At 63.2% G+C, this 55,573-nt stretch carries 57 protein-coding genes and 2 tRNA genes; 36 read left to right on the top strand and 23 right to left on the bottom strand.

The window, feature by feature from the left end:
* Positions 1-182 precede the first annotated feature (182 nt).
* From JQ641_RS03145 to tsaD, 3 genes are all read right to left on the bottom strand, one after another.
* A complete protein-coding gene (locus tag JQ641_RS03145) occupies positions 183-596 on the bottom strand; it encodes an EVE domain-containing protein (protein ID WP_211994685.1) in 414 nt (137 codons plus the stop codon).
* Between the two features lie 114 nt (positions 597-710).
* Positions 711-1,691: an NAD(P)H-dependent glycerol-3-phosphate dehydrogenase gene (locus tag JQ641_RS03140; protein ID WP_211994383.1), complete on the bottom strand. Its 981-nt coding sequence runs from the start codon at positions 1,689-1,691 to the stop codon at positions 711-713.
* 2 nt (positions 1,692-1,693) lie between these two features.
* The gene (gene tsaD, locus JQ641_RS03135; protein WP_211994684.1) at positions 1,694-2,767 is read right to left on the bottom strand and encodes a tRNA (adenosine(37)-N6)-threonylcarbamoyltransferase complex transferase subunit TsaD; all 1,074 of its coding nucleotides are present in this window, start codon (positions 2,765-2,767) and stop codon (positions 1,694-1,696) included.
* A 210-nt stretch (positions 2,768-2,977) separates the two neighbouring features.
* Here tsaD and JQ641_RS03130 point away from each other — a divergent pair, with 210 nt between their 5' ends.
* The 4 genes from JQ641_RS03130 (at position 2,978) to JQ641_RS03115 (ending at position 7,107) form a co-directional block, all read left to right on the top strand.
* Entirely contained in the window at positions 2,978-3,724 is a 747-nt protein-coding gene (locus JQ641_RS03130; RefSeq protein WP_211994382.1) for a uroporphyrinogen-III synthase, read from the top strand.
* 53 nt (positions 3,725-3,777) lie between these two features.
* Complete coding sequence (locus JQ641_RS03125) at positions 3,778-5,037, top strand: COG4223 family protein (RefSeq protein ID WP_211994381.1); 1,260 nt, start codon at positions 3,778-3,780, stop codon at positions 5,035-5,037.
* Positions 5,038-5,045: 8 nt separating this feature from the next.
* A complete protein-coding gene (locus JQ641_RS03120) occupies positions 5,046-6,809 on the top strand; it encodes a heme biosynthesis protein HemY (protein ID WP_211994380.1) in 1,764 nt (587 codons plus the stop codon).
* 222 nt (positions 6,810-7,031) lie between these two features.
* Positions 7,032-7,107: transfer RNA gene (locus JQ641_RS03115), tRNA-Thr, on the top strand.
* A 30-nt stretch (positions 7,108-7,137) separates the two neighbouring features.
* Here the strand turns inward: JQ641_RS03115 and JQ641_RS03110 are convergent.
* Positions 7,138-7,359, bottom strand: a complete 222-nt coding sequence (locus JQ641_RS03110) for a hypothetical protein (protein ID WP_211994379.1) — start codon at positions 7,357-7,359, stop codon at positions 7,138-7,140.
* A 92-nt stretch (positions 7,360-7,451) separates the two neighbouring features.
* Positions 7,452-7,739: a DUF1294 domain-containing protein gene (locus JQ641_RS03105; RefSeq protein ID WP_211994378.1), complete on the bottom strand. Its 288-nt coding sequence runs from the start codon at positions 7,737-7,739 to the stop codon at positions 7,452-7,454.
* A gap of 265 nt (positions 7,740-8,004) precedes the next feature.
* On the opposite strand from JQ641_RS03105, the gene JQ641_RS03100 reads away from it, so the two are divergent.
* The 5 genes from JQ641_RS03100 to JQ641_RS03085 all read left to right on the top strand — a co-directional run bounded on the left by JQ641_RS03100 (position 8,005) and on the right by JQ641_RS03085 (position 12,546).
* Positions 8,005-8,304 (top strand): hypothetical protein, encoded by a 300-nt coding sequence (locus JQ641_RS03100; RefSeq protein ID WP_211994377.1) that lies wholly within the window; start codon positions 8,005-8,007, stop codon positions 8,302-8,304.
* A 418-nt stretch (positions 8,305-8,722) separates the two neighbouring features.
* Positions 8,723-8,845, top strand: coding sequence for a hypothetical protein (locus JQ641_RS38395; RefSeq protein WP_283813455.1), 123 nt, complete (start codon positions 8,723-8,725; stop codon positions 8,843-8,845).
* A 28-nt stretch (positions 8,846-8,873) separates the two neighbouring features.
* The gene (locus tag JQ641_RS03095; RefSeq protein WP_211994376.1) at positions 8,874-9,614 is read left to right on the top strand and encodes a hypothetical protein; all 741 of its coding nucleotides are present in this window, start codon (positions 8,874-8,876) and stop codon (positions 9,612-9,614) included.
* 206 nt (positions 9,615-9,820) lie between these two features.
* Complete coding sequence (locus tag JQ641_RS03090; protein WP_211994375.1) at positions 9,821-11,896, top strand: sensor histidine kinase; 2,076 nt, start codon at positions 9,821-9,823, stop codon at positions 11,894-11,896.
* The gene (locus JQ641_RS03085; RefSeq protein ID WP_211994374.1) at positions 11,893-12,546 is read left to right on the top strand and encodes a response regulator; all 654 of its coding nucleotides are present in this window, start codon (positions 11,893-11,895) and stop codon (positions 12,544-12,546) included. The genes JQ641_RS03090 and JQ641_RS03085 overlap by 4 nt, the downstream gene beginning before the upstream one ends.
* 361 nt (positions 12,547-12,907) lie before the next feature.
* Here JQ641_RS03085 and JQ641_RS03080 read toward each other — a convergent pair whose 3' ends face one another.
* The 3 genes from JQ641_RS03080 to JQ641_RS03070 form a co-directional block, all read right to left on the bottom strand.
* The gene (locus tag JQ641_RS03080) at positions 12,908-13,282 is read right to left on the bottom strand and encodes a hypothetical protein (RefSeq protein ID WP_211994373.1); all 375 of its coding nucleotides are present in this window, start codon (positions 13,280-13,282) and stop codon (positions 12,908-12,910) included.
* A gap of 85 nt (positions 13,283-13,367) precedes the next feature.
* Entirely contained in the window at positions 13,368-13,523 is a 156-nt protein-coding gene (locus tag JQ641_RS03075; protein WP_211994372.1) for a hypothetical protein, read from the bottom strand.
* 443 nt (positions 13,524-13,966) lie between these two features.
* Positions 13,967-14,116, bottom strand: a complete 150-nt coding sequence (locus tag JQ641_RS03070; protein WP_211994371.1) for a hypothetical protein — start codon at positions 14,114-14,116, stop codon at positions 13,967-13,969.
* 300 nt (positions 14,117-14,416) lie between these two features.
* Here JQ641_RS03070 and JQ641_RS03065 point away from each other — a divergent pair, with 300 nt between their 5' ends.
* Together JQ641_RS03065 and JQ641_RS03060 are read left to right on the top strand one after the other, a co-directional pair.
* On the top strand, positions 14,417-15,595 hold the full coding sequence (locus JQ641_RS03065) for an efflux RND transporter periplasmic adaptor subunit (RefSeq protein WP_211994683.1): 1,179 nt from the start codon (positions 14,417-14,419) through the stop codon (positions 15,593-15,595).
* 103 nt (positions 15,596-15,698) lie between these two features.
* Positions 15,699-16,160 (top strand): hypothetical protein, encoded by a 462-nt coding sequence (locus tag JQ641_RS03060; protein ID WP_211994370.1) that lies wholly within the window; start codon positions 15,699-15,701, stop codon positions 16,158-16,160.
* A gap of 81 nt (positions 16,161-16,241) precedes the next feature.
* Here the strand turns inward: JQ641_RS03060 and JQ641_RS03055 are convergent, their stop codons facing one another.
* On the bottom strand, positions 16,242-17,261 hold the full coding sequence (locus JQ641_RS03055; protein WP_211994369.1) for a polysaccharide deacetylase family protein: 1,020 nt from the start codon (positions 17,259-17,261) through the stop codon (positions 16,242-16,244).
* Positions 17,262-17,472: 211 nt separating this feature from the next.
* On the opposite strand from JQ641_RS03055, the gene JQ641_RS03050 reads away from it, so the two are divergent.
* The gene (locus tag JQ641_RS03050; RefSeq protein ID WP_211994368.1) at positions 17,473-17,751 is read left to right on the top strand and encodes a hypothetical protein; all 279 of its coding nucleotides are present in this window, start codon (positions 17,473-17,475) and stop codon (positions 17,749-17,751) included.
* Positions 17,752-17,915: 164 nt separating this feature from the next.
* On the top strand, positions 17,916-18,131 hold the full coding sequence (locus JQ641_RS03045) for a hypothetical protein (RefSeq protein ID WP_211994367.1): 216 nt from the start codon (positions 17,916-17,918) through the stop codon (positions 18,129-18,131).
* Between the two features lie 138 nt (positions 18,132-18,269).
* On the opposite strand, the gene JQ641_RS03040 is transcribed toward JQ641_RS03045, so the two are convergent.
* The gene (locus tag JQ641_RS03040) at positions 18,270-19,958 is read right to left on the bottom strand and encodes an MFS transporter (RefSeq protein WP_211994366.1); all 1,689 of its coding nucleotides are present in this window, start codon (positions 19,956-19,958) and stop codon (positions 18,270-18,272) included.
* Positions 19,959-20,107: 149 nt separating this feature from the next.
* Here JQ641_RS03040 and JQ641_RS03035 point away from each other — a divergent pair, with 149 nt between their 5' ends.
* The 7 genes from JQ641_RS03035 to JQ641_RS03005 all read left to right on the top strand — a co-directional run bounded on the left by JQ641_RS03035 (position 20,108) and on the right by JQ641_RS03005 (position 28,184).
* Complete coding sequence (locus tag JQ641_RS03035) at positions 20,108-21,481, top strand: hydrolase (protein WP_211994365.1); 1,374 nt, start codon at positions 20,108-20,110, stop codon at positions 21,479-21,481.
* 163 nt (positions 21,482-21,644) lie between these two features.
* Positions 21,645-23,048 carry a cytochrome P450 gene (locus tag JQ641_RS03030; RefSeq protein WP_211994364.1) on the top strand — a complete coding sequence of 468 codons (1,404 nt, stop codon included), beginning with the start codon at positions 21,645-21,647 and terminating at the stop codon, positions 23,046-23,048.
* A 57-nt stretch (positions 23,049-23,105) separates the two neighbouring features.
* On the top strand, positions 23,106-24,518 hold the full coding sequence (locus JQ641_RS03025) for an adenylate/guanylate cyclase domain-containing protein (protein WP_211994363.1): 1,413 nt from the start codon (positions 23,106-23,108) through the stop codon (positions 24,516-24,518).
* Positions 24,519-24,756: 238 nt separating this feature from the next.
* Entirely contained in the window at positions 24,757-25,284 is a 528-nt protein-coding gene (locus JQ641_RS03020) for a tellurite resistance TerB family protein (protein WP_211994362.1), read from the top strand.
* A 216-nt stretch (positions 25,285-25,500) separates the two neighbouring features.
* The gene (locus JQ641_RS03015; protein ID WP_211994361.1) at positions 25,501-26,280 is read left to right on the top strand and encodes an SDR family NAD(P)-dependent oxidoreductase; all 780 of its coding nucleotides are present in this window, start codon (positions 25,501-25,503) and stop codon (positions 26,278-26,280) included.
* A gap of 143 nt (positions 26,281-26,423) precedes the next feature.
* Positions 26,424-27,245 (top strand): glutamine amidotransferase, encoded by an 822-nt coding sequence (locus JQ641_RS03010; protein WP_211994360.1) that lies wholly within the window; start codon positions 26,424-26,426, stop codon positions 27,243-27,245.
* A 129-nt stretch (positions 27,246-27,374) separates the two neighbouring features.
* Positions 27,375-28,184, top strand: a complete 810-nt coding sequence (locus JQ641_RS03005; protein WP_211994359.1) for an enoyl-CoA hydratase — start codon at positions 27,375-27,377, stop codon at positions 28,182-28,184.
* A gap of 228 nt (positions 28,185-28,412) precedes the next feature.
* Here the strand turns inward: JQ641_RS03005 and JQ641_RS03000 are convergent.
* A tRNA-Ala gene (locus tag JQ641_RS03000) sits at positions 28,413-28,488 on the bottom strand.
* A 182-nt stretch (positions 28,489-28,670) separates the two neighbouring features.
* Here JQ641_RS03000 and JQ641_RS02995 point away from each other — a divergent pair.
* The 3 genes from JQ641_RS02995 to folD are packed head-to-tail and all read left to right on the top strand — an operon-like array spanning position 28,671 to position 30,196.
* Positions 28,671-28,961 carry a YggT family protein gene (locus JQ641_RS02995; RefSeq protein WP_192739394.1) on the top strand — a complete coding sequence of 97 codons (291 nt, stop codon included), beginning with the start codon at positions 28,671-28,673 and terminating at the stop codon, positions 28,959-28,961.
* A 19-nt stretch (positions 28,962-28,980) separates the two neighbouring features.
* Positions 28,981-29,310, top strand: a complete 330-nt coding sequence (locus tag JQ641_RS02990; RefSeq protein WP_211994358.1) for a DUF167 domain-containing protein — start codon at positions 28,981-28,983, stop codon at positions 29,308-29,310.
* 1 nt (position 29,311) lies between these two features.
* Positions 29,312-30,196 carry a bifunctional methylenetetrahydrofolate dehydrogenase/methenyltetrahydrofolate cyclohydrolase FolD gene (gene folD / locus JQ641_RS02985; protein ID WP_211994357.1) on the top strand — a complete coding sequence of 295 codons (885 nt, stop codon included), beginning with the start codon at positions 29,312-29,314 and terminating at the stop codon, positions 30,194-30,196.
* A 159-nt stretch (positions 30,197-30,355) separates the two neighbouring features.
* Here the strand turns inward: folD and JQ641_RS02980 are convergent, their stop codons facing one another.
* The 3 genes from JQ641_RS02980 to JQ641_RS02970 form a co-directional block, all read right to left on the bottom strand.
* Complete coding sequence (locus JQ641_RS02980; RefSeq protein ID WP_211994356.1) at positions 30,356-31,837, bottom strand: M20 family peptidase; 1,482 nt, start codon at positions 31,835-31,837, stop codon at positions 30,356-30,358.
* Positions 31,838-32,044: 207 nt separating this feature from the next.
* Positions 32,045-32,581 carry an inorganic diphosphatase gene (ppa, locus tag JQ641_RS02975; protein ID WP_211994355.1) on the bottom strand — a complete coding sequence of 179 codons (537 nt, stop codon included), beginning with the start codon at positions 32,579-32,581 and terminating at the stop codon, positions 32,045-32,047.
* A gap of 222 nt (positions 32,582-32,803) precedes the next feature.
* Positions 32,804-33,313 (bottom strand): GNAT family N-acetyltransferase, encoded by a 510-nt coding sequence (locus JQ641_RS02970; protein ID WP_192739389.1) that lies wholly within the window; start codon positions 33,311-33,313, stop codon positions 32,804-32,806.
* Positions 33,314-33,625: 312 nt separating this feature from the next.
* Between JQ641_RS02970 and JQ641_RS02965 the strand changes: the two genes are divergently transcribed.
* From JQ641_RS02965 to JQ641_RS02940, 6 genes are all read left to right on the top strand, one after another.
* A complete protein-coding gene (locus JQ641_RS02965) occupies positions 33,626-34,522 on the top strand; it encodes a serine aminopeptidase domain-containing protein (RefSeq protein WP_211994354.1) in 897 nt (298 codons plus the stop codon).
* Positions 34,523-34,529: 7 nt separating this feature from the next.
* A complete protein-coding gene (locus tag JQ641_RS02960; RefSeq protein WP_211994353.1) occupies positions 34,530-34,997 on the top strand; it encodes a DUF2269 family protein in 468 nt (155 codons plus the stop codon).
* A 9-nt stretch (positions 34,998-35,006) separates the two neighbouring features.
* A complete protein-coding gene (locus JQ641_RS02955; protein ID WP_211994352.1) occupies positions 35,007-36,338 on the top strand; it encodes an SDR family oxidoreductase in 1,332 nt (443 codons plus the stop codon).
* A complete protein-coding gene (locus JQ641_RS02950; protein ID WP_211994351.1) occupies positions 36,335-36,742 on the top strand; it encodes a thiol-disulfide oxidoreductase DCC family protein in 408 nt (135 codons plus the stop codon). Before JQ641_RS02955 ends, JQ641_RS02950 begins: the two co-directional genes overlap by 4 nt.
* Before the next feature lie 6 nt (positions 36,743-36,748).
* On the top strand, positions 36,749-37,903 hold the full coding sequence (locus JQ641_RS02945) for a serine hydrolase domain-containing protein (RefSeq protein WP_211994350.1): 1,155 nt from the start codon (positions 36,749-36,751) through the stop codon (positions 37,901-37,903).
* Between the two features lie 80 nt (positions 37,904-37,983).
* Positions 37,984-38,889, top strand: a complete 906-nt coding sequence (locus JQ641_RS02940) for an HNH endonuclease (RefSeq protein WP_211994349.1) — start codon at positions 37,984-37,986, stop codon at positions 38,887-38,889.
* Here JQ641_RS02940 and JQ641_RS02935 read toward each other — a convergent pair.
* Entirely contained in the window at positions 38,879-40,138 is a 1,260-nt protein-coding gene (locus JQ641_RS02935; RefSeq protein ID WP_211994348.1) for a flavin monoamine oxidase family protein, read from the bottom strand. The two genes, JQ641_RS02940 and JQ641_RS02935, sit on opposite strands and share 11 nt — an antisense overlap.
* 227 nt (positions 40,139-40,365) lie before the next feature.
* Between JQ641_RS02935 and JQ641_RS02930 the strand changes: the two genes are divergently transcribed.
* Positions 40,366-42,249, top strand: a complete 1,884-nt coding sequence (locus tag JQ641_RS02930) for a hypothetical protein (RefSeq protein WP_211994347.1) — start codon at positions 40,366-40,368, stop codon at positions 42,247-42,249.
* 127 nt (positions 42,250-42,376) lie between these two features.
* Here JQ641_RS02930 and typA read toward each other — a convergent pair whose 3' ends face one another.
* Entirely contained in the window at positions 42,377-44,203 is a 1,827-nt protein-coding gene (gene typA, locus JQ641_RS02925; RefSeq protein ID WP_192739381.1) for a translational GTPase TypA, read from the bottom strand.
* On the opposite strand from typA, the gene JQ641_RS02920 reads away from it, so the two are divergent.
* Positions 44,202-44,426, top strand: a complete 225-nt coding sequence (locus JQ641_RS02920) for a hypothetical protein (RefSeq protein ID WP_192739380.1) — start codon at positions 44,202-44,204, stop codon at positions 44,424-44,426. The genes typA and JQ641_RS02920 overlap by 2 nt on opposite strands.
* Before the next feature lie 23 nt (positions 44,427-44,449).
* Here the strand turns inward: JQ641_RS02920 and JQ641_RS02915 are convergent, their stop codons facing one another.
* Positions 44,450-45,202, bottom strand: a complete 753-nt coding sequence (locus JQ641_RS02915) for a Crp/Fnr family transcriptional regulator (protein WP_211994346.1) — start codon at positions 45,200-45,202, stop codon at positions 44,450-44,452.
* Between the two features lie 202 nt (positions 45,203-45,404).
* Here JQ641_RS02915 and JQ641_RS02910 point away from each other — a divergent pair, with 202 nt between their 5' ends.
* Complete coding sequence (locus tag JQ641_RS02910; protein WP_211994345.1) at positions 45,405-45,794, top strand: response regulator; 390 nt, start codon at positions 45,405-45,407, stop codon at positions 45,792-45,794.
* Positions 45,795-45,832: 38 nt separating this feature from the next.
* Here JQ641_RS02910 and JQ641_RS02905 read toward each other — a convergent pair whose 3' ends face one another.
* Together JQ641_RS02905 and JQ641_RS02900 are read right to left on the bottom strand one after the other, a co-directional pair.
* Complete coding sequence (locus JQ641_RS02905) at positions 45,833-47,383, bottom strand: alkaline phosphatase D family protein (protein WP_211994344.1); 1,551 nt, start codon at positions 47,381-47,383, stop codon at positions 45,833-45,835.
* Positions 47,384-47,464: 81 nt separating this feature from the next.
* Positions 47,465-48,892 (bottom strand): TAXI family TRAP transporter solute-binding subunit, encoded by a 1,428-nt coding sequence (locus tag JQ641_RS02900; protein ID WP_211994343.1) that lies wholly within the window; start codon positions 48,890-48,892, stop codon positions 47,465-47,467.
* Between the two features lie 217 nt (positions 48,893-49,109).
* Between JQ641_RS02900 and JQ641_RS02895 the strand changes: the two genes are divergently transcribed.
* Both JQ641_RS02895 and JQ641_RS02890 read left to right on the top strand, forming a co-directional pair.
* Positions 49,110-49,415: a 4a-hydroxytetrahydrobiopterin dehydratase gene (locus tag JQ641_RS02895; protein WP_211994342.1), complete on the top strand. Its 306-nt coding sequence runs from the start codon at positions 49,110-49,112 to the stop codon at positions 49,413-49,415.
* A gap of 98 nt (positions 49,416-49,513) precedes the next feature.
* Positions 49,514-49,900 (top strand): YkvA family protein, encoded by a 387-nt coding sequence (locus JQ641_RS02890; protein WP_192739374.1) that lies wholly within the window; start codon positions 49,514-49,516, stop codon positions 49,898-49,900.
* Between the two features lie 61 nt (positions 49,901-49,961).
* Here JQ641_RS02890 and JQ641_RS02885 read toward each other — a convergent pair whose 3' ends face one another.
* The 4 genes from JQ641_RS02885 to JQ641_RS02870 all read right to left on the bottom strand — a co-directional run bounded on the left by JQ641_RS02885 (position 49,962) and on the right by JQ641_RS02870 (position 53,527).
* Positions 49,962-51,143, bottom strand: coding sequence for a TAXI family TRAP transporter solute-binding subunit (locus JQ641_RS02885; protein WP_211994341.1), 1,182 nt, complete (start codon positions 51,141-51,143; stop codon positions 49,962-49,964).
* A 77-nt stretch (positions 51,144-51,220) separates the two neighbouring features.
* Complete coding sequence (locus JQ641_RS02880) at positions 51,221-52,048, bottom strand: hypothetical protein (RefSeq protein ID WP_211994340.1); 828 nt, start codon at positions 52,046-52,048, stop codon at positions 51,221-51,223.
* Positions 52,049-52,412: 364 nt separating this feature from the next.
* Complete coding sequence (locus JQ641_RS02875; protein ID WP_211994339.1) at positions 52,413-52,556, bottom strand: hypothetical protein; 144 nt, start codon at positions 52,554-52,556, stop codon at positions 52,413-52,415.
* Positions 52,553-53,527, bottom strand: coding sequence for an NADPH:quinone oxidoreductase family protein (locus JQ641_RS02870; RefSeq protein WP_192739371.1), 975 nt, complete (start codon positions 53,525-53,527; stop codon positions 52,553-52,555). Before JQ641_RS02870 ends, JQ641_RS02875 begins: the two co-directional genes overlap by 4 nt.
* Before the next feature lie 275 nt (positions 53,528-53,802).
* Between JQ641_RS02870 and JQ641_RS02865 the strand changes: the two genes are divergently transcribed.
* The gene (locus tag JQ641_RS02865) at positions 53,803-54,642 is read left to right on the top strand and encodes an SDR family oxidoreductase (RefSeq protein WP_211994338.1); all 840 of its coding nucleotides are present in this window, start codon (positions 53,803-53,805) and stop codon (positions 54,640-54,642) included.
* Positions 54,643-54,804: 162 nt separating this feature from the next.
* A complete protein-coding gene (locus JQ641_RS02860; RefSeq protein WP_349628487.1) occupies positions 54,805-55,443 on the top strand; it encodes an invasion associated locus B family protein in 639 nt (212 codons plus the stop codon).
* Positions 55,444-55,573 lie beyond the last annotated feature (130 nt).

Raw genomic sequence — 55,573 nt, 5'->3', positions numbered from 1 at the left:
CCTGCAAAAGCGATCGGGGAGGATTACGGGATAAGGAATGGTTAAGTTCCTACGAGAAGGTTCTATATTACCGTTCCGTAGAGATCCCGATACTTTGCATGGGGTTGTTTTCGCGATTTTGTGTCTGGCCCCGCAAGGTTCTGCTCATAGCGCGTCGGCGCTGCGCGGCCGCTACGATGCCCCTACAATCCGCCCATCTTGCAGACCATCTTCCATTCGTCCGCGGTGACCGGCTGGACCGACAGCCGCGAATATTTCACCAGCGCCATCGCGGCGAGTTTCTTGTCGGCCTTGATCGCGGCCATCGTCACCGGGGTCTTGAGCGGCTTGTCGGCCTTGATGTCGACGCAGACGAACTTGCCCGTCTTGTCGGTCGGATCGGGATAGGCCTCCTTGATGATCTCCGCGATGCCGACGATCTCCTTGCCCTCGTTGGAGTGGTAGAAGAAGGCGCGGTCGCCCTTCTTCATCGCCACGAGATTCTGCCGCGCGGTGAAATTGCGCACGCCGGTCCAGGCTTCGCCCTTGGCGCCTTTCGCGACCTGTTGATCCCACGACCACACCGAGGGCTCGGACTTCACCAGCCAGTAATTCATAGCGTCCACCATCTCTCCGTCATGGCCGGACTTGTTCCGGCCATCCACGTCTTCCTTCGAGGCTAGTATCAAGACGTGGATGCCCGCGACAAGCGCGGGCATGACGAGGTGAAACTATTCCTCCGCCTTGAACGGCCGCGTCAGCAATCCCTCGATCGCGGCATCGATCGTCACCTTGCCGGCCAATATCGCCGCGACCGCATTTGATACCGGCATGTCGACATTCTGCGAAGCCGCCAGCTCGATCAGCACCGGCGCGGTGAATGCGCCCTCCGCAAGCTTGTCTCGCGCCGGCTGCTCGCCGCGCCCGAGCGCGATGCCGAGCGCGAAATTACGCGATTGCAGGCTGGAGCAGCTCAGGATCAGGTCGCCCAATCCGGAAAGCCCCGCCAGCGTTTCGGCGCGCGCACCGCAGGCGCGACCGAGCCGCGCCAGCTCGCTGAAGCCGCGCGTGGTCAAGGCGGCCAGCGCCGAGGCGCCGAGCTTGCGTCCTTCAACGATGCCGGCCGCGATTGCCAGCACGTTCTTCGCCGCCCCGCCGATCTCGACGCCGCGAATGTCTGTCGTGTGATAGGGCCGGAAGGTGGCTGAGCCGAGCGCCTGCACCAGCGCACTTGCCAGTGCTTCGTCCTTTGCCGCCAGCGTCACGGCGGTGGGAAGGCCGCGCGCCACGTCGTCGGCGAAGCTCGGTCCCGACAGGATCGCAGGTATTGCGTCGGGGGCGGCTTCCGCGATCACTTCGGTCATGAATTTATGCGTGCCGCGCTCGATGCCCTTGGCGGTGGCGATCACCGGCGTCGCCTTCTTCAGATGCGGGGCCAGCGCCAGGGCCGCTTCACGCAAATTCTGCGCGGGCGTTGCGATCAGGATAATGTGGGCGCCGGCCGCGGCCGCGATGCGGTTGGTGATTTCGATGCGCTGATCAAGGCGCATGCCCGGCAGCCGCGGATTGGCATGCGCGATCTTCATTTGCGCGGCGTTTTCGGCGTTGCGCGCATAGAGGATGACATCGCGGCCCGCGCGCGCCGCGACGGCCGCCAGCGCCGTGCCCCAGGCGCCCGCGCCGATCACCGCGACGGTGTTCTCGGACGGCATCTCTAAAATCCCGCCCTGGTGTTGGCGTAGCCCGCGGGCGCCGCGGCATTGGCATCGAGCAGCCAGCGCGCGCGGGGCGGCGCATCCATCGTATCGGTCAGCCCGAGCGCCATCCGCTCCGCGCCGGCCCAGGCGATCATCGCGCCGTTATCGGTGCAGAGCGCCGGCGGCGGAATGATCAGCGTGGTCTGCGCTTTCGCCGCCACATCCTGCAGGGCGTCGCGGATCGCGTGATTGGCGGCGACGCCGCCGGCCGCGACCAGCGCGCGCGGCGGACCGAACTGCTCGTGGAACAGCCGCAGGCCGACGCTCAATCGATCGGCGGTGGATTCCAGCACCGCGGCCTGGAAACTGGCGCAGAGATCGCTGACATCCTGCGGCTCCAACGGCATCATCCGGCTGGCCTCGTTGCGCACGGCGGTCTTCAGTCCTGACAGCGAGAAATTCGCATCCGGCCGCCCGAGCATCGGGCGCGGAAGCGCAAATCGCTTCGGATCGCCGCCGGCGGCCGCGCGCTCGACCTCCGGCCCGCCGGGATAGGGCAGCGACAGCATCTTGGCGACCTTGTCGAAGGCTTCGCCCATGGCGTCGTCGACGGTGGTGCCGAGCCGGACATATTTGCCGACGCCGACCACGGCTACGATCTGGGTGTGACCGCCCGAGGCAAGGAACAGGCAATAAGGAAACGCCAGCGCGCAGGTCAGCCGCGGCGTCAGCGCGTGGGCCTCGAGATGGTTGACCGCGATCAGCGGCGTGTCGTGCACCATCGCGATCGCCTTTGCGGTGGTGAGGCCGACGATCACCCCGCCGATCAGGCCGGGACCCGCGGCGGCTGCGACCGCCGACAACTGCGCGTAGCCAATTCCGGCCTCTTTCATCGCGCCATCGACGATGCCGTCGAGCAGATCGACATGGGCGCGCGCCGCGATCTCCGGCACTACGCCGCCGAAGCGGGCGTGCTCGTCGGTTTGCGAACGCACGATATTGGACAGGATCCGGCCGCTGCCGTCGCTCGCCCGCTCGATCACCGCCGCCGCGGTCTCGTCGCAGGTGGTCTCGATACCCAGCACCAGCATCGGCGTGTCGTTATCCAATTTGATCCCTTGCGTATCAGGTCAAAACAACGCTTCCGTAACCCGGTAGCATTACGAGGTCGCTAGGTGCAATCGCCGGTTAAAGCCGAAACATTTTGCGCCAAGGCTTTTTCTTGCGGCAAGGATTGCGCCTAGGGTTGAGCCAAGAGTTGGGCCAAGGGTTGAGCCAAGACATTTTTGGAGATCTGAGGCATGGCCGTTCTCGTCACGCGCCCGCATCCGGACGATGAGGCCACCGCCACAGCGCTTCGCGCCAGGGGTTTTGAAGTGCTCCGGGCGCCGATGCTGCGATTTGAGGCGGTGCCCTTCCATGACGATGCCGATGCCCGTTACGGCGCCATCATCGTCACGTCAGCCAACGCGCTGCGCGCCATCGCGCCGCATCTGGCCGATAGCCGGCTGTTGAAATTGCCGTTGTTCGCGGTGGGCGAACATACCGCCTCGGCTGCCCGCGACGCCGGTTTCAGCGAGGTGATCGCGGCCAGGGGCGACGCCGGTGCGCTGCGCGACCTGGTGCTGGGAGCTGTGAAATCGAAGCAACTCAAGAAAGCCAGCACGCTGCTCTATCTGGCCGGCGCCGATCTCGCGCGCGATCTCGCGGGCGAATTGGGCGAGAAGGGGTTTACCGTCGTGACGCACACGACCTACCGGATGATTCCGGCGTCCAGCCTGCCGCAGGAAATATGTGACGCTTTCGTGGCGAACCGGGTCGAGGCGGTATTGCATTATTCTCGCCGCAGCGCGCGCGCCTTTCTGAACGCGGCGCGGTCGGGCGGCGTCGAAATATCGGCGTTGGCGCTGCCACAATGCTGCATTTCCACGGCCGTTGCCGCCGTGTTGCGCGATGCCGGCGCGACGCAGGTCACGGCGGCCGTCCAGGCCGACGAAAATGCCTTGTTCGAGGCTTTGGGCCGTGCTTTGCGGACCCGATTGGCCTAACCCCGCCCGATTCTGCTAGGTTCAGGGTAACTCACGCTAAGGGAACCGCTGCGATGGTCGACGACAGGCCCGAAAATAAGGGATCAGTGCCCGAATCGGAGCGGCCCAAGCGCGAGCCGCCGACGATCGATCTCGAGGCGACTGAAGTGACCAGCGAGACCGCGAAAGCAGGCGATACGCCGACGGCGGATACCGCGGCGCCCGAGACCGCAGCATCTGAGGCCGCGGTGGCCGACACCGAGACTGCAACCGCGGCGGCTGCGGCGGAACCTGAGCCGCAACCGGTGCCTGCGTCGGCACCGGTCTCGCCCTGGATCGTTGCGCCCGTCTCCGGCGCGGTGGCGGCCGCGCTCGTGATCGGCGTCGGCTGGATGCTGGGCTGGCCCGCCGTTCAGCCGGCGGCAACGCCTCCTGCGCCGCAACTCAACGCCGCGATCGACGGTCTCACCACGCGTGTCGCAGGTCTGGAGACGAAGACCAGCAAGCCCGCCGCGCCGGTGGCCGATCCCGCTTCCCTGGCGCGGATCGATACGCTGGAAAAATCACTCACTGCGCTGCGCGGCGAACTCGCAACCGCGCGCACGCAGAACGAAAAACTTGCGTCCGCCGTCAACGAGGTGAAATTGGCGCCGCGTGCCGACGGCACTCCCGCACCCGCGCCCGATCTTTCCGGGATCAACGAACAGGTCGCGAAGATCGAAAGCGCCGTACAGGCGCAGGCCGCCGAGATCGCACAGCAAGGCAGCAAGATTGCCGACTTAAAGCCGATCGAGACGAAGCCTGCCGACGATCAGCCGCTGCGCCGTTTGGTGGCGGCGGCCCTGCTCGATGTTCTCGTTCGAGCCGGCGATCCCTATCCGGCGGCGCTGACCACGGCGAAGGCACTGGCGCCCAACGCCGACGCGCTAAAGCCGCTCGAGCCGTTCGCGACAACGGGCGTGCCGAACGCCGGCAAGCTCTCGGGCGAATTGCTGACGCTGGTGCCGAAATTGTCGCCGGCGGTGCCGCAGGACACTGCCACGACTGGCTCGGGCATCGTCGAACGTCTGCAGGCCGGCGCCGCAAAACTGGTCCGCATCGAACGCACCGATACCGCAGGCAATGACCGCGGCGCGGTGGTGGCGCGGGCGACCGCGGCGGCATTGCGCAACGATGCCAATGAAGCGCGGCGCGAATTGAAAACGCTGGCGCCGGCCGACCGCGCTCCGGCGCAAGCCTGGCTCGACAAGGCCGATGCGCGCGATGCCGCGCTGGCCGCCTCCCGTCAATTTGCGGCCGACGCCATGGCCGTGCTCGCCAAACCGCCGCAATAAGGAATCCGATGGTCCGGATCATTCTGTTTCTGCTGTTGATCGCGCTCGGAGCATGGGGCGCAGCCTGGGTTGCCGAACAGCCCGGCGATGTCGTGCTGTTGTCGGGCAATCTGAAGATATCGACCACGCTGCCGAGGTTCGTGGCGGGGCTCGGCATCGTCATCGTCGCGGCTGTCATGCTGTGGGCGATCCTGCGCGGCTTGTGGCGCACGCCGGCGCGAATCCGCAAGAATCGCCGCGAGAAGCGCCAGGCGCGCGGCCGCCACGCGATCACGCAAGGATTGCTTGCGATCGGCCACGGCGATTCCACCGCCGCCCGCGCTCATGCGGACGTCGCGCGGCGCCATGCGGCAGAGGATCCGCTGGCGCTGCTGCTGGAAGCGCAATCGGCGCAGCTCGATGGCGATCGCGAAGGCGCGCAGCGCGCCTTCCACGCCATGGCCGAGCGCGAGGATACGCGGCTATTGGGCCTGCGCGGCCTGTTCATCGAGGCGCAGCGCGCCGATGATCCCGTCGCCGCCGTGATGGTCGCCGAGGAAGCGCTGAAACTGTCGCCGTCATCCTCATGGGCGTCGCACGCGGTGCTGGGATTCTGCTGCGCCAAGAGCGACTGGACCGGCGCGCTACGTATTCTCGACAACAATCAATCCTCGGGGCTGATCGACAAGGCGACCTATCGCCGTCACCGCGGAGTGCTGCTGACGGCACGCGCGCTTGAACTCGAGAAGGTCGATCGCGACCTCGCGCGTCAGAGCGTGATGGAGGCGGTCAAGCTGGCGCCGACGCTGGTGCCGGCTGCGGTGCTCGCCAGCAAATTCGAAAGCGAGGCGCATCAGGTGCGGCGTTCGATGCGCCTGGTCGAGACCGCGTGGCTGGCGCAGCCGCATCCTGATCTCGCTGACGCCTATGCCCATGTGAAGCTCGGTGATTCCGCGCGCCAGCGGCTGGTGCGCGTCGAAACGCTGGCGGCGAAAGCGCCCGGCCATATCGAGGGCGCGCTCGCGATCGCGCGCGCCGCGATCGACGCCTCCGAATTTGCCAAGGCGCGCGAAGCGCTGGCGCCGTTCATCGCCGCACCGACGCAGCGGGTGGCGCTGCTGATGGCCGACATCGAGCGCACCGAACATGGCGACAGCGGCCGGGCGCGGGCGTGGACCTTGCGCGCGGTGCGCGCGATGCACGATCCGGCCTGGACCGCGGATGGCTATGTCAGCGATCGCTGGCGGCCGGTCTCGCCGGTCACCGGCCGCCTCGACGCCTTCCAGTGGCAGACGCCGGTCGCGGCCTTGCCGTCCGACAAGGGCCCTGCCATCGAATCCTCACCGTTCGAAGAGGCGATGCTGGCAACGCCGCGCCGCGCGGTCGTGCTCGAGCCGCCGGCTCCGGCCCCGGTCGAAACCGCGCCGGCGGAACCGCCTGCACCCGTCGCGCCGGAGCCTGTTGTCGCGCCCGCAGCTACGGCCGCCCAGGACAACGCGCCGCCGGCCGCCAGCGTCGAACCGGAACCGGCCCCTGCCGCGGAGCCCGAGCCGGCACCGCCGCCCGCCCAGCAACCGGCCCCGGCCGTTGCCGCGCCGCTGTTTCGCGCCCGCCAGGACATTCCGAAGGCGGTTCCGGCGCCGATTCCGGCCGTGATTCCCATTGTCCGGGCGCCGGACGACCCCGGAATCGACGAAGACGGTCCTCCGGACGAATTCGCCCAGCAAATCGGCCCGCCCAAGGCCCAGGCCGGCGGCTGGCGGGGATTTTTGTCACGCTGGGGCGGGGAGTAGGCTTCCGGAGCGTTTTCCAGCGAAAGCCTGTCCCGCACTTGATGCGGGATGGATACCGGTTCGCGTCAAGAAAACGCGTCAAATCAAGAATCTAGAGCCCCGTTCCGATTCAATCGGAACGGAAAAAGGCTCTACCGCTGCGTTTTTCTTGCCAAGCCGGGCGCTGCCCGATATCAGGTGGCACGCGTTTTCGGCCCAGTTACCGAACGCTGCGTCTGGTCCGCCGCAATAGCTCAGTTGGTAGAGCACGTCATTCGTAATGACGGGGTCACAGGTTCGAGTCCTGTTTGCGGCACCATTCATCTAACCCAACAAAATCAGGACTTTCTTACATTTTGCCTTCCGGCGTAGTGCCGGTCGCCGGGTCGCGAAAATCGGCCGGGGACGGATCGGGCGCGGGGACGGCTTCGGGCATGCCGGGGACGGGCGATTGTCTCGAAGTGATACAGGCCCAAGTTTCGCTGTCGGCGGCCTCACAGGGGCGCGGCGCGAACGTCAGCCCCGGCGCGTTGACGCTCGCCAAACCGTTATCGGTTTGCGATTTGGTCATGGTGCTTCCTGTCGTTGTGAACGACGGAATCCCTCACTCGGAATCGAGTCCCGAGGAACGCTAAAAGCCCGGAGATTTTGAGGGGTCGCCCGTTATCGGACCAAGAGAATCCACAATAGAGCCACGCCCTGAAATGCAGCGATGGCGAACAGCATACTTCGAAACGGTTCTTTGCGGGTCTTGTGCCGCCAATACTGTTGACCAGCGATTGCGCCGGGCGCCCCACCAATGGCAGCTAACATCAACAACGTCGATTCAGATATGCGCCGCTCGCCAAGTTCGGCGGCCCGCTTGTCCGCCCAAAAGAACGCGAACGCGAAGACGTTCACAACGATGACGACGAATGCGCCAATGAGATAAAAAGCTAGGTGTGGGTTCATCGGCGGACAATTACATTTCCCGGCCCAAATAAAAAATTGTCCATATCCGACCGAACTCACACTTAGACAGCCAACGGATTAGTTTTCAGGAGCCCCTTGTTGCGGCTCCAGGCGCAGCTGTCGCCACGTCTCGTCGCGAGCAAGGGTGTACACAGTTGGGACAGCAATGCTGTCTTCTTTGGGCGGACAGTTCGTTATCGTTCGGCACCCGCATCAGGGGTGCTTGACTGACGTTTTCCTCGCGAGTTCGTGAGGACATTTCTTCGTGCAGTTCCCGGTGAAACCAACAAATCCTGCGGCGACACCATTCCTGGCTTGCGATGGCAAACGCCTGAAACACGATGCGCGCATCCTAGCTGCATCGAATTCGCCAACCAAGGAGCCAACGATGCGCAAAGTAGTCCTTTCAATCGGTGCCCTCGCGATTGCGTTCATGGTTGCATTTGCATGGTCGCACACCGTGCTCACGCCTTCCCAAGCAGGTGTCACCGGGTCAATCAATCCGACCGAAATGATGTCGAGTTACGAAGGCAAGCTTCCGATTGAGCAGTGGGAAGCGATCTAGCCTCTTTTCCGAATCCTGATTCCTCCCTGACTTGAAACTTGAGCCCCGGCAATCGCTGGGGCATTTTTTTGGGAGCAACACTTTGAGCACCCGGAAGCTGACGTCAGGGCAGGTCCAGGAAGACTACTGCTATGGGCATGACCGTTTCAGCATCCATGCCGTGATGAGCTATTCAATAGCGGCGCCTGATTGTCGATCGCGAAACCATTCGCTGCCTTCCGCTCCCTGCCGCGAAAGACCGGATTAGGCGAAGCAGCGCCGCCTGCCGGCATTTTCCCCTGCCCATCCCGCGCCGTTAACCCGCCATTAACCATGTCGGCGCACCCTGCGCTGTCCCTTCTGGAAACGAGTGTGCGGCGAGAAGCCGTCTCCGCTGTCCCGGTGACGGCTTTGCCATTCCGAACCGTGGAGTAGAGCCATGTCTGAACCGGGCAAGGTGCAACTGGGGGTAAATTTGCTTTCCGCATTCACATCGACAATTGCCGTTGCCCTGGTCTTGGGCTTGCCAATGGCGGTCGCTATTATCTGGCTTTGCTCCTGATTTCTTCGCCTGGCCAGAGGGCAAGGCAGTGTTCGACTGGTGGAAATCGAAAAAGCCTTCGACGAAGTCCGCCGACCGGGCACGCGTTGGCGGATCGGACGCGATCCTTGAAGAAATACGCAGTCGCGTTCCGCGATACCTCGATGATGCCGATAACGGCAAACTGATCTATCCGGCCTGCAAGCGGGCGCTTTCGGATCTGGATGGCGATATCGGCTCGGTTTGGGATCACACCCGACTCGAAGCGATGCGATATGTAACGATGGTGCCAAGCCCGCAATTCGAGTTGCTGACCGGTGCGGACCGCCAGATCGAGATGATGAACGCTTACTTGTTTCAGCGCCCTCACGACGAGACCGTGATCGATTTCACCGGAACTGCGACGACCGATTTTGCGATTGCTATTTTGGCCGGCCTCAATTGGCTGACACATTGCGCCCAATTGTCGGGCGTTCACCCCAGCAAGCAGTCCGGCACGATTCGTAACTTTCGAAAGATTGTCACGTTGGCGCACCAATGGTGGCTCACCGAGGGAGCCGGCGAACGCGCCCGCCAATTGCTTGATAATGGCGAGCAGCCACCGCTGATGCTTTATTTGATCTGGAACGACTATACGCAACTCGCAAAGCACGTCGCGGCGGCCACCGTATTTGGATCGTCCGCCAACCGTGCAGCAAAGCTGGTTGCGCTTCCCGCCGGCCTCATTCCCCGTTTTGAGGCCGCTCAAGATCCACTGGAACTGGCCGACGACGCAACACGGTCCCGGTAGTGGTTTGATTGGCTGCATTCGCTGCGGTCATGCCAGCTTTGGCGAGGCCGGAACCAAAGGATCTGGAACCCCGATGGATTGCGAGCGTCAGGATTTACCTGACGCCCGTACGGCCAACAGTCTGCCTGGCAGACCAAGGTCAGGCTGGTCCGATCCGCTAAATCCCGTAAGGCTGGTCCGGGTTCAATTTGCTCCGGCGGAACGATATGCGCACAGCTGTAATCGCCGAATTGGCTGACAGGCTTTCCTCCGGTTCAGGACGAAGGAACGAGGGCATATGGCTGTTCGCCGCGCTGGTTCTGACCGCCGCCATCCCGGTCCTGCTTCTCGGGGGATGGATCGCCTACATCACCGCTGACCAGGAACGCAGCTACGCGCGTAAAGCGGCCACCGAAGCGCTGACCCAGGTCGCGCATCAGATCGAAGCCGAAATTTCGCGTGAGATGCAGGTCGCGGAAACGCTGGCAAGTTCGGCCGCACTCGACAGCGGGAATCTGGGAGACTTCTACCGCGAGGCAACGCGGATAGTGGCCGCACGCCCGCTCTGGGAGACGGCCGCGCTGACGAAGCCGGATCAGGAGCAGGTATTGAACGTGCTGCGCCCGCTCGGTGCGCCGCTCGGACCGGTCATGGACGGTGAAAGCTTCAACGCCGCCGTCCGCACGCGAAAGCCGGTCCTTGGCGGACTTGGTCCGTACCAAGCTGCGATCGGCAAACAGCTGGTTTCGCTGCGTGTCCCGGTGATCCGTGATGGTGACCTCCGCTACATCCTGACGATCGGGTTGTTGCCCGACCAGATCGGCACGATCCTCGGTCAAGCCGGACTGCCGGCCGGATGGGCCGGCACCGTGATCGACGCCAAAGAGCGGATGGTGGCGCGCACGCCCGACACGAACACCGGCAAGGCAGATGCGAAAACGCCCGCAGTGCAGGAAGCCATTGCTCGCGGCGGCGCGAATTCGCGCAACACCAAGACCAGTGAGGGCATGGATGTCGAAACCGTCCATCGCGTGCTGGCCGGCACCGAAGGATGGTCGGTGCATGTGGGCGTTCCGCTCGCCGAACTGAACGCTCCCGTGTCCCGTTCCTTGCAGCTGTTGTTTGGCGGAACCGCCGCAAGCGTCGGGCTCGCCATTGCCCTTGGTCTGGTGATCGCCCGGGAAATTGCCCGCCGGCGTCGCATGGAGGCGCTTGAATCGGCGGCAGCCTTGCTGGACAGCGAAAAACGCGGGGCGCTTGCGATCGACGCCGCCGAACTCGGCACCTGGCGCTGGGATCTGCACACAAACGAGTTCAGCGGCTGCAGTCGCTTTTGCGCATTGCTGGGCCTGCCGGCCGCGCGATCGGGTGAAACAAAATGGCCGGCCGACGGCATTTTCGCGAAAGTCGAACCGTCGCATCGCCCGGCGCTGGCCTCGTTTGGTGCCGCGTGCCTGCAGAGCGGCAAGTCGAGCAGCGTCGCATTTCAGATCCAGTCCGACGACCGCGGGGAGTACTGGTTGCGCGCGGCAGGGAGAGCTGAAGGGCGGCGCAATCATCGCCATGTGATTCACGGCGTGCTCGCCGACATCGATGTTTCCAAGCGCGCGGAGGCGGAGCGGTCGCATCTGCTTCGACGGCTTGCTTCCGCCCAGGAAGAGGAGCAGCGCCGGATATCGCGGGAACTGCACGATCAGATCGGCCAGACGGTGACAGGGTTGTCGCTGGGCCTCAAGGCACTCGAGCAGGGGCTCGCCAGAGGAAACAACGGAGCAGCGGCAACCGAGCAGGTACGATGGTTGGAACAGCTCGCGGCACAGATAGGCCGCGATATTCATCGCACGGCTTCGGACTTGCGGCCGACGGCGATCGACGACCTCGGAATTTTCAAAGCGATCGAGGCCTACGTTGCGGAGTGGCAGGAGCGCTATGGTGTTCGTGTCGATGTTCAGACGTTCGGGCGAGACGATCAACTTCCCGCCGATGTGGCGGCGGTGCTGTACAGGTTGGTTCAGGAAGGGTTGAACAACGTCCTGAAGCATGCCCAGGCCAGCAAGATCAGTCTCGTGCTCGAAAAGAAATCGGAAGGGTTGGCGCTGGTCCTTGAGGACGACGGAATAGGTTTCGATCCGGAAACCTCGCAACGCAATGTGTCTGATGGCCGCGCGCCCGGATTGGGGCTTTCCGGCATGAAGGAACGCGTGGCGCTTCTCGGCGGCAAGATTGCCGTGGAATCCGCGCCAGGAAAAGGCAGTACGATCTTTGTCCAGATTCCGCTGGAAGAGCTGGTGAGTGTCAGATGACCCGCATTCGCATCGCCCTCGTCGATGATCATCCTGTCGTGCTGGCGGGCATTCGCGCGCTGCTGCTTGATGTGCCGGACGTCGAACTCGTTGGTGAGGCGAATACCGGAGCGGCGGGTTTGAAGGCGATTTGCGAATGCTCCCCGGATATCGCGGTGATCGATCTGTCCCTGCCGGATTTCAGCGGCATGGAACTGGCGCGTCGTCTGAGCAAGCGGTGCCCGGCAGTGAAGATCATTGCGCTGACCGTTCATGAGGATCGCGCCTACGTCCACCCGGTGCTGGACGCCGGAGCGAGGGGATATCTGTTGAAGCGATCGGCCGGCGACGAACTGCTTCGCGCCATCCGGGCCGTCAACCAGGGATCGCTCTACCTCGATCCTGCGATCGCCGAAAAGACATCGGCGAAAGTGCCCGAACTCGTGTCGGCGGGCGAGGACGATGGCGGTGAGCTCAGTCCTCGCGAAGAGGACGTCCTCAAACTCGTGTCGCAGGGATTCAGCAACAAGCAGATCGGCGGGCAACTCGAAATCAGCGTCAAGAGCGTGGAGACCTACAAGGCGCGCGCCTCCGAAAAGAAGGGGCTGCATAGCCGCGCGGATATCGTTCGCTATGGCATCAGGCAGGGCTGGCTTGCGACGCCAAATTGATCGCCTGTAACAGGCGTGAAGTCACGTGGCATTTGTCGTCCATGAGGCAACGCGCTGCGCCGCGCATCATCATCGTGGAGCGGTCTTGAGGTCACTCATCGGCACGCAGCTCTTCTTCCGCCGTTGATTCCTCGGTGCTCCCTGCACCTTCAAGACCTTGCCGGCCGAACACGAGCCGTCGTTGACATAGATCGTGGTATACGGATCCATCATCAGCGGTTCGTAGGAATAGAGCCTTTGGGCATATGACGGTTGCGGAACGAACAAGGCCATCAAAAGCACGCCCCATGCCAGTCGGCGCAAAACAGACGCAATGCATGTGCCGTCCTCGATGCAAACGTTACATGCGCTCACGGGCACTTCAGCGATCCTTTTTGAGGCTGAACGTCTCCGCCGTTGAGGGAGCGTTCGAGGACAGGCCGTGAATGATGTCGGTCACCGGTATGAGATGGCGGGCGTAGACTTCCTGAAGTCTTCGAATCATGTCGATGTTTTCTGCTGACGCGTTCAGGCGAAAGCCGCCATTCGCGCAAAGCACGAACCCGTCTACGGAAAGCCGTTCGAGCGCCTTCGCGGTTTCCGTCTCGCTGGCGTAGATGCGGGCTGCGATATCAGTCACTCCCCAGCGCTCTCCGGGGTTTGACCAAATGAGCAGCAGGGCTTCGATTTGCGCCACCGAAGCGATGTACTTCAGGATGAAGTCCCGAACCTCGCCGGGGACGTATTGGGCTGCCATGGGCTGGGCCGAGCTTGTGCGTGCGAACGGGAGAGGATTTCCTGGCGGCAGATCGTGATGCGATTGCCGGAGGATAATTCAGCGATTATTCAGCCGGTGAGTTTTGGACCGCCGGCGTGGCTCGCGTCTCCAGGGATCGCTCCGCCCGCGCGGCCTCGCCCTCATATTCGTCGACCAGGGCCTGAAGTTTTGCTGCAAATTTCGGGTCGGCTGCGCCGACCGCCAGGCGCTTGAAAAACATCGCCCGCTCCCGCAATTGCCTGCTTCCATATGGCTTGATCAACTCGCAGTTGGGTCGGCCCACCGTCGCATTCCCCATTCTTTCGTTGCTGCGCTCGGTGCCATTCTAGAGCGCAACCAATCGTGCGGGCGTCAGGAAAAGCCTGTCAGGCGGCAGTTGCCTCATCAGCGGGATGGGAAATGCTGCCAAGGCAGCTCCCGAGATGTTCATGGCAATGGAGAGGACCCCGCAGCGATCTGTGGAACAGCTCCGCTGCGTGAATCATTGTTGCAGATCAGGCAGACAGCTCTGGACGTCAACCGTCCGTCGACGCCTAACCGCTCGTAACGGTGTGGCGTTCTTTCCAAACACGGAACGCAGTAGGCCAAAGGTGGACTCTTGATTGTCTTGCCATCCAGCATTTCAAAGCCCCCGATCTTGAAAAAATTTGCGTAAATCTCCCGTTATTCTTCGCTCTCGTCGGCTCCACCCGAAATCGCCACCACGACCACGAAGCCAATGGCACCCGCCGAGATGAGAGCATTAAGCCTCAATGCCGCCGGAGGAACTCCCAGCCCGTACCAGACCAGCAGCATCATCAACAATGCGGCCACGCAGGCACTTCCGAGGTAGATCGTGAGTGCGACAGCGAGCTCTATGATCCTCATCGTCGGCTCACGGCTATCCCGGGTGCGGCGTTACCCTGAATAGTAGAACGACGATGATCTGCGGAACGTCAGGAAATTCCTGTCAGGTCTGCCGGCGGATAGTGCACTAGTCATTCCTAAAGCAATTCGCGGTAAATGACGCTGGACGGTTCCGAGATCCGATCTGATCCAACGACGATAACCCTGCTCAAAGCGACCGAATCCGATCGGACTGCTTGGCACATCTTGGAAGTACTGGGGGTTCGAATGGGGCATCACTCGCGGCGTGCGTGCGGAGCTTTGTTGTTGGTCAGCCTTGCGCCGTTTCTTGCTGGTTGCGATGAGCCGAGGGCTGCGCAAGCCGCGGCAAAGATTGAGCCCGAAGTGGGCGTCATTGCCGTGAAACCGCATCCGCGCGCCCTGGTGCGCGAACTGCCCGGCCGCATCGCGCCCACGCGCATTGCCGATGTTCGGTCCCGCATATCGGGCATCGTGGTTGAGCGGATGTTCCACCAGGGCTCCGAAGTAAAGGCCGGCGATCCGCTTTATCGAATCGATCAAAGGCCGCTCGAAGTCGAACTGCGGGCGAGCGAGGCGTCGCTGGCAAAGGCTGTGGCCGCGCTCGAACTGGCTTCGCATCAGGAGAGGCGAACGACGCTGCTCGCGAGTCAAAAGGTGGTCTCTGAAGCCCAGCGTGAGAAGGCAGTCGGAGCGTTGCGTCAGGCCGAAGCAGACGTCGCGGCCCGCAAGGCCGACGTTGCCCGCGCACGGCTCAACCTGAACTACGCAACCATCCGCGCTCCCATCGATGGCGTGGTTGGCGCTGCACTTGTCAGTGAAGGCGCCTTTGTCGTCCAGAACGAATCCAATCTCGCCACGATCAGGCAGCTTGATCCGACCTACGCAGATTTCACCCAATCGGTGACCGAGATGAACCGGCTTCGCCGCGCGTTTGCCGACGGCGACCTGGACCGGATTGCGCCCACGACAGCCAGGGTTCGCCTCGTGCTGGATGACGGAACCGGTTATCCAATGCTCGGCAAATTGCTGTTTTCGGAATCCAAGGTCGATGCCCATACCGGACAGGTGACAATGCGGGCGGAGTTTCCAAACCCGAGGCGAGAATTGCTGCCGGGCATGTATGTCCGGGTTCTCATCGAGCAGGGGGTCGACGCCGACGCCATCACGGTGCCGCAGCAGGCCGTCCAGCGCAACGCCGGGGGAGGCAGCGAGGTCTTTGTGGTCAGGGACGATGGCCGTGTCGCGGTACAGCCGGTCCGTCTTGGTGAGGCGCAGGGTGGCCTGTGGCTGGTCAACGAGGGTCTGCGTGAGGGCGACCGGGTGGTGGTGGACGGATTTCAAAAGCTTGCGCCAGGCGACAAGGTCAAGCCGGTGCCCTTCATCAGTGAAACTGCGTCGGCCGATGCCTCCCTGGGACGCCGATAACTCCCAACGCTTCAGATAGCCGCGCACGCCTTGCGTGACCTATCTCACATAACCCTCCGCGGTCCTCGCCTAGTTTTCCCGCCACCAAAAACGGGAGACACACATGCGCAAATTCATTCTGATCGCAGGGTTCGTTTTGGCGTCTGCCAGCGCGCAGGCCGGGGATAAGCGGAGCCTCTCGCTGGCCGGCAGCGATACGCAAACAACCGCCGCACCGGCCAGGACCAGCGCGCCGCCGCAAATTGCCGAAGTTGCCGAACCGCCGAAGGCTGAAGCCCCGCGCGCGGCCGAGGCGCCCAAAGCGGAAACTCCGAGATATGTCGAGCGTCCCGCGATCGTCGAAGCCAAGCCTGACCGGTATCGCGACGAGTCGCGGTACAAGGACGAGCCCCGTTACAAGGACGAGCCGCGATATCGCGACGAACCGCGCTACAAGGATGAGCCGCGATACTCGGACTCGCGTCGATATGATGATGGTCCGCGATACGATAAGCCCCGGAGGTCACGCTACTGGACCGAACGGCGTATCATCAACGCCCTGCATCGACACGGCATTTACTGGTAATTCCAGAAAGCAAAACGCGCCCGCGGGTTCTAGCCGGGGCGCGTTATTGTTGTGGGTTGATGCCGGCGACGCCGCGCTTGCCTACTCCTGAGCCGTCTGCACCACGCTGGCGATCGGGCGGCTGGCGACGGTCGGGACCTTGAGGTCCTTGACCAGCATCGCGTCATACTCGGCCAAGGTCTCGAGCTGCGCCTTGGCCTTCATCAGCACGACCTTGTAGCCACCGGCCTTGAGGCGTCGCAGCAGCGTCGGCAAGGCGGTCGCCGTATGTTTCTGCAGATCGTGCATCAGGATGATGCCCTTGCCCTGCTTGTCCAGCTTGGTCATGACGTTATTTATGACCTGGTCGGGGCCGCTCGATTTGAAGTCGTTGGAATCGACGTCGACCGAGAACATCGCGATGTTTCGCGTGCCGAGATAGGTCTGCGCGGGTTGGGTGTGTCCGAGCCCAGGAAAGCGGAAGAACGGTGCGGGCGCAGCGTTGATCGCCATCTTCACGGCGCTGAAGCCCTTCTCGATCTCTTCCTTGGCTTGCGCCTCCGTCATCTTCTTGCCGTCGAGATGCGCGTGCGACCAGGTGTGCGAGCCGACGGTGTGGCCGGCGGCGGCGACTTGCTTGAGGATTTCTGGATGATAGGTCGTGTGCTTGCCGACCGGGAAGAACACCGCCTTGGTGCATTCGTCCGCCAGCGCCTTCAGCACCGCAGGTGTGGTCGGCCACGGACCGTCGTCGAAGGTCAGCACGACCTCCTTCTCGGTCAGGAAGTCGAACTGCTTGTATTGCAGGAAGCCGAAGCCCGGTCCGCCCGTGGTGTCGATAATGACCGTGCGGCTGACGCCGAGCGCATCGGGATTGGTGCAAGCCGGTTTTGCGGCCACCGGCGCAGCAGGTGCGGGCGGCGGCGCCGGCTTGGTGAGCGACGCCGTTACCTCGACGTCATCCTTCGGCTTGGCGGTGGCCGGCAACGGCTCGGCCTTGCGGGCGGCGACAGTTTGAGGGGCTGCCGCATCGGCACGCGGCGAGGAGGTCCAGAACCAAACACCGGCGATCACAGCCGCCGAAACAACAGTGGCCAGCATCAGGCCTAACGCATTACGCATCGTTACACTTTCCACATAACGCAAGGGACACAACGCAACGGGCCATTAATGCCAATAAGGTCTTAACGCCTCCCCAACACGGCGCCGGGAGTTCTGGAAAATTAGGGGCTTATCTCTGTGTGATGAACGTCACAGCAGGTGCGGGAACCCAGGTGCATGGTGCGGTCATCAACAAGGGGCCCCGCATCCGCGGCGCCAATGGGAGCCGAAAATGACCGCTTTCTTCACCACCGTTCGCAACGTCAGTGTCGTGCTGTCCGTTGCCGCCTCGCTTTCCGCTGTTACTTCGACCGCGAGCTATGCCTTCAGCGAAGAAGCCCGCTCGCAGTGCACGGGCGATGCCTTCCGCCTTTGCAGCTCTGAAATCCCGAACATTCCGAAGATCACCGCCTGCATGGTCAAGAATCGCGGCAATCTCTCCAGCGGTTGCCGTGCTGTGATGGATCGCGATTTCGCGGCGCAGAAGTCCAGCAAGGTCGCCGCGCAATAATCCCATTCCGCTTCGGCTCTCGAAAACGCTTGCGTCGATGCGACGCAGGCGTTTTTTTCGTTTCCCGCGCGCCGTTTTTTGCCGGACCAGGTCCGGGCTGGCTTTCGCCTGAAAACGCGATAGAAGGCGGGGATCGTTTATTGCTGTGTGTGAAGGCAACTAAGATGACCAGATTTCTTTTCGTTATTCCCTTTGTTCTGATGACCTCGATGGCTTCGGCGCAGCAGCAACAGGGCCATGACGCCTGCGCCCGCGACGTCTCGCGGTTTTGCCGCGCCCAGATGAATGACGGCGACATGGTCGTGCTGGCGTGCCTGCAGCAGAACCGCGCCCGTATCAGCAAGGGCTGTCAGCAAACGCTGGCGAGCCACGGGCGGTAGTTAGTCTCTCCGTCATTCCGGGGCGTGCGAAGCACGAGCCCGGAATCCATTCATCCGCGTAACCTGCCGCCCAGTGGATTCCGGGCTCATCGCTTCGCGATGCCCTCAGATGCGCAATTGCGCATCGGGGAATGACAATCAAGTACTGCTCCCCGCCACGGTCGCGACCGGCAATACCTCGTTGGCGGCGCGGTCGGGCGTATCTTCCTTCCAGCGCACCGATCCGAACGGCCGCTCCAGCATGCGGCGCACGCGGATCGGCTCGGGTCCGAGGTGGAAGTCGATCGCGCGCTGGTGCAACGCGCGTTCGGATTGCGTCGCGCGGTTGCGCTGGCGCAGATAATCCAGCCAGGTAGGGCAGTGATAGCGTTCGGTCCACAATTCCGGATCGGCGATGTCGCGCGCGATCGACCAGCCATAGGCGCCGTTGCGCTGGCGGCTCAGCTGCACTTCCTGCATCACATTGTGGAACAGCCGGGCGTTGTCCTGCGCCACGCGATATTCGATCTCGACCACCAGCGGTCCGCTGCGCCCTGTCAGCGACAGCCGCACTTCGGGATCGGCCAGCACTTCGGTGGCGGCCTCGTTGCGCGCGCCGACCGGCGGCATGCGCAGCCAGATGCCGAGAACAGGCGAAACCAGCATCAGGCCTGCGGAGACCAGCAACGCGGCCTCGACGCCGGCGTAGTCCGTAAGATGGCCCCAGCCCCAGCTTCCGACCGCGATGCCGCCGGCGATCGCGGCCTGGAAGGCGGCCAGCGAGCGACCCGCGACCCAGCGCGGCGCCGAGAGTTGCACGCCGATGTTGAACAGCGCGACCGCCAGCATCCACACGCCGCCGGCGAGCACGAGCGCCGCTGCGGTCAGCGCCGCGTTCTTGCTGAATGCGACGGCGGCAATCGCGCCGGCCATCGATATCGCGCAGGCGCGCACCGCGGCTTCGCCGCTCAGCCGCTTGCGCACTTCCGTGATGTTGAGCGCCCCGATAACGGCGCCCATGCCGAAGGCGCCTAACATGATGCCGTAGGTCTGCGCGCCGCCATGCAAGAGATCGCGCGCCACCAGCGGCATCAGCGCCGAGACCGAACCGCCGATCAGGCCGGTGACCAATGTTCGTATCAGCACGATGCGGATCGACGGCGAGTTGGCGATATAGCGTACGCCGGAGACCATCGCGCGGTTGAGACGCTCGCGCGGCAGGCGCGACGGTTCGTGGGTGCGGTTCCACAGAAACAGCACGACCATCAGCGGCAGATAGAGCACCGCATTGACCGCAAACGCCGCGACCGCACCCGCGGTCGCGACCACGATGCCGCCGACCGCCGGTCCGAAGCTTCGCGCGATGTTATAGCTGATGCCGTTGAGCGCGACGGCCTGCGGCAGCGTTTCCGCCGGCACCTGCTCGCTGACCGAGGCCTGCCAGGCCGGCCCGAACAACGCCATGCCGCAGCCGACGATGAAGCACAGCGCCAGCAGCACATTCGGGGTCACGAGGTTGAGCCACGCCAGCACGGTCAGCGCGGTGGCGCCGACCAGTGCGATCGACAGCGAGACCAGCGCCACGACGCGCCGGTCGTGCATGTCGGCGATGGCGCCGGCCGGCATCGAGATCAGCATGATGGGGAGCATCAGGGCGGTTTGCACCAAGGCGACCTTGTCGGCCGAGGACGTCATCTGCGTCATCGCCCAGGCCGCGCCGACGCCCTGGATCAACAGGCCGAGGTTGGACACCAGGCTGGCCAGCCAGATCCGCCGGAACACCGCGTGCCGCAACGGCGCTGCGATGCTGTCGGCGGCAAAACGCGAGCGCTTAGGCTGGTCGGTCATGGTCCGTTCCGCCTGTCCCCTGTCACCGGTTTGATTCCATTTGATTTTAAAGTGATGCCTGCCAAAACCCTGCCCTGTCCAGTAGTTACACCGCCCTCGGTGGTGCTAGGACACAGCTAAAGTACTGAAAAGTAACGGAAGGTCACAAAATGAGCCTATCGCGGCGATCGATCCTGAAAAGCGCCGGCGCGCTATCTTTGCTGGGCGGCCCCTTCGGATTTCAGGCGTTGGCACAGGCTGCGCCGGCTGGTCCTGCCGCCGCCGATATTCCGCCGATCCTGTTCGTGCACGGCAACGGCGATCATGCCGCGCTCTGGATCACCACGCTGTGGCGGATGGAATCGAACGGCGTGCCGCACGAGCGGATGTTCGCGATCAATTTCACCGATCCCCTGGCGCGCAGCGACGACAAGGTGGAGCAGCCGAACCGCTCGTCGACCGAAGACCAGCGCCGCGAACTCGCCGAGGCGATCAAGGAACTGAAGCGCCGCACCGGTGCGCCGCGCGTCGCGCTGGTCGGCAATTCGCGCGGCGGCAATTCGATCCGCAATTATGTCAAGAACGGCGGCGGCGGCGATGTCAGTCATGCCGTGCTCTGCGGCGTTCCCAACCACGGCGTCTATGACTGGGACGACGGCCTCGGCGGCGAGTTCAACGGCCGCGGGCCTTTCCTGCGCGGCCTCAACGAGGGCGAAAAAGAAGTCACTGATGGCACGGCATTTCTGACGCTGCGCAGCGACGGCATCGACAAATTCGCGCAAGCCGACGGCCGCTTCGTCGGCAAGCCGGGCACGCCAACCGGCGTGACCGCAGAAGGTCCGGCGCTGAGGGGTGCAACCAATCTGGCGCTCGGAGCAATCGATCATCGCGAGACCGCGTACCATCCGCGCGCGTTCCGCGAGATCTACAAGTTCATTGCCAGCCGCGAACCGTCGCGTCTCGATATCGTGCCGGAAGCGCAGGTCAGGCTGAGCGGGCTGGTGACGGGCACGCCGACCGGCGTTCAGACCAACCGTCCGGTATCCGGCGCAACGGTCGATGTCTATCGCGTCTCCGCCGAGACCGGCGAACGCAATGGCGGGCCGATTCATTCTTCGCAGACCGGCGCCGATGGCCGCTGGGGTCCGGCGCAGGTCGACCCGACCTGGTATCTCGAAATCGTGCTGACCTCGCCGCACGCGACCACGACGCATTTTTACCGTTCGCCATTCCCGCGCTCCTCCGACATCCTGCATTTGCGGGCCGCCCGGCCGCTCGGATCCGCCGATTCCGGTGCGGGCGCTGTGGTGCTGATGTCGCGGCCGCGGGGCTATTTCGGTCTGCCGCGCGACGTGGTGCTGTTCGACGGCAAGGAGCCCAAGGACGTGAAACCGGGCGTGCCGACCGATTCGGTCACCACCTTGCGGCTTCCGGCTGAGGAGGCAGGCCGCGCCGTGGTGGCGCTGTTCAACCAGGAGCGAATCGTGGCGCGGGCCTGGCCGGCAGCGGAAAACCGGATTGCGGTAGCTGAGCTGACTTATTAGCTGTTTCTCGACCATTTACCGGTGCCGGCGCCTTTGTCATGCCGGGATCGGAGACATAGATAGATATTGGATAGATTTTGGCCCGCATGAGCGCAGCGATATGCGGGGCTTTGGCACCATCCCGGATATCGCTTCGCTCATCCGGGCGACGAAAGTGGCGCCTATGAGCATTGCCGAAGCCTACGACATGCCGGTCGCGCAGCCGCTGGTGCCACCGAGCCCGCCGCGTGCGCCGGACGACATGACGATGCTGCGGCGGATCAAGGCGATCCGCGAGAACGTGATCGGCAGCTGGGGCCAGCGGGCCTATGAAGAGGACATCGTCCGCGGCCGTTTTTTCCGGCGCAGCACTTTCATTCTCAACACGCCGGACGCCATCCGGCATGTCCTGGTCGACAATTACGAGAATTATACGCGCACGCCGGCCAGCTTCCGGGTGCTGCGGCCGCTCGTCGGCGACGGATTGTTGACCGCCGAGGGACGCGCCTGGAAACATCAGCGCCGAACGCTGTCGCCGGCCTTCACGCCGCGCGCAGTGACGACGCTGGTTCCGCACATGCTGTCGGCAACCGACCAGACCATCGCCAAGCTCAGGGCCGCCAGCAATGCGCCGGTCGATTTACGCGAAGCGATGCAGCGGATGACGCTCGAGATTGCCGGACGCACGATGTTTTCGTTCGGTATGGACCGCCACGGCGCCGCCTTGCGCAATTTCGTGACGGAGTATGGCGAGCGGCTGGCGTCGCCGCATTTTCTCGACATGCTGCTGCCGCCGCGCTGGCCAAGCCCGCAGGATTTCGCGCGCGCCCGCTTCCGCAAGCGCTGGACGGTCTTTGTCGGCATGCTGATGGAAGAGCGCCGCGCCGCCGGCAAGACCGAAGGCGCCCCGCCGCGCGATCTGTTCGACCTGATGGGCGCGGCGCGCGATCCCGAAACCGGCGAGGCCTTCAACGACGAACAGCTCGGCGATGAAGTCGCGACCATGATTCTCGCCGGCCACGAGACGACTGCCACCGCGCTGTTCTGGTCGCTCTATCTTTTGGCGCTCGACCCCACGACCCAGGAACAAGTTGCGGCCGAGGTGCAGGGCGCGAGCGTCAATGGCGAGCTCGCCACCGTAAACGGGGCGGTTGACATCGAGCGGTTGAAATTCACCCGCGCGGTGGTCGACGAGACCATGCGGCTTTACCCGCCCGCTTTCCTGATCATTCGCGCGGCGGCCGGGCCGGATACGATCGGCGGCATGCCGGTGAAGAAAAACGACGTCGTGCTGATCGCGCCGTGGCTGCTGCACCGGCATGAAAAACTGTGGCGCGATCCGAACGCGTTCGTGCCCTCGCGGTTCATGACGGGGACGCCGCCCGATCGATTCGCCTATCTGCCGTTCGGCGTCGGCGCGCGCGTCTGCATCGGCGCGCATTTCGCGCTGGTGGAGGCGGTGCTGGCGCTGGCCAAGATGATCGGCGCGTTCCGTGTCAGCATGGTCGACAAGGCGCCGGTGATGCCGGTCGGCGTGGTGACGACCCAGCCCGACCGCTCACCGCTGTTTGCCATCGTGCCGCGGTGATGCGCATGGCGCATTGCCTGGCTTGGAGGCCCGCCCAATCTGCTCTAGGCTGCGATCATGAGTGACGTCAAAGCGCAATTTTCCATGCTCAATCAGACCGCCGATCCCGCGGTGGCCGATGCGATCCGGCTTGCGGTCGAGAACGGCCAGGACCATGAGCTCAACCGCATCAACGTGCTGGATTTTGCGAAACGCACCGGGCTGGACGAAGAGCGGGTGATTTCGGGCTTTCTGCACGCGTCGCGGCTTGGATTGTTCGACCTGACCTGGAACGTGTTGTGCCCCGGTTGCGGCGGTGTGCTCGGCGCCCACAGCACGCTGAAATCGCTCAGTCCGGACGACTACCATTGCGGGCTTTGCGCCTGCGGTTACGAGGCCTCGGTCGACGAGCAGGTCGAGGTGGCCTTTACCGTCAGCCCGCGCGTTCGGCGCATCGCCGCGCATGATCCGAACACGCTGCCGGTCTGGGAATACTACAAACAGATGTTCTGGAGTTCGGGCATCGATTTCGACGCGGCTGATATCGCGACACTGGCCGACGAGGTGACGCTGGACACGCTCGAACTGCCGGCGGGCGAGAAGGCGGTGCTGTCGCTGCAATTGCCGAAAGAATTCATCATCGTGTTCGAACCGGTGACGCATTCGGCTGAGTTCATCGACGTTCAGGGCGAGCCGACCAAGGAGCGCCAGCAGCTGTCGCTGGTCTACAACAAAACTCCGACGCCGACGGGCGGAACCAGGACCCTGCGTCCGGGGCCGCTACGATTGTCGCTCGACAATCAGGCCGATGTGCGGACGTTGCCTACGGTCTTTATCGCGGGTGATGTGATGCATCACCTGATCGGCAAGCGGAAGCCGTTTCTCACGGCCAAGCGGATGCTGTCGAACCAGACCTTCCGCGACGTGTTCAAGGCCGACAATCTCAGCGTCGATCAACGCCTCAAGATCACGTCGCTGACCTTCCTGTTCACCGATCTGAAAGGATCGACCGCCTTGTACGAGCGGGTCGGCGATCTCGCAGCGTTCGATCTGGTGCGCGCGCATTTCCACGCGCTGCTGGAAATCATCTCGTCGGAAAAGGGCGCCGTCGTCAAAACGATTGGCGATGCCGTGATGGCGACGTTCGTCAAGCCCGAACATGCGATCGTTGCGGGCTTGCGCATGCGTTCCGCGATGGACGCCCTCAATGCTGCGCGCGGCACCGAGGACCTCGTCGTCAAGATCGGCATTCACGAAGGCCCGTGTCTTGCCGTCATGCTCAACGAGCGGCAGGACTATTTCGGCCAGACCGTGAATATCGCCGCCCGTGTGCAGAGCCTGTCGACCTCGCAGGAAATGCACATCACCGGTCCGGTGATCGAGTCGCCCGCGGTTGCCAGCATCCTCGAGAGGGAAGCGATCAAGCCGATCCAGAAACAGGCGGCGCTGCGCGGCATCGCCGACAAGATCGTGGTGTACGAAATACCGTAGGACAGGTTCCGTCATTGCGAGCCACCGGGTCGCGCGAATGCGCGCCCGATGACAGGCTCCGCGAAGCAATCCATTCCTCCGCCCGCACTGCTATGGATTGCTTCGCTTCGCTCGCAATGACGCCGTAGGGGCTATAGATTGCCTAAACGTAATGCTTCCCCGGCAGGCCCCGCGCATTGCACAGCCTGATTTTCCACGCCATATAACCGCTATCAATCTTCGTTCCACAGAGGTGTCGATGCTCGACGGACTTCGCCAATTCATCGCCGACATTGTCTCCCCCGATGCGGATCGCGATCGGGCGTTCGACGATACCGGGTATCTTCTGGCGGCGACGGCGCTGCTGGTTCATGTCGTCTCGCTCGACGGCGAGCCGACGGCGCTGGAGAAGCGCAAATTGCACAGCCTGATCGAAAGCCGCTTTGAGCTCGATCCCGGCACCGCGGACCGGTTGATTGCTTCGGCGACGCGGGTCGAAGGCGACGCGGTCGATCTCTATCATTTCACCAGCGTCATCATGCGCAGCGTGAATGAGGAGGGCAGGCTCCGCATCGTCGAGATGATGTGGGAAATGGTCTATGCCGACGGTGACGTTACCGAGTTCGAGGATAACGTGCTCTGGCGCGCCGCAGATCTGCTGGGCGTCTCGTCTCGCGACCGTATCGATCTCAAGCACCGAGTCGCGGAGCGGCAAGGAAACCCTGAGGGCAAGTCTCAAGGCAAGCCGCTCGCGGGCGCGTCGAAGGCGGCCGACGCGACAACGTAAGCGCTGTGCCTAGCCGCAGATGACGAAACTTTAATGTGGAGCGCGGCCCGCGATCCCGACGCGCGATAGACCCTGAAAATACTGGACTTCGACCCAGCAAACGCGTGCCTTTGCATGGCGATATGCTTGCGGGGTGGCTTGCGTCGCACCACAAGCCTATGCTCTCGTTCTCCCGTTGGGCGGCATTTCCGTAATTCATTTTAAGAGCATTCGATCGTGACTGAGCGTGTGGCGCTGATTACCGGTGCATCGGCGGGCATCGGCACCGAACTGGCGCGCGTGTTTGCTTCCAGGGGCCATCGCGTGGCGCTGGTGGCGCGGCGCGAGGACCGGTTGACGGCGTTGGCGGCTGAAATCACGGCGGCCGGCGGTGCGGCGCCGATCGTGATTCCCTGCGATCTCACCCAAACGGGGGCAACCGACCGGATTGCCGACGCACTGGCGGCGGCCGGCGTCGAAGTGGAATATGTCGTCAACAATGCGGGCTTCGGCGTGTTCGGCAAGGCGATCCAGCGCGATCGCGCCGATCAGCTCGACATGATCACGGTCAACATCAGCGCGCTGACGGATCTGTCGCTGCGGTTTGCCGATCAGCTGATCCGCCATCGCGGCGGGCTGCTCAACATGGGCTCGGTCGCAGGTTTTCTGTCCGGCCCGGGGATGGCGGTCTATTACGCGTCCAAGGCCTATGTATTGTCGTTCACCGAAGCGATGCGGGCGGAACTGGCGCCGCGTGGCGTCCGCGTCACCGTGGTGTGTCCGGGCCCGGTGCCGTCGGAGTTCCAGGCCCGCGCCGGCTTTGCGCCCGGATTCGATTCGGTAATCCTCAACGTCCTGCCCGCCCATGTCGCCAGGCAGGCCTATGACGGGTTGATGGCCAACAAGCGTGCGGTGTTGCCCGGTATTGGCATCAAGATCGTGCCGTTCCTGCTCAGGTTCTTCCCGCGGTCGTTCATCCTGGCGGCGGTCGGCCGTTTACAGCTGCGCAAGCGCTGAAAAGGTGACGTGACGCGCCTCACAGACGCTCTGGCCCGCGATTTGCTTACAGATATTTGCAAATATCTGCAGGCCCCGCATGAACTCACCTGAAATTAAGACTCACTTAGGTATGGTTTTGGTTTGAGGCCCTGAGCACGTCGATGTCGTTCCGGTCGCGAAAAAATGGCGAAAACGTCCTGCCCTTTCCGGGGCGAAGGGCGCTGGCTGCCGCGCAGACCCAAAAAACCCTACCAACCCTGCTGCCACCTTTGCTGCCGGTCCTGATCATCCTGCACCAGGAGAGCTCGACGCCGGGCCGGGTCGGCAACGCGCTGCGTGCGCTGGGGCATACCCTCGACATTCGCCGCCCGAGGTTCGGCGACCCCCTGCCGGAGACGCTGGATCTGCATGCCGGCGCGGTGATCTTCGGCGGCCCGATGAGCGCCAATGACGGCGACGAATATGTGCGCCGGGAGATCGACTGGATCGAAATTGCCCTGCGCGAGCAGCGGCCGTTCCTCGGCGTCTGCCTCGGCGCCCAGATGCTCGCCAAACAATTGGGCGCGCCGGTAGCACCCCATCCGCAAGGCCGTACCCAGATCGGCTACTACCCGATCCGCCCGACGACAGCCGGCCACGCGGTCTGCCCAAACTGGCCGGATCAGGTTTACCACTGGCACCGCGAGGGGTTCGAGCTGCCGGCCGGCGCCGAATTGCTGGCGGAGGGCGACGACTTTCCGGTGCAGGCATTCCAGTCCGGCCATGCCTTCGGCTTCCAGTTTCATCCCGACGTGACCTACGCGATGATGCATCGCTGGACCACGCGCTGCGAGACAATGGATCTGCCGGGTGCGCGGGCGCCGCATTCGCACTTCGCCGATCGCGCGGTGCACGACGTCGCGGAGCGCGCGTGGCTGCAGCAATTCATCGCCGGCTGGCTCAAGCGCATGCCGATGTCGATCATGTCGGAAGCGGCCGAATAGCCGCCACGCGGAATTTCCCCGCGCCTCCACGCGCCTTTCAAAACCATCAGATGTGCTAATCTGTCCGCATGGCGTGGCCGAAAGGCGCGCGCGCGAAATTCAACAACAGAAAACAACAGGGAGATCGCGGTGACCTACCAACACATTCTGTACGAAGTGAGCGACAAGGTCGCGACTATCACGCTCAACCGGCCGGACCGTATGAACGCGTGGACCGCGATCATGGAGCGCGACGTGCGCCATGCGATGGAAACCGCTGCCGCCGACGAGAATGTGCGCGTCATCGTGCTGACAGGCGCGGGTCGCGCATTCTGCGCCGGCGCCGATATGGAAGGGCTGAAGGGAATCGATCCCAACGAAATCAGGCGCGGCGAGAACACGCCGTTCGACATGAACCGGCGTGCCGACTGGCAGACGCGCTACGCTTATTACCCGGCGATTCCAAAACCCGTGATCGGCATGCTGAACGGCGCCACCGCCGGCATCGGCCTCGTGCATGCGCTGTATTGCGATCTGCGCTTTGCCGCCGACAACACCGTGTTCACGACCGCGTTCTCGCGCCGCGGGCTGATCGCCGAGCATGGCATCAGCTGGATGCTGCCGCGAATCGTCGGCCACGCCAACGCGCTCGATCTGCTGATGTCCTCGCGCCGCGTTTCCAGCGAGGAAGCGCTGCGCATCGGCCTCGTCAACCGGCTCTATGCGCCGGATCAATTGCGTGAGCAGACCTACGCCTATGCCCGCGACCTCGCCGATTTCGTCTCGCCCAGCGCGATCTCGGTGATCAAGCGCCAGCTCTACGACGTGCCGTTCCAGACGCTCGCCGAAGCCACCATCGACGCCAACCGGGAAATGCAGATCGCGCTCAAGGGCAGCGATTTCAAAGAGGGCGTGGCGAGTTTCATGGAAAAGCGGCCGCCGAGGTTTACGGGGAAGTGAGGCCCAGTCATTTGGCAGCCCGTCGTCGCCCTTCGGGCTATGCCGGGCACCACGCTTCGCCCATCAGGCTCCGTCGTGGCTGCGCCACGCGTAGCCCGACAGGTGAATTTAAGCTGATGTCTGTGGATGTGTCCGGCCCGTCGTCGCCCTTCGGGCTATGCCGGGCACCACGCTTCGCCCTTCAGGTTCCGTCGTGGCTGCGCCACGCGTAGCCCGAAGGGCGAAGCGTGGTGGAGCCAGGCGGGATCGAACCGCCGACCTCGTCATTGCGAACGACGCGCTCTCCCAGCTGAGCTATGGCCCCATCGCGGCCGCCCAAACTGAGAACAGGCGACCGACAATCGGCGCCATTTACAGTCCGGCCCAAGGTCAAGTCAAGAACGGTTAAAGCGCCGATTCCGGGGTCTTTTTGATGGGAACTTCCCTTGTTTGCGGGGGGATGAACCGATATCTAGCAGGGTACCCCACCTGCGAGCCCCCTCCATCATGCGCGCTGTCCTCGACATCATCTCCATCGTCCTCGACCTCTATATCTGGCTCTTGATCGCCTCCGCCATCCTGTCCTGGCTGATCGCCTTCAATGTCGTGAACACGCGCAACCAGTTCGTCGCGGCCGTGGCCGAATTCCTCTACCGGATCACCGAGCCGGTGCTGGCGCCGATACGCCGGATGCTGCCCAGTCTGGGCGGGCTCGATATCTCGCCGATTATCCTGATCCTGATCATCATGTTCATCCAGCGGGTGATCGCCTACTACATCTATCCCAACGTGATCTGATCGAGGGCGCCGCGAATTGATGGAGCCTTGGCGTTATTCCACCGAGGGCATCAGTGTGGCGCTGCGGGTCACGCCGCGCGGCGGCCGCGACGACATCGACGGGATTGAAACGCTCGCCAACGGGCGTTCCGTGGTCAAGGTGCGGGTTCGCGCCATCGCCGAGGGCGGGGAGGCCAACCGCGCGGTCATGGAACTGATGGCAAAGGCGCTCGGCGTGCCCAAGGCCAAGGTGAAAATCCAGTCGGGCGTGACATCGCGCCTCAAGCAGATCGCCGTCGATGGCGATCCCAAATCGCTCGGCGATTCCTTGCGCAGGCTGACCGCAGTCAAACCGGATACGAAGGATTGAGATGACCGCCCGCATCATCGATGGAAAGACCATTGCAGCAGAGCTCCGCGGCCGCGTTGCCGGCGAAGTCGCGCGGATCAAGGCCGCGCATCAGATTACGCCCGGGCTCGCGGTGGTGCTGGTCGGCAGCGACCCGGCGAGCCAAGTCTATGTCCGCAGCAAGCACAAGCAGACCCAGGAAGCCGGCATGGCGTCGTTCGAGCACGTGCTGCCCGAAGACGTCGCGCAGGCGGACTTGCTGGCGTTGATCGCGCAACTCAATCGCGATCCCGCCGTGCACGGCATTCTCGTGCAACTGCCGCTGCCGAAATCGCTGCATACCGAAACAATCATCAATGCGATCGATCCCGCCAAGGATGTCGACGGGCTGCATCCGAACAATGCCGGTCGCCTCGCCGGAGGCTTTGCCGCGCTGTCGCCGTGCACGCCGCTCGGCTGCATCATTCTCACCAAGAGCGTGCACGCCTCGCTCGAAGGCATGAACGCCATCGTGATCGGCCGCTCCAACCTGGTCGGCCGTCCCCTGGTGCAGTTGCTGCTCAATGAAAACGCGACGGTGACGATCGCGCATTCGCGCTCGCGCGATCTGGCGCAATTATGCGCCCGCGCCGATCTGGTCTATGCGGCCGTCGGCAAGCCGGAAATGGTGCGCGGCGACTGGATCAAGCCGGGCGCCACCGTGATCGACGTCGGCATCAACCGCCTGCCGGCCGCTGATGGCAAGACGCGCCTGGTCGGCGACGTCGCCTATGCCGAAGCGCTCAACGTCGCCGGTGCGGTCACGCCGGTGCCTGGTGGCGTCGGGCAAATGACGGTGGCGTGCCTGTTGGTGAACACGCTGCGCGCAGCGTGTGCGATTCACGGGCTGCCGAAGCCGGCGGTGTGAGTTCTCCCTCGCCCCGCGCTTGCGGGGAGAGGGTTGGGGTGAGGGGTTCTCTCCGCGAACGCTGATGCAAGTTGATAGACCTGTACCCCCTCACCCGGATCGCAAGTGCGATCCGACCTCTCCCCGCAAGCGGGGCGAGGTGAAGAACGGAGCGCGCCATCACCCCGCCGCGTTCTCGATCAACCGGCGATAAAACCGGATCATGTCGGCATAGCCCTCCAGGCTGAGGCGTTCGTTGGTGCCGTGGAAGCGCTTCAGATCGTCGGAATTGGCGCGCACCGGCGAGAAGCGGAAAATCTTGTCGGTGATCCCGGCAAAGTGGCGCGAATCGGTCGCGCCCACCATCAGCCCGGGCGCCACGATGACGTCAGGAAAAACCTCGCGGATGGTACGGTTGAGCATCTGGAACGACGGGCTTGCGGTGCCCGTCACCGGTGGCGGATCGGTGTTGCCGGGGAACGGTTTGATCGAAATGCGATCGTTGCGGATCGTGCTGCGTACATGGTCGGTGACGCTGGCCTGGGTGTCGCCCGGGATCATGCGGAAGTTGACGGTGGCTTCGGCGTTGCCGGGCAGCACGTTGTCCTTGTCGCCGGCATGGAAAATCGTCAGCGCCGTGGTGGTGCGGATCGTCGCCTCGCTCGGCCCGTTCTTCTCGAACTCGCGGATCAACAGCGGCTTGAACAGCCACAGGTTCGACAGCGCCACGCGGTTGAAGCCGTTCATCTCCGGCGCCAGCGTGTCGAACATTTCGGCGACCGTGCCGCGGATATGCATCGGCAGGCGATGGTCTTCGAGCCGCGCCAGCGCCGTGCTCAGCATGCCGATCGCGGTGTCGCGCGGCGGCATCGAGGAGTGGCCGGGCGTTGCCTGCGCGCTCAGCACCAGCGAGGCGTAGCCCTTTTCGGCAACGCCGATCAGCGCCGCTGATTTGTCGAGGCCCTTGATCATGCCTTCGGTGATCAGGAGGCCCTCGTCGACGACGAAATCGAGGCGGACGCCGCGCGAGGCCGGCAACGCCGCGATGGCCTTGGCGCCGGCGGTGCCGGCAGTTTCCTCGTCATGGCCAAAGGCAAAGTAGATCGTTCGCTTCGGCCGGAAGCCGCCCTTGGTCATCGTCTCGGCGGCCTCCAGCATCGAATAGAGGTTGCCCTTGTTATCCCAGGAGCCGCGGCCCCAGATGAAACCATCGGCAATGACGCCATCGAAAGACGGCTGCTGCCAGTCCTTTTCGGTGCCGGGCGCGACCGGCACCACGTCCTGATGCGCGAGCAGCGCGATCGGCGGCAGTTTTGGATCGGAGCCTTCCCAAGTGTAGAGCAGGCTGTACTGCCCGACGATCTCGCGCTTCGCCGCGGCGTGGAACGCCGGAAAGCTCTTCTCGATATGCGCCTGCATGCCGCGCAAGGCCTCGGCGTGCTGGTCGGGCTTTTCGTGGCTCGAGATGGTGCGGAAGCGGATCGCCTCGCTGAGGCGCGCCGCAACGGCTTGCGCGTCAACCGCAACGCGCGGGATCGCCGCCACCTGAATTTGCCGCGAGCCATGGCTGACGACGTTGAACGCCAGCACGCCGGCGAGGATCACGATAGCAGCGATCAGGAGCAGCGCGAGGTTGCGGACAATTCTGACCAGCCGTCGCATGGGACTCTCCGTCATGGCCGGAGAAGCCGTCAGGACGGCGTCGCTCCCGCTCACCATAGCCGTCTGAAGGACGGCGTCGCTTCCGCTCGCCTATGTCCCGGCCATCCACGCCTTTCCTTCTGCGCGTGACCAAAGACGTGGATGCCCGGCACAAGGCCGGGCATGATGAGATCTATCACAAAGAATGGGTCCCGGGGCGCTAGCCGCCTACTTCTTCTTCCCCTGCGCCCGTTCGATGCCTTCGATGATCAGCCTTTGGGCGTCGTTGGCATCGCCCCAGCGCAGCACCTTGACCCATTTGCCGGGTTCGAGATCCTTGTAGTGCTCGAAGAAGTGCTGGATCTGCTGCAGCGTGATGTCGGGAAGGTCGTTGTAGTTCTTCACCTTGTCATAGCGCTGCGTCAGTTTCGACGTCGGCACCGCGATGATCTTCTCGTCGCCGCCGGCCTCGTCTTCCATCAAGAGCACGCCGACCGGCCGCACGCTCATCACGGCGCCCGGCACGATCGCGCGGGTATTGGCGACCAGCACGTCGCAGGGATCGCCGTCGCCCGACAGCGTATGCGGGATGAAGCCGTAATTGCCGGGATAGCGCATCGCCGTATAGAGGAAGCGATCGACCACCAGCGTGCCGGCCTCCTTGTCCATTTCGTATTTGATCGGCTCGCCGCCGACCGGCACTTCGATGATGACGTTGACGTCATGCGGCGGATTCTTACCGGTTGAAATGGCGTCAATGCGCATGGAGGGCTCCGTGGTTGCTTGGCGCAGTCGTGCTTCGACTGGCTGGATGGTCATGCCTGGCAAATGCGCCAAGCGCGTGTTCCGCGCTGGATCCCCGGCGCATCCATCGCGTGCAGGCGGCTTTAGAAATGATGGGAGGCAAGGTCAAGCCATACTGAAGGCGCGAGTCGCGCTTTCGTCTGATATGACGATCAGATCGAAAATGGGCGTTTCAGGCTTGGCTCAGTTGGTCCAGGCGAAGGCGACCTTGTCGAGCGATTTGGGCCCGAACTTCTCCGACGAGCGGGCGACCATGCGGCCGCCGAGCGCGCGATAGAACTCCGTCGCGGGATCGTTGTCGGACAGCGCCCAGATCACCATGCTCTTGAGGCCGCTCTGCAAGAGATCGCGGCGGGCCGAGGTGAAGAGGCGGCGGCCGAAGCCGAGACCCTGGAATTCCGGACGCAGATAGAGCTCGTAGATTTCGCCTTCGAAATGCAGGCTGCGGGCGCGGTTGCGGCCGTAGTTGGCATAGCCCGCGACCTTGTCACCGAACACCAGCACGCTGACGCGGCTGCCCTTGCGGATCGCGCTGTCCCACCATTGCGGGCCACGACGGTTGATCAGCTTTTCAAGTTCGGCGCCGGGAATGATGCCCTGATAGGCCGAGCGCCAGGCTTCGTCATGGGTGGACGCCACCGCGGCTGCATCCGCAGCTTTGGCCGGCCGAACCTCGATCAGGGTTGTGCTCATGGACCCAATCAAAGCAAGTCAGCGCGTTGTCTTCAAGGTCCATCGTTAATTATCGGTTAACCTGTGGATTTTCTGCATCAGTTTACCGTCCGGCTGTACCGAAAGAGGACAGGAAGCTGAGTTTACCGGCACTTGGCCGATACGGAGCAGGGTAAAACCAGGCTCAAAACAATCGCCGAGAACGCTTCCAGCAATCCGATCACGGAAAAATGCGCTGGATCTGATTCGCCGGTATTCTGTTGGCGAATTTGCAACTCCTTCCCAAAGACTACCGTCCCATCTGCCTTTCCCAAGCCCGCGTCAGGCCAATTCATGCATCCGGCTAAAGTGTTAATCGCAGCCGTTGTCCTCGCCGCGCTCGGCATCGAGACCGGCGCTGCGCAACAAAACCTCGGCGCGCAGGGCACCGAGGGCGAGCCCAATCGCCGGCAGCAATGGCTGGTACCGTCGCCCGATCTGGGTCTCCCGTCGCACGCGCTGTTGTTTCGTCCGCCGGGCGCCGGCCCGTTTCCGCTCGCGCTGATTGCGCATGCCACCACCCAAAACGTATTGCGTCGCGCGCAAATGCCGCAGCCGGAGTATCGCGCGCTGGCGGCGTGGCTGGTGGCGCGCGGCTTTGCGGTGCTGGTGCCGGAGCGTCCAGGCCATGGTGCCACGGGCGGCAAATACCTTGAAGATCAGGGCGGCTGCGACGAGGCCGATTACGCCAGGTCAGGGCGCGCCACCGCTGATGTGATCGCGGCGGCAATGGGCTTTGTGCGCAAACAACCGTTCATCCGGTCAGGCGGAATGATCGTGATCGGGCACTCGGCCGGCGGCTGGGGCGCGCTGGCGCTCGCCAGTGAAGACCCGAAGGACGTTGCCGCGATCATCGCCTTTGCGCCCGGACGCGGCGGCCGTGCCAATGATTTTCCGGGTCAGGTCTGCGCGCCGCACACCCTGATGGCCGCCGCACGGGAATTCGGCAAAACCGCGCGCGTGCCCGTCACATGGCTGGTGGCCGCCAATGACAGCTATTTTTCGCCTGTTCTGTCGCGGCAACTGGCGGACGCGTTCCGCAACGCCGGCGGCAAGGTCGATTTCCGCGTGCTCGGGGCCTATGGCAGTGAAGGGCACTGGCTGCCGGAAACCGAAGCTGGTGTAACAAGCGCTGCCCATGAACTCGATCGGGCCTTGAAGCTGCGCGCGCACCCGGCCAAAAAACGATGACGCAACGATGACGTTGTATTTCGCGATCAAATATCTGCACGTGCTTGGCGCCATCGTCATTATCGGCACCGGCAGCGGCATCGCGTTCTTCATGCTGATGGCGCATCGCAGCGGTGACGCCGCCTTCATCGCCCGCACCGGGTCGACGGTGGTGATTGCCGACATGCTGTTCACGCTGACGGCGGTGCTGCTGCAGCCCGTCACCGGCGGTCTCTTGATGATGCTGTCATCGACGGGATTGGGCGAACTCTGGATTTCGGCCTCGCTCGGGCTCTATGCGGTGGCGGGCCTGTTCTGGGTGCCCGTGATCTTCATGCAGATCGAGATGCGCGATCTGGCGCGCGTCGCCGCGGCTGCGAATGCGGCGCTGCCGCCGCGCTACTTCGCGCTTTTCCGGCGCTGGTTTCTGTTCGGTATTCCAGGCTTTGGTTCGGTCATGGCGATCCTGTGGCTGATGATCGCGAAGCCGGTTTAGGTGGGGCAAATGAACGCGGAAATTTCATCGCGCAAAACCCTCGTCCTCGGGGCTTCCGGCCTGATCGGCAGGTACATCACCGATGATCTGCGATTGCGGGGCTTTCATGCGGTCGGGGTCGCGCGGCATTTCGAACCGTCACAAAAGATCGGCGCCTCCGACGTTGAGCTTCCGATCATGTCGATGGATGCAGGCTCGCTGGCGCGGCTGATCCGCGAACGCGAGATCGATGTCGTGGTCAATTGCCTCGGCGTGCTGCAGGACGGGCCGGGCAGCGACACCCGCGCGGTGCATCGCGATTTCGTCGAACGGCTGCTGGCGGCGATCCGCGACAGCGGCCGCGCGGTGCGGCTCATTCATATTTCCATTCCCGGTACCGCCGATGAGGACCGCACCGCCTTCAGCACGACCAAGCGCGAGGCCGAGCGGCTGATTGCTGCATCCGGCATTCCCTATGCGATCCTGCGGCCGGGCTTTGTCGTGGCGCCCTCGGCCTATGGCGGCAGTGCGATGCTGCGGGCGCTGGCGGCATTTCCGTTGCAATTGCCCGGCGACGAATCGGCGACGCCGTTCCAGCCGGTGGCAGTCGAGGACGTTTCCGCAACCATCGCCTGGCTCGCCGCGCGTGACATTGGCGATCCCGCAGCAAACGCCGTGACCTGGGACCTGATGCAGCCGCAGCCGATCACGCTTGGCAATGTCATCGATCAATTCTGCTGGTCGTTCGGCACTTCCCGCATGCCGCGGATCACGCTTCCCGGTTTCCTGCTCAATCTCGGCGCCAAATCAGGCGATCTCGCCAATAAACTGGGCTGGATGCCGCCGATGCGCTCCACTGCGATCGCCGAACTGCGCCGCGGCGTCACCGGCGATCCCGCAAGCTGGATGGCGGCGACCGGCATCGTGCCGAAGACGCTGGCGCAGGCGGTGGGCGGGCATGCCGCCACCATCCAGGACAAATGGTTCGCACGGCTGTTCCTGGTCAAGGCGCTCGTGATCGCCAGCCTTGCGGTGTTCTGGATCGTTTCGGGCTTCATCTCACTGGTGATATCGTTTTCCGCCGCCGCCGATATTTTGCGCGCACACGGATTCCCGTCGTGGCTGGTCAATCCGATGACGGCTGTCACCAGCCTGATGGATATGAGTATCGGGGTGTTGATCGCCTTCCGCCGCACCGCCGCAGCCGGACTGATCGCCGGCATCGTCGTTGCGCTGGGCTACATGGTGGGCGCCGCGATCCTGACGCCGGATCTCTGGATCGAGCCGCTCGGCGCGCTGGTCAAGACCGGGCCGGCGATCGTGCTGATGGTCGTGGCGCTGCTCACTTTGGACAACAGATGACGGCATGGCCGGACGATGACGTGATCCTCTACGACGGCGTCTGCATCTTCTGCTCGCGCTGGGTCCGCTTCGTCGCCACGCGTGACGTTGAGCGCCGCTTTCGCTTCACGCCGATCCAGTCCGGCTACGGCACGCGGCTGGCGCAGGCCTTTGGCATCAACCCCGACGATCCCGACACCAACGCCGTCGTTCATGGCGGCGTCGCATACTTCAAATCCGACGCGGCGCTGACGGTGCTCGGCGCGCTGCCCGGCTGGGGCTGGACGCGCGCGCTGTTTGCGGTGCCGAAACCGTTGCGCGACGGCGTTTACAGTTTGGTCGCGCGTAACCGCTACCGGATTTTCGGCAAGTATGAGCAGTGTTTCGTGCCCGATGCCGATATGCGCGCACGGGTGATGGAGTAGAATCGCATGACCGGCGCCATTGCACATCCCAAACATCACATTCCGGCGGGTGAGGATTTTCTGCTGCTGTCGCCAACCGAGCAGGCCTACGCCTATCGCAATGTCGATCGCATGTTCGTGACGCGGGCGATCCGCCGCGGCACGACGGTCCTCCCATTGCAGCGCGGCGAAGAGATTTCACCGCAATATCAGGCCGGTGGGAAAGCGCACGGCGTCGATGCGTATTTCGGCCGTGCCAATATCGCCGGGTTGCTTGTCATCAAGGACGAAAAAATCGTTCTGGAACGCTACGCGCTCGGGCTGGAGGAGAACGTGCGCTGGTCCTCGATGTCGATGATCAAGTCGCTGACATCGACGCTGATCGGCGCCGCCTTGCAGCAGGGCGCCATCGGCAGTCTCGATGATGCTGTCTCGAAATATATCCCGGCATTGCGCGGCTGCGCCTATGACGCCGTCACCATTCGCCACCTGATCACGATGTCCTCCGGCGTGCGCTGGAATGAGGATTACACCGACCGGAATTCCGACGTGAACCGCTACAGCAAATCGCTCGGCGACAAGGTGCCCGGCGGCGTGCTGACGCTGATGCGCAGCCTGAAGGCCGAACACCGGCCCGGCAGTTACTTCATTTACAACAGCGGCGATACCTATGTGCTCGGCAGCCTGCTGTCGGCCGCGACAGGGAAAACGCTGGCCGATTACATGTCGGAGACGATCTGGTCGCCCCTCGGCATGGAGTTCGACGCCTTCTATACGCTGGAGTCCGAAGGCGGCCAGGAGATCGGTGGCAGCCGCGCCGGAATTGCTTTGCGGGATCTTGGCCGCTTCGGCGTGTTCCTCCTGCGCGGCGGCGTGATCGACGGCGCGCCCGTGCTGCCATCCGACTGGATCGAAAGCGCCGGCCATCCCGCCTTCGTCCTCGATCCCGAAACCAATCGCTATGGTGCGCGCGGCTACGGCTACAGCTGGTGGATCGACCCCGACGGTTCGATGGTCGCCCTCGGCTTTGCCGGCCAGGCGCTCTACGTCAACCGGAGAGCGGGGGTCGTCATCGTCACCCTGTCATGCCAGCCGCAGCCGCCGTATGCGGCGAGCTATGATGTTGATCTCAAGGCCGAGCAGCATCTGTTCAAGGATGCGGTGTTGGCGGCGTGTGGGTGATTGGCTACATCTATCTAGGCGACTAAAACTGCTTTAGGTTGAACTTAGGCCGGGATAGCGGTCATTGCAGGCCTTGATTCATGACCAAAGCGGTTTTCACAACTAAGGTTACGCCGAGCTATAAGGATCTGCCCGAGGAGCGATATCACTTTCCGCGTACATACCTCAATTATGTGCAACAGGCGGTCGGGGACTACATCGTTTATTACGAGCCGCGCAGGTCCAGCGCCGAACTTTCAAGCCGAGGAGGCCGCCAGTCCTACTTCGGTGTCGCGCGCGTCGCGTCGGTCACTGAAGATGCGGCTTTGCCGGATCACTATTTCGCAAATATTGATCGCGCTACCTATTTGGATTTCGACACGCCTGTCCCGTTCCAGGAGGGCGGTGAATACTATGAGAGCGCACTAGAAAAAGATGATGGCAGCACCAACAAGGGAGCTTTTGGCCGAGCCGTGCGCCTCATTCCGGATGCTGAGTTCGATCGCATATTCAAATCCGGCTTTGCTCCAATTCTCGGCGAGTATCGAGCATCACAGGAAGTAGCGTTGCCGGGGCTCTCGGAGCCGCCTGTGCCCTTCGAGCGCCCCGTAGTAGAGATGATGGTCTCACGGCCGTTTCGTGAGCGCTCGTTCATGCACAATGTGCGCGCTGCCTACTCAAATAGGTGCGCAATCACCGGTCTACGATTGATCAATGGAGGGGGGCGTCCCGAAGTGCAGGCAGCACATATTCAGCCTGTGGCGTCAAATGGTCCTGACTCCGTTCGGAATGGGCTGGCTCTGTCCGGAACGGTACATTGGATGTTTGATAGAGGGCTCATTTCGATTGGCGACGACTACAAGATACTGATTGCTAAAAATCATGTTCCCGAGGATGCCGGTCGCCTACTGAATCAGAGCGGATCGATCAACCTGCCCAAGGATCAAACACTCTATCCAAATGCGCACTACTTGAAGTTTCACCGAGATCAGGTGTTCAAGGGTTAGTGCTGGCGGCGATCACTTCCCCCGCCGCCCGCTCCCCGCTATCCCTTGCCCCATGCGCGGTCGAGAAAAACCCCGGCGAGGTCGCTTCCCCCGCAAAGAACAGTCGACCATCCACAGGCGCTGCCAGCACCGCGCGGTCGCCGGCGTGGCCGGGCAGGGCGTGGGAATACGAGCCGCGCGAGAACGGCTCGTGGGCCCAGCGCGATTCCGCGAGCGGCTTCAGCTTGCGGCGGAAGTCGTTGCCGAGGAAGCCGGCAATCTCGTTGATACTTTCGGCGGCCAGCGCGCCGGGGCCGGCGTCTTCCAGCGATCGCGCAAAGCGGCCGCCGAAAAAGCCTTCGATGCAGGGCTGGCCGAACGGGCGCAGATGATAGGTGCCCATCGCGGTGCGCATGGTGGCGCCGCGCAGGCTGCCGTCCCTCGGCAGGTCATCGCCGTCGCTGAGCGCCAGCATCACCTTGTCGGCGAGACCAAGCGGCAGGCCGCGCGCGGCGTCGAGCTTTGCCGGCAGGGCTGGGTGAAAGCGGAGGGCTTCATCCGCGATCAGATTGGTCGGAATGGTGACGATCACTCTGTCTGATATCAGCGTGCCCTGCGACGTCTCGATACGAATGCGTTTTGCCGAATGGTCGATCAGCGTCACCGCGCAGTTGAGCGCCAGCGGGACCGAGGCACCGTAGGCCGCGACCAGCGCGCCATAGCCGCGGCGGACGCGCCAGTTGATCTCGGTGTCTTCATAGGCGTCCATGTCCAGGATCGAGACCTGATCCAGCTCGCAGCCGTTGACGTAGGTCGAGATGGCGTCGATCATCGGGTTCCAGCGATTGCCGGGCTCGAGACATAGATCGGCGGCGCTGTCGCCGCCGATCTGCCGGGCCTGATGTGCGGCTTCCTCGGCGCGGTCGTAGAAGGCGTCGAGCGCCTTCAGGAACTCCGCACGCTGCTCAACCGGAAACGCCTTGTTGTGGGCCTGCTCGCGCCAGGGCGGGCGGTTCCTGTCGATTTCGAACTTCAGTTGCTCGGCGATCGGGACGAATGAATTTTCATCCGCCGAATGCAGCCAGCCGCAGCCGAGGTCGAAGGTGATGTCTGGTGATGCCTGAATCGTATGGGCACGGCCGCCTATGCGGTCGCGCGCTTCCAGCACGACATAGGAGAGACCGGATTGTTTCAGCGCATGCGCGGCGCCGAGGCCAGCGGCGCCGGCGCCGATGATGGCAACATCGACTTCGGAGGGGAGGGTCGTCATGTCCGAGCCTCTAGCACGTTCGCCAGGGGGCCTGAAGCCGGTCCGCAGAGGGCTCCCGGTCAACGGCAGGCAGGGGAGGGATGCGGTTTTCGCATCGATCAGCCGATTTCGGCCATTGCCGGCGGCCGATGCCGCATCCTTGCGAAAAAGAGCGGCTTGTTTCTCCCCCTGTAGTTGTATTGAATAGATCATTCTCCCTAACGTCATTTCAGGTCTGGATTTCAGCCATGGCCGAATTCGATCCCGCTACCGCACGGAAGAGAACCGCGATCCTTGTCGTTCACGGCATCGGCAGCCAGCGCGCGCTGGAAACGGTGCGCGGGGTGATACGGGGCGTCTGGCTGGACGAGAATAACCCGGCCGACAAAGGCAAGCGGATCTGGACGCATCCGGAAAAGGACGGCTCCGATATCGACCTGGCGGTGATGACGACGAACACGGTGCCGGATTCGCCGGATAGCCGCCTTGTCGATTTCCACGAATTATATTGGGCTCACCTGATGAGTGAGACCAAGGCCGTCGCGGTGCTGCTCTGGCTGTACGAGTTGGTCCGCAAGGGCCCCATCATGAAGTACGGCATGAACGGGCTTTGGTGGGCCGCTGCGATCTTCCTGTGCCTGATGAATCTCTCCTTCGCGGTGCTGGTGTTGAAGGGCATTCTGCTGTTTTCGCAGAATGTTGCGCAGGTCATGCTGGTCGCGCCGTTCCTGCTGTTGTTCGCCAGCCTGCTGTTGGGCCTCGTCGTCGCGGCCAAGTGGAAGGCTTTCCGTCTCATCAAGTTGCTCGCGGTTTTTTGCGTTGTCGGAATTGTCGTCATTGCGATCTACTTCCTCGTCGAGAAATTTGCGCCGGGCAATCGCGATGTTCCTGACGGGGCAGAACTCTTTACGCTGGTTGCGTTGCCCACGCTGATTGCGTGGCTCGCGAGCTTCATGCTCATGGGTCGTCAGGGATTGCGTGCGTTTTCTCGCGCTATTGCGATTTCGGCGGTCGTGTTTGGCATCTTTGTCTGCACCGACCGGCACTGGCATCCGGACACCCCTTTTGCCGTAACGATGGTCAAATCCTGGGTGTGGGGATTGAACTCGCCGTGGAGCGTTGCTTCATCGGCGGCCGTGATCGGGCTTTATCTGATCGTCAACGCCGCATTCCTGCAGCCGTATCTCGGCGATGCCGCGCGTTATTTCCGGAATTCGCCGGGCAACGTCGCGGTGCGCCGGGCAATCAGGAAGGAGGCCGTGGACCGGCTCGCAAACCTCCACGCGTCCGGCCAGTACGATCGCATCGTCGTCGTCGCGCACAGCCTCGGTACCGTGGTCGCCTACGACATGCTGCGCGCCTATTTCAGCCGGGTCTGCAATGAGTTGCCGCCTGTCGAAGAACTGGGCGCGGATTTTGACGCCATCGATAGCGCCGCATGGCAGCCGGAAGACGCCAAGGCAACGATCCAGGACAAGAAGGCGTTGCGGATCAAGGCGCGCGCCACGATCGCCAGCATCGCCGCTGCCGCGGCGAAACCCACGTCCCAGCAGCAAAAGTCCAAAAGCTGGCTGGTTACCGACTTCGTTACGCTCGGAAGCGCGCTGACCCACGCCTACTTCCTGATGTGCCTAGGCAAGCCCGCGGCGGATCTGAAAGCGGAGGGAAGGCTGAATACCGAGCAGGATCTGAAGGATGATTTCGCCCGGCGCGTCGGGGAAAGAGAGTTTCCGACCTGCCCGCCGAAACGGCTCGATCTAGACGGCTTGCTGACCTTCACCAATCCGAAGACGCACAGGAGGCAAATTCACAACGGCGCGTTGTTCGGATTGACCCGGTGGAGCAACATCTATTTTCCCCGGCGTCAGCTGTTCTGGGGAGACGCCATCGGCGGGGCGCTATCGCCGATCTTCGGCTATCACATCGTCGATCTCGCGGTCTCGACCAGGAAGGCGGGGGGTGACGACTTCTTCACCCACACTGCCTATTGGGACGTGCGTCGTGCGCCCGACACCTATCTGGCGCCGCATATCGTCACGCTGCGCAAGGCCATCGATCTGGCCGAAGGTGCCACCGCCGCCATCGACCTGGTCGATGAGGGCGACGATCCGAGCGCGCACGACGGGAATTGACGCTAGAGCCTTTTCCGTTCCGATGAAATCGCAACGGGGCTCCAGATTCTTGATTTGACGCGTTTTCTTAACGCGAACCGGTGTCCACTTCGCTGGAAAACGCTCTAGTCGCTTGCGCGAGCGGTGCTTAAGCCACCGCTTCCTTGGCCTTTTCCGCGCGCTTGCGGTCGTTGGCGTCGAGGAACTTCTTGCGCAGGCGGATCGACTTCGGGGTCACTTCCACGAGCTCGTCGTCCTCGATATAGGCCAGCGCCTTTTCCAGCGTCATGCGGATCGGCGGGGTCAGGCGCACCGCTTCATCCTTTGAGGTGGTGCGGATGTTGGTGAGCTGCTTGCCCTTGAGCACGTTGATCTCGAGGTCGTTGTCGCGGGTGTGCTCGCCGACGATCATGCCCTTGTAGACCTTCCAGCCCGGCTCGATCATCATCGGGCCGCGGTCTTCCAGCTTGAACATCGCGTAAGCCACCGCTTCGCCCTGGTCGTTGGAGATCAGGACGCCGTTGCGGCGGCCCTGGATGTCGCCCTTGTAGTTGGCGTAGCCATGGAACAGGCGGTTCATGATCGCGGTGCCGCGGGTGTCGGTGAGCAGTTCGCCCTGGTAGCCGATCAGGCCGCGGGTCGGCGCGTAGAACACCAGCCGCAGGCGGTTGCCGCCGGAGGGGCGCATCTCGATCATCTCGGACTTGCGTTCGCTCATCTTCTGCACGACGACGCCGGAATGCTCCTCGTCGACGTCGATCACGACTTCCTCGATCGGCTCCTGCCATTCGCCGGTGACTTCGTCCTTTTTCAGCACCACGCGGGGGCGCGACACCGAGAGCTCAAAGCCTTCGCGGCGCATGGTCTCGATCAGGATCGCGAGCTGCAATTCGCCGCGGCCGGAAACTTCCATCGCGTCCTTGTCGGTGGCTTCCACCACGCGCAGCGCGACATTGCCTTCGGCTTCACGCAGCAGGCGGTCGCGGATCATGCGGCTGGTCACCTTGTCGCCTTCGGTGCCGGCGAGCGGTGAGTTGTTGACGATGAACGACATCGACACGGTCGGCGGATCGATCGGCTGCGCCACCAGCGGGGTTTCAACTGTGGGATCGCAGAAGGTATCGGCGACGGTGCCTTTGGTGAGGCCGGCGATGGCGACGATGTCGCCCGCTTCGGCTTCCTCGAGCGGCGTCCGCTCGATGCCGCGGAAGGCCAGGATCTTGGTGATACGCCCGCTTTCGATCTGCTTGCCGTCGGCGCCGAGCACCTTCACGGCCTGGTTCGGCTTGATCGAGCCCGAGGTGATGCGGCCGGTGATGATGCGGCCGAGATAGGGGTTGGCTTCGAGGATGGTGCCGATCATCCGGAACGGGCCTTCTTCGACCGTCGGCGGCGCGACGTGGCGCAGGATCAGGTCGAACAGCGGCTGCATGCCGGCTTCGTGCGAGGCTTCCGGGCTGTCGCCCATCCAGCCCTGCTTGGCCGATCCATAAAGAATCGGGAAATCGAGCTGCTCTTCGGAGGCGTCGAGTGCGGCGAACAGGTCGAACACTTCGTTGATGACTTCGGTCGGGCGCGCGTCGGGACGGTCGACCTTGTTGATGACGACGATCGGCTTCAGGCCGACTTTCAGCGCCTTGGAGACCACGAACTTGGTCTGCGGCAGCGGACCCTCGGCGGCGTCGACCAGCACCAGCGCGCCGTCCACCATGTTCAGGATGCGCTCGACCTCGCCGCCGAAATCGGCGTGGCCGGGAGTGTCGACGATGTTGATGCGGGTGTCTTTCCACTGCACCGAGGCAGCCTTGGCCAGAATGGTGATGCCGCGCTCGCGCTCCAGGTCGTTGGAATCCATCGCGCGTTCGACCACGCGCTGGTTGTCACGGTAGGTACCGGATTGCTGCAGCAGCTTGTCGACCAGCGTGGTTTTGCCGTGGTCGACGTGGGCGATGATGGCGACGTTACGAAGGTTCATGGCTCTTCTTCTGGTCGTGCAATGGCTGGAGCGCGATCTCGCCGGAAAACCGGGACCCACTTTTCCGGATCGTGCTCAAAACCTGAAATGCGAAAGGGGCAACGGCCTCGACCTTGGCCCCAAAAAGGAAGCCCGGCCAAAAGGACCGGGCACACCTTACGCGTTGCGGCGCAATATAGTCAGAAAACGCCAAAAAACAATGATTTGTTTGGCATTTGGTTAGCCGATTTTCGGGCAAATGCCCGCCTAATTGCCCTTTTCGGGGTCCGGATAGACCCCTCGCAAAACCTCCTCGAAATGGCCCTTCACCGCCTCATTGCAGAGGCAGGACCGGATTCGCAGCGCGTCGGCGTTGCGGACCAGGATCGAGCCGCGACGGGTCTCCACAATGCCCTCGGCCTTGAAGGTCTGGATCACCCGGCTGGTGTAGCTGCGGCCGACCCCGAGCAGGGTCGCCAACTGCTCATGGGTCAGCGGCACCACTTCGTCGCCGTCGGTGCGTTCCATCGCCGAAATGATCCATTTCGCCGTGCGCTGCTCGATCGAGTGGATCGCGTTGCAGGCGGTGGACTGGAAAATCTGGGCCAGCATGCAGTCGGCGTAGCGGGCGAAGATGTTGCTGAGCGTCGCCGATTGCTTCTTGGCGGCCTCGAGCTTTCCGACCGGCAGCCGCACGAACGGCCCGGCGAACTTGACCATGATACGGGTATAGGCCGGCAAGAAACCCTGGCTGACGATGCCGCCGACCGCGCCTTCGCGGCCGATCAGGATGGTCTCGACATCGCGGCCATCCTCATTGGGGACCAGGTAGGAGACGAGGCTCGGACCGCAGGGGAAATGCACGATCTCGACGTCATCGCCGGGGCTGTAGAGCACTTCGCCGGCATTGGCATCGATCTCGGCAAGGTTCGACGCGACCAGGGCGAAATCGGCGGCGTTCAGACGACGCAGCAAATTATTGAACGGCCGTGCGGCCGGCTCCTCGCGTCGCGCCTGCATCCAAGGTTCCTCTGTTCCCCAGGCGCACAATAACGAAGCTGCGCGCGTTTTTATGTGCACTAGTGAACAGACAGCATAACTCCGGTGTGGTGGTTTCAGTTCCGGAACCGATGGCCGCGCATCAAGGCGTCGTCGGACCTCCTTCCGGGGCTTCGGCCCGGCAACCGGACAAAGAACAGTGAACCTGGGACAGACGAGTACAATGCAACCCGTCGCCGGCGGCACGCCGAATGACGTCCTGATCGTCGAGGACGACCCGATCATCGCACTCGATTTCGAGGACACGCTTCTTGGTTTTGGCGTAAAGGCCGTGCGTACGGCCCAAACCGTGGCCAGGGCCCTCGCCATGATCGCCGAACGGCCACCGGATTTTGCCCTGCTCGATGTCAGCCTGATTCGTGAAAAGAGTTTTGCGGTTGCCGAGCAGCTGGAGGCTTTGAAGATTCCGTTTGCCTTCGTGACCGGCTATGGCGCCGACACCAGGCTCCCGGCGGCTTTCGCGGGCACGCCGCGGCTGGCGAAGCCCTATTCGACCGAGGCGTTGCTCGCGTTGCTGGACGTCGGGCGCGGAGACGCCAACCAGCGCGTCTGATCTATCGGCGCCGATGCGTCCGCTTCCGCTCGAAAACGCTACATACGCTTCGGATCAAGCGTCGTCGACCAGAGTGCGACGTCGGCGCGGTCGCGCAAGGTCACGATCATCTGTCCGGTGGCACCGTCGATCTTGACGTGGCCGAAGAACTGCATGCCGGCCGACGGCGGCAGGTTCTGCTTGTCCGGCCCCGGCGCCTTGATGAACTTCACCTCGGGCCCAAACGTGTTGTCGAGTTCGTTCGGCCCGAACGTGCCGGCATGCAGCGGGCCGGCGACGAATTCCCAGAACGGATCGAACTCCTGGAACTGGGCCTTGTCGGGATTGTAGTAATGCGCGGCGGCGTAGTGCACGTCAGCCGTCAGCCACACCGTGTTGACGACGCCTGATGCCTTGATGAAGCGCAGGATATCGGCAATCTCGAGTTCGCGGCCGCGCGGCGGGCCGTCCCCTTGCGCGAACGCCTCGGAGCCCTTTTTGTTGGTGGCATCGTCATACACGATGATGCTGAGCGGCATGTCGGAGGCGATCACCTTCCAGGTCGCGCGCGAGTTCAACAGTCCGCGCTTCAGCCAGGCGAGTTGATCCGGTCCGAGGAAATAGCTTTCGGGGCGGTAGCTGTCTTGCAGGTTGGCGCCATTGGGGCCGCGATAGCTGCGCTCGTCCAGCATGAATACGTCGAGATGCGGGCCGTAATGGAGCGTGCGATAGAGCCGGCCCGGCTCCACAATGCTTTCCCGCATCGGATACATTTCGTGGAACGCGCGGCCGGCGCGGGCGGCGAGCAGGCTGATGTCGCGCACCTTGTAGGTCGGGGGAAGCTGCTTCGACAGCGACCAGTTGTTGGTGACCTCATGGTCGTCCCATTGCACGAAGATCGGCACCTCCGCATTGAAGGCGCGGACATGCTCGTCCATGAAATTGTATTTATGGGCGGCGCGGAACTCGTCGAGCGTCTCGGCCACCTTGGCCTTTTCTTCGGTGGTGATGTTCTTCCACACTTTGCCGTCGGGAAGCTTCACCTCGGATTTGATCGGGCCGTCGGCATAGACGGTATCGCCGGAATGCAGCAGGAAATCCGGACGATGCTTGCGCATGGTGGCGAAGGTGAACATGCCGCCGTCGTCGGGGTTGATGCCCCAGCCCTGTCCCGCGACATCGCCGCCCCAGACGAAACTGACATCGCGGCGATCGGCCGGCGCAGTGCGGAAGCGGCCGACAACGGTCTCGCTCGCGATGTCGATGTGCGACAGGTCGCGAAAACGCACGCGGTAGAAGATCTCCTGTCCCGCGGGCAGGTTTTCCAGCAGCATCTTGGCGGTGAAATCGCTCTCGGGCAGCGCTGCGATCGGCGGCAGCGCCCGCGCATTGGCAAACGACTCCGTGGTCGCGACCTCGACCATCATTTGCGAAGGACGGTCGGCGCGCGCCCAGACCACGCCGCCATCGGCGCCGACGTCGCCGGATTGCACGCCATGGCTGCTGACCGGCCGGTCGCCGGCGCGGCTGAGATAGGGCATCGCGACGACGCCCAAGCCCGCTGCGGCGGTGGAGGAGAGAAATTTTCGACGAGAAATTCGTGTGGCCATGAGGGGGTCCCCGGTCCGCCGAGTGATAGCACAAGGCAGACCTAGGAAAATTCCATGACGGCCGAATTACAGAATGCCGGCTCAGGCGCCGGCCGCACGGAACTGCGCGCTGGCCCGTTGCAGGTTCTGCGGCATGCTCATCAAGAGCGCCTTGCGGTCGGCGATCGCGTTGTGGAACTGCTCGAGCGCAATATTGAAGGTGGTCAACGCGCCATCCTCGACGGCGCCGTGTTCGAAACACTCCAGCATATGGCGCAGGATGCCGTCGGCCTCCGTCTGCATCTGGTCGAGCTCTTCGATCGAATCGCAGCTGCGTGCCGCGGTGAGCAAATCGAGCAGCCGGTCGCGCTGCGAATTGCTGGCAATGCGCTCGTCCTTCTTCAGGTAGCCGGCGAACCAGGCGCCGGCAGAGCCCATCGCCGAGAGCCCCATCAGGCCCCACCAGATGAAATCGCTATAGCGCTCGAAGAAGGTCTTTTCCTCGCCATCGACAAAGGCGGCCGCGCCGGGATGCGCCGGGATATTGGCATCCTTGTCGGTGTCCGGCGTCTCGATCTTGGCGGCGAGCGGAAATTCGTTCTTCAGCGTTTGCCTGATCGCAAACAGCTGCCGGGTAAAGATCGCGATGGTGGAGTCGGATACGCCCTTCCGCGCCACGATGTGATGCGAGAAGCTGATGGTCTTGACTTCCTCTTCCGGCTTGGCCGGCGCGCCGCCAAAGGTCCCGGCGGGAATCTCGGAAGACTCGTAGGCCGGATGGTTTTGCGCGATCGCTTCCGCCGAATCGATCGCCAGGAAGGTCGGCGTGCCGCCGTCGCGCATCGAAGCCGCGATCGCATCAGACGTGATCTTGCTGTTGAGCGGGCCCGCCGCGAGATAGACATCCGCCTTCTGGTTGCGGATGGCCTCGACGGCCTCAGTGACCGGAAACTGGACGATCTCGACCTTCGCCGGATCGAGGCCGTATTGCTCCAGGATCACCTTGAGCAAATTGACATTGGCCTCGGTGCGGCCGACGACGCCGACGCGATGTCCGGCGAGCTGCGTGATCTTGGTGATCGCGGGCGCGGCCTTCTTGCCCTTGGCCTTGGCTTTACTGGCGGGTGGCACCCAGAGCACCACGACGTTCTTGCGCAGCGTCGCCACCGCCTGCGCGTTCTTCGGCACGTCGAGGTCGCCCCGGATGATGGCGAGATCGGCCTTGCCGTCGCCGAGCAGCTTGGCGCTCGCCTGCGCGCTGTCAGTCTGTGTCGGACGCAGCCGAATTGGACCGTGCGGCTGGTTGTTGAGGGCTTGCGTCAGCGCCTGAACCACCTTGAGGTCGTCGCTGTTGGCCGGGCCGACCGCGATCCGCAACGTCACCGGGCGCGTCGCAATGTGATAGCCGGCCGCCGCCACGCCGATGATCGCCAAAACGCCGGCCAGCATCACGAATGCCAGCCGCCGTCGCGCCGAACGGGGCGAGGGGGGAGGCAGTGCTGCTTCGGCGGGATGAGGGCCGTCGGTCATCAATTCCTGAACAATCGTTTGAGGTTCGATCTTCGGTTGCCAACGTGCTTACACCGGGCATCCTAGCAAATTCCTCGCCGGACCGTGGTGACATCTCCGTCATGGTTACCGGCACCCGGGCGGCCATTGGACGCGCCTTTCGGTCTAAATTTGGGCGGGGATCCCAAGGGCGCCTGCGGGTGTTAGGGTAAGGCTGGTCAAAAACGCGGAGGCGATCATGGCGGAACGGCTGTCGGCGGAAGCGAGAACGGCGGCGCTTGCGGAACTATCGGGGTGGTCCGAGGTATCCGGCCGCGAGGCAATTGCCCGGACGTTCATCTTCAAGGACTTCAACGAAGCCTTCGGCTTCATGTCCCGCGTGGCGCTGGTGGCGGAGAAGAACGACCATCACCCGGAGTGGAAGAACGTCTACAAGACGGTGGAAGTGGTGCTGGCGACCCATGACGCCGGCGGCGTCACCAGGTCGGATATCCAGCTTGCCAAGGCCATGAACGGGATCGCAAGGCAGCTTGGTGTCGCCTGAAGCTTGGGAAGGCGATCTTGCGGCGGCGGCCCGACATCCCCAATTCCTAGACAGACATTCGCGGCGATCCGCCGCGCCTGTCTTGAGGGAGCGCCGTCATGGCAACGTCCGAACACAGCGTGGGTTTTGAACCGGCCGATCGGCTGGCGCAGGACCGCGAAAGCGTGCGCCGGCGCTTCTGGAGCAAGCTGAAGCGGGTGGTGGCGAAGCTTCCCTTCGCCGAGGATCTGCTCGCGGCTTACTATTGTGCGTTCGACAAGCAGACGCCGCGCCACGTGCAGGCGGCGCTGCTCGGCGCCATCGCCTACTTCGTCCTGCCGTTCGATTTCGTTTCCGACGTGCTGCCGGTCCTCGGCTTCACCGACGATGCCGCTGTCCTGGCCACCGCCATCCGGATGGTTTCCAGCTATATCACGTCGGAGCACCGCGACGCCGCGCGGGCTGCGCTCAAGCGAGGCGTCGGGAAGGACGACGACGCGGAATAGTCCCGCGTCGACGTCCGTCACCGGCATCGCCTGCGGCGATCCCGATGACGTCCGAGGTTTCCTACTTCTGCGATCCGGAGCGAACTTGCGCGCGCGCGTTACGTTCGTTTTCCCAGGCCTGGAATTGCTTGAACAGCGTCTCGCGGTCGGCATCGGTCTTGATGTTCGCCGCGGTCGTCGGGCTCTGCTTCAGGAATTCATCGAACCGGGTACGCGCGACCGCTTCGACGTTGTGGGTCTTCAGCCACTGCTCGGCGACCGGCAGCCGCTGCCAATCGGGCAGTGGCGCCGACAGCGAGACTTCCCTCCACTTCGGATGGAAGGGCGGGTTCTGGAACGTCGGAAACTTGGTGAAGAACGCATCCACGAACTGCGACAGCTTGCGATAGCGCTCGGTGTTCGGTGCCCAATTATAGGCCGCGAGCACCGCCGGCACCGCGATGGTGTCGACGCGATCGTCGCCCGAAATCAGGTTGGGATAGTCCTTCGACGACAGGCTGGCGGGCAGATAGTCCTTCTGCAGCGGCTTCTCGTAGTTCACCGGCACCAGATGGAAGCGGTCGTCCTTGAACGTGCTGACCGACTTGTACGGTTTGCCGCCGCACACGATCACGGCGTCGATTTCGCCGGCCTTCAATTTCTCCAGCGCGATGCGTTGCTCGACATAGACCACCTTCGGCTTCATCCCGAGCCGTTCGAACACGGTCAGCGCAGTGACGAACGTGCCGCCATTGGGAAGGTCGACGCTGACGGTCTTGCCTTCGAGGTCCCTTAAGCTGCGGACCGATTTCGACGCGATCACGTGCATCTCTTCATTGTAGAGCTTGGTCACGTAAGTGAACTGCTTCTTGATATCCTTCGCAAATCCCTTGCGTTCGAGATAATCGAGCGTGTCAGAGCGGACGATGCCGAGATCGACACCCTGCAGGAACAGGATGTCCGCCACGCTCTGCACGGAACCGCGCCCGACGATGGGCAGTACGCGCAACTTGTTGCCATCGTCGAGCACGGAAGCGAGGTCGGCGCCGAACTGCACATAGGTGCCGCCGATCGTCCCCGACATCAGCGTCACCGTGTTCGAGTTCAGGCTCTGCTTGGTGGCAACAGAACCGAACTGGAAAATAGCCTTCAGGCTCTCGCTGACCTTGGCCGGGTCGTATTCGGTTTGCTGGGTTTGGGCTTGGGCCGTCAGGCCGCAAGCCATCATGATGGCAAATACTGCCATTCCAAACAGACGTCGCATTTGTTGTTCCCCTGCGTGATGTCGCGTGATGCGCGGTCGTAGTGATGTGTGCCGGTGATGACCGGTTGTGAAGATTCCTAGTTTTGAATCTGGCTGAGACGCCGCTTGGCGTCGGACGAGCCGAGCTGGGCGGCTTTCTGGTACCAAAGCCGCGCCATCGCCGGATCGGGCGTGATGCTGCGCATGTCCTGCTTGCCCAGCACCTGCGGATCGTAGGTCCCCGCCAGCATCAGCGCGGCGTCGGCCTCCTGCGCGTCTGCCGCACGCTCGAGCAGCAACCGGGCGGAGGTGATGTCGCCGATCGCGAGCAGGCCCTTCGCCCGCTTCAACAGAACAGCCAGTTCATCCGGATCGATGCGCCGTGCCGCTGGGGCGGGTTCGGGGGCCGTCGGCTCGATCGCCACAACCTTGGTCTTGATGGCGCTCTGGTAGGCCGCGGTGATTTCGTCGCGCGACGGTGAAGTGGACGCCAGCGCAACGGGCTGGACACGCTGGGCGGTTGCCGCTTCCGGCGTTGCCGGCGGTGCTTCGGGACTCGCGGGCTGGGCCGCGACGCGTGGTGCCGGTGGCTCGGCGTCCTGTTGTGCGGCGCCTGACGGGGCCGGCGCTGCGCTGGCCAACGACGCCTTGGCGTTGACGATGACCGCGCGTGTCGAATCGAAGGAAAGCAGCGCGAGACCGGCGGCCACGATGGACAACGCAAGCCCACCGGTCACGATACGCGATGCGCGCGCTCTTCGTTTCTTGCCGCCAGCGAAGGAGTACTCGGGCGGTTCTTGATAGAAGGGCAGATCCTGATAGCGCTCTTCCGGCTGGTAGCGCTCATCCTGCCGGTGGCGCGCATCGTGCTGGCCCGCGAGAAAAAGCGGCACCGGATCGTCGGCCAGATGATCTTGTCGGACCAACGGGTCGGGCTTGCGTGCTTCCGACCGCAGAAATTGATGTGTCTGATACAATCCTGAATCATCGATCGGCTCGCTTAGTCTTGCGAACGGATCTCCTGACTGAACGTGCCTTGTACTCTCCGCCATGGCGATGCTTCCCCGTTACCAAAACGCAACTACGGGTGGCCGGCATCTGCTTCTTGTTGTTATCGGTGTCCGGGAACCCGTTTACTAAGCGGGCAATTCGCATGCCGAATGGGTTGAAAAAAGGACGCCGGACCGCTCGAATCGGGAGACATTTTGTTCTGATTGCGGCGAGTAGACGCAATTCAGAGATTTAAGATTGTATATCGTTAACGTACAATCGCCTGGGATGGAGGCGTTTTCAGCATCGCGCGCCGAGCAAGGCGCAGGCGCAATTATCAAAACGGGCCGCGTTGTGCGCGGCCCGTTCGATGTTTTCGCGGACGATGATCGTCAATAAAGAAGAGACGTTGAATGAAGCGCGACCGCTGTCGCGCAGCATCACGGATGCAGAATCACCTTGCCCATCGCCTTGCGGCCGGCGAGCACTTTCAGCGCTTCGGCGGTTTGCGCCAGCGGGAAAGTGCGGTCGACATGCGAGGAGATCTTGCCTTCCGCGGTCCACTTCACGAGCTTCTCCAGGTTGGCGCGGTTCTTCTCTGGGTTGAGCCGGGCCCAGGCGCCCCAGAACACGCCGCGGATATCGCAGCCCTTGAGCAGCGCCAGGTTGAGCGGCATTTTCGGAATGTCGCCGGCGGCGAATCCGATCACCAGGAAGCGGCCTTCCCAGGCGATCGAGCGCAGCGAGGCCTCGGCGTAGGTGCCGCCGACCGGATCGAAGATGATATCGACGCCCTTGCCGCCGGTAAGGCGCCGCAAGCCCTCCTTGAGATCTTCCTTGCTGTAGTTCAGGCCAAGCTCGGCGCCGTGCGCTTTCGCAAATTCGAGTTTTTCATCCGACGAGGCGCACGCGATCACCTTCAGGCCCATCAGCTTGCCGAGCTCGCAGGCGGCGAGGCCAGTGCCGCCGGCGGCGCCGAGCACGGCCATGGTTTCGCCGGGCTTGAGGCTGGCGCGATCTTCCAGCGCATGCAGCGCGGTGCCGTAGATGATGAAGATTCCGGCGGCGCGATCGAAGTCCAGATTGTCGGGAATCTTTACGATCGAGTTGGCCGGCAGCGCGATCTTTTCGCGCGCGCCATTATGGCCGCAGGAGGCTGCCACGCGGTCGCCGACCTTCAGATCGGTGACGCCACTGCCGACGCTCTCGATCACGCCCGCGACTTCGGCGGCCGGCGAGAACGGGAACGGCGGCTTGATCTGGTACTTGCCCTGGATCATCAGGATGTCGAAGAAATTCAGCGCCGCGGATTTGATCGCGATCACAGCCTCGCCCGGTCCGGCGACGGGATCGGGCACATCGGCCAGCACGAGATCGTCGGGCTGGCAATATTGCGAGCAGAGAATGGCTTTCATGGACACACCTGATTTTCGGACGCACAAGGAAAGGCTGAATGCTTCTTGCCGGATTTGACGCCGGGCTACAATCCGATTCGGTGCTTAGGACGCGCATAGCTATCCGCCCGTCATTGCGAGCGAAGCGAAGCAATCCATCGCGCCGCGAAAAGAAAGAATGGATTGCTTCCGCCTTCGCTCAGGAGCTACGGCGGACAAGTCGTCGCTTACGCTCCCTTGCGCAAACGCGTAGCGTTTGTCGCAGGCAATGACGGGGACAATAGGGGAGTAAAACAATGTTTGAAAAAGGCCTGCTGGCGGGAAAGCGCATTCTGGTCACCGGTGGCGGCTCCGGGCTTGGCGCCGCGATGGGGCGGCGCTTTATCGAGCTCGGAGCGGAACTCATCATCTGTGGCCGCCGGCTCGAATTGCTGGAGGCCACGGCAACGCAGATGCGCAATGAGCTCAGTGGCAAGGTTTCCGTGGCGCGCTGTGATATCCGCGACGGCGCCGCGGTCGATGCGATGATGGATCAGGTCTGGCGCGAGGCGCCGATCGACGTGCTGGTCAACAACGCTGCCGCGACTTTCCTTGCGCAGACCGAACATCTGTCGTTCCGCGCGGCGGATGCGATCCTGGGGCCGACGCTGCACGGCACGATGTATTGCACGCTCGCGGCCGGCAAGCGCTGGATCGAGGGCCGTCATAAAGGCGTGGTGCTGAGCATCCTCTCGACCTCGACCATCACCGGCCGCGCCTTCACGGTGCCGTCGGCGATGGCGAAGTCAGCCATCCTGGCGATGACGAAGAGTCTGGCGGTGGAGTGGGGGCCGAAGGGCGTTCGCACGGTCGCGATCGCGCCCGGTGCGTTTCCGACGCCGGGCGCCTCTAGCCAGCTTCGCCCGGAGAGCCGCGACGAGGGTTGGGCGCACCGCAATCCGCTCGGCCGCGCCGGCGAGCACAGCGAACTCGCCAACCTGGCGAGCTTCCTGATCTCCGACCAGGCCGGGTACATCAATGGCGAGATGGTGGTGCAGGATGGCGGCTCGCATTTGCGCAGTTCCGGCGCCGAGGACCTGCTGCAATGGACCGATGCGCAGTGGCAGAAGCAGCGCGAAGGCCGTACCAAAGGCTAACTCCGCAAGAGGCGCGCGATACCTCCAACATGACCGTGGATACAGCGGCTGGATAGCTCGTAAGTGCCTTCCCAAAAAGGCATTTCCCGGTTATCCATGGTTGACGGCCTGACCCGTCGCCGGGCCATCTTCCAGTCACAATGATGAGGGAACCAGTTGTCCGTGCGGCAGATACTGACATCCCTTGTTCTGAGTGCGTTGCTGTGCGGGGCTTCCAGCCTTGCGCAGGCGCAGAGTGCTGCGCCGAAGGGCGCCAAAGACGCGGCCAAGCCTGCGGCAACGGAGAAGCCTGCGGCAACGGAGAAGCCTGCGGCGGCTTCGAAGTCGGCGGCAACCGCCGCGGCCGGTGGCGCGGAGCCGACCCTGATCGGCCAGTTCGGAACCTGGGGCGCCTACACGGCGACGCCGAACGGCAAGAAGGTGTGCTTTGCGCTCGCCAAGCCATCCTCGTCGAAGACCAATCCGCCCAACCGTCCGCGCGATCCGGCCTATGCCTTCGTCTCGACGCGCCCGGCGGAAAAAGTCATCAACGAAGTCTCGGTCATGATCGGCTACGCGCTAAAGCCGGGCTCGGAATCCTCGCTCGAAGTCGGCGGCGCGTCGTATGCGATGTACACGCAGGGCGACGGGCTCTGGATCAAGAACGCCGCCGAGGAAGAGCGGATGGTCGATGCCATGCGCAAGGCCGCCGACGTCACCGTCAAGGGTGTCTCGGCCAAGGGCACCGAGACCACCGACACCTTCTCGCTGAAGGGGCTGTCGCAGGCGCTCGACAAATTGGCGCAGGATTGCCGGCGTTAAGCAATTTTAGGCCGAGAATGGCGTTGTTTGTGGGCCCCGGAAGGCCTATTTGAGTGCTACCTTGTAGGGTGGGCAAAGGCGCATCGCGCCGTGCCTACCATTAACGCTTGCGGTGGGCACGCTTCGCTTT

This window comes from Bradyrhizobium sp. JYMT SZCCT0180 (genome assembly GCF_018130165.1).
Lineage (GTDB): Bacteria > Pseudomonadota > Alphaproteobacteria > Rhizobiales > Xanthobacteraceae > Bradyrhizobium.
The sequence above is the reverse complement of the archived record's forward strand: the minus strand, read 5'-3'. Positions and strand labels throughout refer to the sequence as shown.

Bases quoted from the DNA above. Each gene is read 5' to 3' on its own strand.
- JQ641_RS03145 (WP_211994685.1), bottom strand. From the start codon at position 596: ATGAATTACTGGCTGGTGAAGTCCGAGCCCTCGGTGTGGTCGTGGGAT.
- JQ641_RS02895 (WP_211994342.1), top strand. From the start codon at position 49,110: ATGGCGGAACGGCTGTCGGCGGAAGCGAGAACGGCGGCGCTTGCGGAA.
- JQ641_RS02915 (WP_211994346.1), bottom strand. From the start codon at position 45,202: ATGCAGGCGCGACGCGAGGAGCCGGCCGCACGGCCGTTCAATAATTTG.
- JQ641_RS03045 (WP_211994367.1), top strand. From the start codon at position 17,916: ATGACCAGATTTCTTTTCGTTATTCCCTTTGTTCTGATGACCTCGATG.
- JQ641_RS03110 (WP_211994379.1), bottom strand. From the start codon at position 7,359: ATGACCAAATCGCAAACCGATAACGGTTTGGCGAGCGTCAACGCGCCG.
- ppa (WP_211994355.1), bottom strand. From the start codon at position 32,581: ATGCGCATTGACGCCATTTCAACCGGTAAGAATCCGCCGCATGACGTC.
- JQ641_RS02965 (WP_211994354.1), top strand. From the start codon at position 33,626: ATGCATCCGGCTAAAGTGTTAATCGCAGCCGTTGTCCTCGCCGCGCTC.
- JQ641_RS02885 (WP_211994341.1), bottom strand. From the start codon at position 51,143: ATGCGACGTCTGTTTGGAATGGCAGTATTTGCCATCATGATGGCTTGC.
- JQ641_RS02930 (WP_211994347.1), top strand. From the start codon at position 40,366: ATGGCCGAATTCGATCCCGCTACCGCACGGAAGAGAACCGCGATCCTT.
- JQ641_RS02870 (WP_192739371.1), bottom strand. From the start codon at position 53,527: ATGAAAGCCATTCTCTGCTCGCAATATTGCCAGCCCGACGATCTCGTG.
- JQ641_RS02940 (WP_211994349.1), top strand. From the start codon at position 37,984: ATGACCAAAGCGGTTTTCACAACTAAGGTTACGCCGAGCTATAAGGAT.
- JQ641_RS02970 (WP_192739389.1), bottom strand. From the start codon at position 33,313: ATGAGCACAACCCTGATCGAGGTTCGGCCGGCCAAAGCTGCGGATGCA.
- JQ641_RS02935 (WP_211994348.1), bottom strand. From the start codon at position 40,138: ATGACGACCCTCCCCTCCGAAGTCGATGTTGCCATCATCGGCGCCGGC.
- tsaD (WP_211994684.1), bottom strand. From the start codon at position 2,767: ATGCTGGTGCTGGGTATCGAGACCACCTGCGACGAGACCGCGGCGGCG.
- JQ641_RS03035 (WP_211994365.1), top strand. From the start codon at position 20,108: ATGAGCCTATCGCGGCGATCGATCCTGAAAAGCGCCGGCGCGCTATCT.
- JQ641_RS03085 (WP_211994374.1), top strand. From the start codon at position 11,893: ATGACCCGCATTCGCATCGCCCTCGTCGATGATCATCCTGTCGTGCTG.
- JQ641_RS02945 (WP_211994350.1), top strand. From the start codon at position 36,749: ATGACCGGCGCCATTGCACATCCCAAACATCACATTCCGGCGGGTGAG.
- JQ641_RS03010 (WP_211994360.1), top strand. From the start codon at position 26,424: ATGTCGTTCCGGTCGCGAAAAAATGGCGAAAACGTCCTGCCCTTTCCG.
- JQ641_RS03080 (WP_211994373.1), bottom strand. From the start codon at position 13,282: ATGGCAGCCCAATACGTCCCCGGCGAGGTTCGGGACTTCATCCTGAAG.
- JQ641_RS03055 (WP_211994369.1), bottom strand. From the start codon at position 17,261: ATGCGTAATGCGTTAGGCCTGATGCTGGCCACTGTTGTTTCGGCGGCT.
- JQ641_RS03025 (WP_211994363.1), top strand. From the start codon at position 23,106: ATGAGTGACGTCAAAGCGCAATTTTCCATGCTCAATCAGACCGCCGAT.
- JQ641_RS02865 (WP_211994338.1), top strand. From the start codon at position 53,803: ATGTTTGAAAAAGGCCTGCTGGCGGGAAAGCGCATTCTGGTCACCGGT.
- JQ641_RS02950 (WP_211994351.1), top strand. From the start codon at position 36,335: ATGACGGCATGGCCGGACGATGACGTGATCCTCTACGACGGCGTCTGC.
- JQ641_RS02910 (WP_211994345.1), top strand. From the start codon at position 45,405: ATGCAACCCGTCGCCGGCGGCACGCCGAATGACGTCCTGATCGTCGAG.
- JQ641_RS03140 (WP_211994383.1), bottom strand. From the start codon at position 1,691: ATGCCGTCCGAGAACACCGTCGCGGTGATCGGCGCGGGCGCCTGGGGC.
- JQ641_RS02960 (WP_211994353.1), top strand. From the start codon at position 34,530: ATGACGTTGTATTTCGCGATCAAATATCTGCACGTGCTTGGCGCCATC.
- JQ641_RS02900 (WP_211994343.1), bottom strand. From the start codon at position 48,892: ATGACCGACGGCCCTCATCCCGCCGAAGCAGCACTGCCTCCCCCCTCG.
- JQ641_RS03130 (WP_211994382.1), top strand. From the start codon at position 2,978: ATGGCCGTTCTCGTCACGCGCCCGCATCCGGACGATGAGGCCACCGCC.
- JQ641_RS03120 (WP_211994380.1), top strand. From the start codon at position 5,046: ATGGTCCGGATCATTCTGTTTCTGCTGTTGATCGCGCTCGGAGCATGG.
- JQ641_RS03050 (WP_211994368.1), top strand. From the start codon at position 17,473: ATGACCGCTTTCTTCACCACCGTTCGCAACGTCAGTGTCGTGCTGTCC.
- JQ641_RS02955 (WP_211994352.1), top strand. From the start codon at position 35,007: ATGAACGCGGAAATTTCATCGCGCAAAACCCTCGTCCTCGGGGCTTCC.
- JQ641_RS02905 (WP_211994344.1), bottom strand. From the start codon at position 47,383: ATGGCCACACGAATTTCTCGTCGAAAATTTCTCTCCTCCACCGCCGCA.
- JQ641_RS03040 (WP_211994366.1), bottom strand. From the start codon at position 19,958: ATGACCGACCAGCCTAAGCGCTCGCGTTTTGCCGCCGACAGCATCGCA.
- JQ641_RS02990 (WP_211994358.1), top strand. From the start codon at position 28,981: ATGGAGCCTTGGCGTTATTCCACCGAGGGCATCAGTGTGGCGCTGCGG.
- JQ641_RS03020 (WP_211994362.1), top strand. From the start codon at position 24,757: ATGCTCGACGGACTTCGCCAATTCATCGCCGACATTGTCTCCCCCGAT.
- JQ641_RS38395 (WP_283813455.1), top strand. From the start codon at position 8,723: ATGTCTGAACCGGGCAAGGTGCAACTGGGGGTAAATTTGCTTTCCGCA.
- JQ641_RS02980 (WP_211994356.1), bottom strand. From the start codon at position 31,837: ATGCGACGGCTGGTCAGAATTGTCCGCAACCTCGCGCTGCTCCTGATC.
- JQ641_RS03030 (WP_211994364.1), top strand. From the start codon at position 21,645: ATGAGCATTGCCGAAGCCTACGACATGCCGGTCGCGCAGCCGCTGGTG.
- JQ641_RS03090 (WP_211994375.1), top strand. From the start codon at position 9,821: ATGCGCACAGCTGTAATCGCCGAATTGGCTGACAGGCTTTCCTCCGGT.
- JQ641_RS02920 (WP_192739380.1), top strand. From the start codon at position 44,202: ATGGCTCTTCTTCTGGTCGTGCAATGGCTGGAGCGCGATCTCGCCGGA.
- JQ641_RS03060 (WP_211994370.1), top strand. From the start codon at position 15,699: ATGCGCAAATTCATTCTGATCGCAGGGTTCGTTTTGGCGTCTGCCAGC.
- JQ641_RS02995 (WP_192739394.1), top strand. From the start codon at position 28,671: ATGCGCGCTGTCCTCGACATCATCTCCATCGTCCTCGACCTCTATATC.
- JQ641_RS03075 (WP_211994372.1), bottom strand. From the start codon at position 13,523: ATGTTTTTCAAGCGCCTGGCGGTCGGCGCAGCCGACCCGAAATTTGCA.
- typA (WP_192739381.1), bottom strand. From the start codon at position 44,203: ATGAACCTTCGTAACGTCGCCATCATCGCCCACGTCGACCACGGCAAA.
- JQ641_RS03125 (WP_211994381.1), top strand. From the start codon at position 3,778: ATGGTCGACGACAGGCCCGAAAATAAGGGATCAGTGCCCGAATCGGAG.
- JQ641_RS03105 (WP_211994378.1), bottom strand. From the start codon at position 7,739: ATGAACCCACACCTAGCTTTTTATCTCATTGGCGCATTCGTCGTCATC.
- JQ641_RS03065 (WP_211994683.1), top strand. From the start codon at position 14,417: ATGGGGCATCACTCGCGGCGTGCGTGCGGAGCTTTGTTGTTGGTCAGC.
- JQ641_RS02890 (WP_192739374.1), top strand. From the start codon at position 49,514: ATGGCAACGTCCGAACACAGCGTGGGTTTTGAACCGGCCGATCGGCTG.
- folD (WP_211994357.1), top strand. From the start codon at position 29,312: ATGACCGCCCGCATCATCGATGGAAAGACCATTGCAGCAGAGCTCCGC.